This window comes from Acinetobacter sp. TR11 (genome assembly GCF_027105035.1).
Classification (GTDB): Bacteria; Pseudomonadota; Gammaproteobacteria; order Pseudomonadales; family Moraxellaceae; genus Acinetobacter.
Genome location: NZ_CP114256.1, coordinates 748,010 through 805,680 on the forward strand (window position 1 = coordinate 748,010; position 57,671 = coordinate 805,680).

At 39.2% G+C, this 57,671-nt stretch carries 59 protein-coding genes, 6 tRNA genes, 1 other RNA gene, 1 pseudogene and 1 riboswitch (2 of these 68 running past the window's edge); of the genes and pseudogenes, 35 read left to right on the forward strand and 32 right to left on the reverse strand.

All coding sequences use genetic code 11. From position 1 onward, the window contains the following. From O1450_RS03580 to O1450_RS03595, 4 genes are all read left to right on the forward strand, one after another. Positions 1–432: the 3' end of an 8-amino-7-oxononanoate synthase gene (locus tag O1450_RS03580; RefSeq protein ID WP_269229723.1), read on the forward strand. The gene continues 723 nt to the left of window position 1, outside the view; the window shows 432 of its 1,155 coding nt (coding positions 724–1,155); its start codon lies beyond the left edge, outside the window; its stop codon occupies positions 430–432. Next, positions 423–1,232, forward strand: a complete 810-nt coding sequence (bioC, locus tag O1450_RS03585; protein WP_269229724.1) for a malonyl-ACP O-methyltransferase BioC — start codon at positions 423–425, stop codon at positions 1,230–1,232. The genes O1450_RS03580 and bioC overlap by 10 nt, the downstream gene beginning before the upstream one ends. Continuing rightward, positions 1,229–1,873: a dethiobiotin synthase gene (gene bioD / locus O1450_RS03590; RefSeq protein ID WP_269229725.1), complete on the forward strand. Its 645-nt coding sequence runs from the start codon at positions 1,229–1,231 to the stop codon at positions 1,871–1,873. Before bioC ends, bioD begins: the two co-directional genes overlap by 4 nt. A gap of 290 nt (positions 1,874–2,163) precedes the next feature. After that, the gene (locus O1450_RS03595; RefSeq protein WP_269229726.1) at positions 2,164–2,835 is read left to right on the forward strand and encodes a hypothetical protein; all 672 of its coding nucleotides are present in this window, start codon (positions 2,164–2,166) and stop codon (positions 2,833–2,835) included. Between the two features lie 74 nt (positions 2,836–2,909). On the opposite strand, the gene O1450_RS03600 is transcribed toward O1450_RS03595, so the two are convergent. From O1450_RS03600 to O1450_RS03620, 5 genes are all read right to left on the reverse strand, one after another. Next, positions 2,910–3,329, reverse strand: a complete 420-nt coding sequence (locus O1450_RS03600) for an ExbD/TolR family protein (protein WP_269229727.1) — start codon at positions 3,327–3,329, stop codon at positions 2,910–2,912. Between the two features lie 14 nt (positions 3,330–3,343). Beyond that, the gene (locus tag O1450_RS03605; RefSeq protein ID WP_004804911.1) at positions 3,344–3,772 is read right to left on the reverse strand and encodes an ExbD/TolR family protein; all 429 of its coding nucleotides are present in this window, start codon (positions 3,770–3,772) and stop codon (positions 3,344–3,346) included. An 11-nt stretch (positions 3,773–3,783) separates the two neighbouring features. Continuing rightward, positions 3,784–4,659, reverse strand: a complete 876-nt coding sequence (locus tag O1450_RS03610; RefSeq protein WP_269229728.1) for a MotA/TolQ/ExbB proton channel family protein — start codon at positions 4,657–4,659, stop codon at positions 3,784–3,786. A 42-nt stretch (positions 4,660–4,701) separates the two neighbouring features. Further along, positions 4,702–5,412 (reverse strand): TonB family protein, encoded by a 711-nt coding sequence (locus O1450_RS03615; RefSeq protein WP_269229729.1) that lies wholly within the window; start codon positions 5,410–5,412, stop codon positions 4,702–4,704. Positions 5,413–5,565: 153 nt separating this feature from the next. Next, positions 5,566–8,265 (reverse strand): TonB-dependent receptor, encoded by a 2,700-nt coding sequence (locus tag O1450_RS03620; protein ID WP_269229730.1) that lies wholly within the window; start codon positions 8,263–8,265, stop codon positions 5,566–5,568. A gap of 659 nt (positions 8,266–8,924) precedes the next feature. On the opposite strand from O1450_RS03620, the gene O1450_RS03625 reads away from it, so the two are divergent. The 6 genes from O1450_RS03625 (at position 8,925) to O1450_RS03650 (ending at position 18,475) form a co-directional block, all read left to right on the forward strand. Further along, positions 8,925–10,709 (forward strand): ABC transporter substrate-binding protein, encoded by a 1,785-nt coding sequence (locus O1450_RS03625; protein ID WP_269229731.1) that lies wholly within the window; start codon positions 8,925–8,927, stop codon positions 10,707–10,709. Between the two features lie 11 nt (positions 10,710–10,720). Next, positions 10,721–12,538: an ABC transporter substrate-binding protein gene (locus O1450_RS03630; protein WP_442865391.1), complete on the forward strand. Its 1,818-nt coding sequence runs from the start codon at positions 10,721–10,723 to the stop codon at positions 12,536–12,538. Positions 12,539–12,605: 67 nt separating this feature from the next. Further along, positions 12,606–14,624 (forward strand): M3 family metallopeptidase, encoded by a 2,019-nt coding sequence (locus tag O1450_RS03635; RefSeq protein ID WP_269229732.1) that lies wholly within the window; start codon positions 12,606–12,608, stop codon positions 14,622–14,624. A 12-nt stretch (positions 14,625–14,636) separates the two neighbouring features. Further along, entirely contained in the window at positions 14,637–15,575 is a 939-nt protein-coding gene (locus O1450_RS03640; protein ID WP_269229733.1) for an ABC transporter permease, read from the forward strand. 10 nt (positions 15,576–15,585) lie between these two features. Beyond that, positions 15,586–16,728, forward strand: a complete 1,143-nt coding sequence (locus O1450_RS03645; RefSeq protein ID WP_269229734.1) for an ABC transporter permease — start codon at positions 15,586–15,588, stop codon at positions 16,726–16,728. A 13-nt stretch (positions 16,729–16,741) separates the two neighbouring features. After that, positions 16,742–18,475, forward strand: a complete 1,734-nt coding sequence (locus tag O1450_RS03650) for an ABC transporter ATP-binding protein (protein WP_269229735.1) — start codon at positions 16,742–16,744, stop codon at positions 18,473–18,475. Between the two features lie 57 nt (positions 18,476–18,532). Here O1450_RS03650 and rluB read toward each other — a convergent pair whose 3' ends face one another. The 3 genes from rluB to O1450_RS03665 are packed head-to-tail and all read right to left on the reverse strand — an operon-like array spanning position 18,533 to position 20,914. Continuing rightward, positions 18,533–19,483, reverse strand: a complete 951-nt coding sequence (gene rluB / locus O1450_RS03655; RefSeq protein WP_269229736.1) for a 23S rRNA pseudouridine(2605) synthase RluB — start codon at positions 19,481–19,483, stop codon at positions 18,533–18,535. A 40-nt stretch (positions 19,484–19,523) separates the two neighbouring features. Continuing rightward, complete coding sequence (scpB, locus tag O1450_RS03660) at positions 19,524–20,123, reverse strand: SMC-Scp complex subunit ScpB (protein ID WP_004663573.1); 600 nt, start codon at positions 20,121–20,123, stop codon at positions 19,524–19,526. Further along, on the reverse strand, positions 20,120–20,914 hold the full coding sequence (locus O1450_RS03665; RefSeq protein WP_269229737.1) for a segregation and condensation protein A: 795 nt from the start codon (positions 20,912–20,914) through the stop codon (positions 20,120–20,122). The genes scpB and O1450_RS03665 overlap by 4 nt, the downstream gene beginning before the upstream one ends. A gap of 245 nt (positions 20,915–21,159) precedes the next feature. Here O1450_RS03665 and O1450_RS03670 point away from each other — a divergent pair, with 245 nt between their 5' ends. After that, entirely contained in the window at positions 21,160–21,879 is a 720-nt protein-coding gene (locus tag O1450_RS03670; protein WP_269229738.1) for a GNAT family N-acetyltransferase, read from the forward strand. A 10-nt stretch (positions 21,880–21,889) separates the two neighbouring features. On the opposite strand, the gene O1450_RS03675 is transcribed toward O1450_RS03670, so the two are convergent. Further along, positions 21,890–22,507, reverse strand: coding sequence for an L-threonylcarbamoyladenylate synthase (locus tag O1450_RS03675; protein WP_269229739.1), 618 nt, complete (start codon positions 22,505–22,507; stop codon positions 21,890–21,892). A gap of 91 nt (positions 22,508–22,598) precedes the next feature. Continuing rightward, positions 22,599–23,261, reverse strand: coding sequence for an elongation factor P hydroxylase (locus tag O1450_RS03680; RefSeq protein ID WP_269229740.1), 663 nt, complete (start codon positions 23,259–23,261; stop codon positions 22,599–22,601). Between the two features lie 95 nt (positions 23,262–23,356). Here O1450_RS03680 and O1450_RS03685 point away from each other — a divergent pair, with 95 nt between their 5' ends. The 7 genes from O1450_RS03685 to O1450_RS03715 all read left to right on the forward strand — a co-directional run bounded on the left by O1450_RS03685 (position 23,357) and on the right by O1450_RS03715 (position 27,275). Then, positions 23,357–23,917, forward strand: coding sequence for a YceD family protein (locus O1450_RS03685; protein WP_004663562.1), 561 nt, complete (start codon positions 23,357–23,359; stop codon positions 23,915–23,917). Positions 23,918–23,995: 78 nt separating this feature from the next. After that, entirely contained in the window at positions 23,996–24,181 is a 186-nt protein-coding gene (gene rpmF / locus O1450_RS03690; protein ID WP_004638135.1) for a 50S ribosomal protein L32, read from the forward strand. A gap of 197 nt (positions 24,182–24,378) precedes the next feature. After that, positions 24,379–25,371 (forward strand): ACP S-malonyltransferase, encoded by a 993-nt coding sequence (fabD, locus tag O1450_RS03695; RefSeq protein WP_269229741.1) that lies wholly within the window; start codon positions 24,379–24,381, stop codon positions 25,369–25,371. Next, positions 25,368–26,102, forward strand: coding sequence for a 3-oxoacyl-ACP reductase FabG (fabG, locus tag O1450_RS03700; RefSeq protein WP_269229742.1), 735 nt, complete (start codon positions 25,368–25,370; stop codon positions 26,100–26,102). Before fabD ends, fabG begins: the two co-directional genes overlap by 4 nt. Before the next feature lie 86 nt (positions 26,103–26,188). Then, a complete protein-coding gene (gene acpP, locus O1450_RS03705) occupies positions 26,189–26,425 on the forward strand; it encodes an acyl carrier protein (RefSeq protein WP_004655272.1) in 237 nt (78 codons plus the stop codon). A 185-nt stretch (positions 26,426–26,610) separates the two neighbouring features. Continuing rightward, a complete protein-coding gene (gene acpP / locus O1450_RS03710; protein WP_269229743.1) occupies positions 26,611–26,859 on the forward strand; it encodes an acyl carrier protein in 249 nt (82 codons plus the stop codon). Positions 26,860–27,032: 173 nt separating this feature from the next. Next, positions 27,033–27,275, forward strand: coding sequence for an acyl carrier protein (locus tag O1450_RS03715; RefSeq protein WP_269229744.1), 243 nt, complete (start codon positions 27,033–27,035; stop codon positions 27,273–27,275). 188 nt (positions 27,276–27,463) lie between these two features. Here the strand turns inward: O1450_RS03715 and O1450_RS03720 are convergent, their stop codons facing one another. After that, positions 27,464–27,982, reverse strand: a complete 519-nt coding sequence (locus tag O1450_RS03720) for a TetR/AcrR family transcriptional regulator (RefSeq protein WP_269229745.1) — start codon at positions 27,980–27,982, stop codon at positions 27,464–27,466. A 75-nt stretch (positions 27,983–28,057) separates the two neighbouring features. Here O1450_RS03720 and O1450_RS03725 point away from each other — a divergent pair, with 75 nt between their 5' ends. Together O1450_RS03725 and O1450_RS03730 are read left to right on the forward strand one after the other, a co-directional pair. Then, positions 28,058–28,654, forward strand: coding sequence for a glutathione S-transferase family protein (locus tag O1450_RS03725; RefSeq protein ID WP_331276170.1), 597 nt, complete (start codon positions 28,058–28,060; stop codon positions 28,652–28,654). Between the two features lie 10 nt (positions 28,655–28,664). Further along, a pseudogene (locus O1450_RS03730) lies at positions 28,665–29,356 on the forward strand (SDR family NAD(P)-dependent oxidoreductase). Between the two features lie 57 nt (positions 29,357–29,413). On the opposite strand, the gene O1450_RS03735 reads toward O1450_RS03730, so the two are convergent. Next, complete coding sequence (locus O1450_RS03735) at positions 29,414–30,181, reverse strand: hydroxymethylpyrimidine/phosphomethylpyrimidine kinase (RefSeq protein ID WP_269230410.1); 768 nt, start codon at positions 30,179–30,181, stop codon at positions 29,414–29,416. Positions 30,182–30,274: 93 nt separating this feature from the next. On the opposite strand from O1450_RS03735, the gene O1450_RS03740 reads away from it, so the two are divergent. Next, positions 30,275–30,949 (forward strand): HAD-IA family hydrolase, encoded by a 675-nt coding sequence (locus O1450_RS03740; RefSeq protein ID WP_269229747.1) that lies wholly within the window; start codon positions 30,275–30,277, stop codon positions 30,947–30,949. Positions 30,950–30,999: 50 nt separating this feature from the next. On the opposite strand, the gene ribB is transcribed toward O1450_RS03740, so the two are convergent. The 12 genes from ribB to O1450_RS03800 all read right to left on the reverse strand — a co-directional run bounded on the left by ribB (position 31,000) and on the right by O1450_RS03800 (position 38,223). Further along, the gene (gene ribB, locus O1450_RS03745; RefSeq protein WP_269229748.1) at positions 31,000–31,659 is read right to left on the reverse strand and encodes a 3,4-dihydroxy-2-butanone-4-phosphate synthase; all 660 of its coding nucleotides are present in this window, start codon (positions 31,657–31,659) and stop codon (positions 31,000–31,002) included. Positions 31,660–31,753: 94 nt separating this feature from the next. Further along, positions 31,754–31,911, reverse strand: a riboswitch (FMN riboswitch). A gap of 218 nt (positions 31,912–32,129) precedes the next feature. Continuing rightward, entirely contained in the window at positions 32,130–32,510 is a 381-nt protein-coding gene (panD, locus tag O1450_RS03750) for an aspartate 1-decarboxylase (protein ID WP_269229749.1), read from the reverse strand. A gap of 146 nt (positions 32,511–32,656) precedes the next feature. After that, positions 32,657–33,238: an aminoacyl-tRNA hydrolase gene (gene pth, locus O1450_RS03755; RefSeq protein WP_005158359.1), complete on the reverse strand. Its 582-nt coding sequence runs from the start codon at positions 33,236–33,238 to the stop codon at positions 32,657–32,659. A 19-nt stretch (positions 33,239–33,257) separates the two neighbouring features. Beyond that, complete coding sequence (gene rplY / locus O1450_RS03760; RefSeq protein WP_004663523.1) at positions 33,258–33,554, reverse strand: 50S ribosomal protein L25; 297 nt, start codon at positions 33,552–33,554, stop codon at positions 33,258–33,260. Between the two features lie 97 nt (positions 33,555–33,651). Then, entirely contained in the window at positions 33,652–34,605 is a 954-nt protein-coding gene (locus O1450_RS03765; RefSeq protein ID WP_004663520.1) for a ribose-phosphate pyrophosphokinase, read from the reverse strand. Between the two features lie 37 nt (positions 34,606–34,642). After that, positions 34,643–34,717: transfer RNA gene (locus O1450_RS03770), tRNA-Gln, on the reverse strand. An 85-nt stretch (positions 34,718–34,802) separates the two neighbouring features. After that, positions 34,803–34,877: transfer RNA gene (locus tag O1450_RS03775), tRNA-Gln, on the reverse strand. Between the two features lie 17 nt (positions 34,878–34,894). Next, positions 34,895–34,969 (reverse strand) — tRNA-Gln (locus tag O1450_RS03780). A 29-nt stretch (positions 34,970–34,998) separates the two neighbouring features. Further along, positions 34,999–35,073: transfer RNA gene (locus O1450_RS03785), tRNA-Gln, on the reverse strand. Further along, positions 35,072–35,905: a 4-(cytidine 5'-diphospho)-2-C-methyl-D-erythritol kinase gene (ispE, locus tag O1450_RS03790; RefSeq protein ID WP_269229750.1), complete on the reverse strand. Its 834-nt coding sequence runs from the start codon at positions 35,903–35,905 to the stop codon at positions 35,072–35,074. The genes O1450_RS03785 and ispE overlap by 2 nt, the downstream gene beginning before the upstream one ends. Before the next feature lie 13 nt (positions 35,906–35,918). After that, entirely contained in the window at positions 35,919–36,500 is a 582-nt protein-coding gene (lolB, locus tag O1450_RS03795) for a lipoprotein insertase outer membrane protein LolB (RefSeq protein WP_269229751.1), read from the reverse strand. Positions 36,501–36,504: 4 nt separating this feature from the next. After that, complete coding sequence (locus O1450_RS03800) at positions 36,505–38,223, reverse strand: tetratricopeptide repeat protein (RefSeq protein WP_269229752.1); 1,719 nt, start codon at positions 38,221–38,223, stop codon at positions 36,505–36,507. Positions 38,224–38,302: 79 nt separating this feature from the next. Here O1450_RS03800 and hemA point away from each other — a divergent pair, with 79 nt between their 5' ends. Beyond that, positions 38,303–39,586: a glutamyl-tRNA reductase gene (hemA, locus tag O1450_RS03805; protein ID WP_269229753.1), complete on the forward strand. Its 1,284-nt coding sequence runs from the start codon at positions 38,303–38,305 to the stop codon at positions 39,584–39,586. A gap of 175 nt (positions 39,587–39,761) precedes the next feature. After that, positions 39,762–40,910, forward strand: coding sequence for a YadA C-terminal domain-containing protein (locus O1450_RS03810; protein ID WP_269229754.1), 1,149 nt, complete (start codon positions 39,762–39,764; stop codon positions 40,908–40,910). A gap of 47 nt (positions 40,911–40,957) precedes the next feature. On the opposite strand, the gene O1450_RS03815 is transcribed toward O1450_RS03810, so the two are convergent. Together O1450_RS03815 and O1450_RS03820 are read right to left on the reverse strand one after the other, a co-directional pair. Then, positions 40,958–42,844, reverse strand: coding sequence for a DNA primase (locus tag O1450_RS03815; RefSeq protein ID WP_269229755.1), 1,887 nt, complete (start codon positions 42,842–42,844; stop codon positions 40,958–40,960). A gap of 129 nt (positions 42,845–42,973) precedes the next feature. Next, positions 42,974–44,053 carry an outer membrane protein assembly factor BamD gene (locus O1450_RS03820; RefSeq protein WP_269229756.1) on the reverse strand — a complete coding sequence of 360 codons (1,080 nt, stop codon included), beginning with the start codon at positions 44,051–44,053 and terminating at the stop codon, positions 42,974–42,976. Positions 44,054–44,124: 71 nt separating this feature from the next. Between O1450_RS03820 and rluD the strand changes: the two genes are divergently transcribed. From rluD to O1450_RS03835, 3 genes are all read left to right on the forward strand, one after another. Then, the gene (gene rluD / locus O1450_RS03825) at positions 44,125–45,174 is read left to right on the forward strand and encodes a 23S rRNA pseudouridine(1911/1915/1917) synthase RluD (RefSeq protein ID WP_004663505.1); all 1,050 of its coding nucleotides are present in this window, start codon (positions 44,125–44,127) and stop codon (positions 45,172–45,174) included. A gap of 87 nt (positions 45,175–45,261) precedes the next feature. Continuing rightward, a complete protein-coding gene (gene pgeF / locus O1450_RS03830; RefSeq protein WP_269229757.1) occupies positions 45,262–46,002 on the forward strand; it encodes a peptidoglycan editing factor PgeF in 741 nt (246 codons plus the stop codon). 83 nt (positions 46,003–46,085) lie between these two features. Then, on the forward strand, positions 46,086–46,658 hold the full coding sequence (locus tag O1450_RS03835) for a flavodoxin family protein (RefSeq protein ID WP_269229758.1): 573 nt from the start codon (positions 46,086–46,088) through the stop codon (positions 46,656–46,658). A gap of 41 nt (positions 46,659–46,699) precedes the next feature. Here O1450_RS03835 and smpB read toward each other — a convergent pair whose 3' ends face one another. Then, positions 46,700–47,176 (reverse strand): SsrA-binding protein SmpB, encoded by a 477-nt coding sequence (gene smpB / locus O1450_RS03840; protein WP_269229759.1) that lies wholly within the window; start codon positions 47,174–47,176, stop codon positions 46,700–46,702. A gap of 128 nt (positions 47,177–47,304) precedes the next feature. Here smpB and coaD point away from each other — a divergent pair, with 128 nt between their 5' ends. The 5 genes from coaD to O1450_RS03865 all read left to right on the forward strand — a co-directional run bounded on the left by coaD (position 47,305) and on the right by O1450_RS03865 (position 48,887). Continuing rightward, a complete protein-coding gene (gene coaD / locus O1450_RS03845) occupies positions 47,305–47,796 on the forward strand; it encodes a pantetheine-phosphate adenylyltransferase (protein ID WP_004663488.1) in 492 nt (163 codons plus the stop codon). After that, a complete protein-coding gene (locus O1450_RS03850) occupies positions 47,797–48,060 on the forward strand; it encodes a YfhL family 4Fe-4S dicluster ferredoxin (protein WP_269229760.1) in 264 nt (87 codons plus the stop codon). Between the two features lie 26 nt (positions 48,061–48,086). Then, positions 48,087–48,478: RNase P RNA component class A (gene rnpB, locus O1450_RS03855), an RNA gene on the forward strand. A 61-nt stretch (positions 48,479–48,539) separates the two neighbouring features. Next, positions 48,540–48,616: transfer RNA gene (locus tag O1450_RS03860), tRNA-Met, on the forward strand. Positions 48,617–48,810: 194 nt separating this feature from the next. Continuing rightward, positions 48,811–48,887, forward strand: a tRNA-Met gene (locus O1450_RS03865). Positions 48,888–49,105: 218 nt separating this feature from the next. Here the strand turns inward: O1450_RS03865 and O1450_RS03870 are convergent. Together O1450_RS03870 and O1450_RS03875 are read right to left on the reverse strand one after the other, a co-directional pair. Continuing rightward, a complete protein-coding gene (locus O1450_RS03870) occupies positions 49,106–50,137 on the reverse strand; it encodes a hypothetical protein (protein ID WP_269229761.1) in 1,032 nt (343 codons plus the stop codon). Beyond that, positions 50,130–51,755 (reverse strand): NAD+ synthase, encoded by a 1,626-nt coding sequence (locus tag O1450_RS03875; protein ID WP_004663482.1) that lies wholly within the window; start codon positions 51,753–51,755, stop codon positions 50,130–50,132. Before O1450_RS03875 ends, O1450_RS03870 begins: the two co-directional genes overlap by 8 nt. Before the next feature lie 875 nt (positions 51,756–52,630). Between O1450_RS03875 and O1450_RS03880 the strand changes: the two genes are divergently transcribed. Beyond that, a complete protein-coding gene (locus O1450_RS03880; protein WP_269229762.1) occupies positions 52,631–52,801 on the forward strand; it encodes a hypothetical protein in 171 nt (56 codons plus the stop codon). 55 nt (positions 52,802–52,856) lie between these two features. On the opposite strand, the gene O1450_RS03885 is transcribed toward O1450_RS03880, so the two are convergent. The 3 genes from O1450_RS03885 to O1450_RS03895 all read right to left on the reverse strand — a co-directional run bounded on the left by O1450_RS03885 (position 52,857) and on the right by O1450_RS03895 (position 55,294). Then, positions 52,857–53,375 carry a hypothetical protein gene (locus O1450_RS03885; protein WP_269229763.1) on the reverse strand — a complete coding sequence of 173 codons (519 nt, stop codon included), beginning with the start codon at positions 53,373–53,375 and terminating at the stop codon, positions 52,857–52,859. A 218-nt stretch (positions 53,376–53,593) separates the two neighbouring features. Then, the gene (gene hemJ, locus O1450_RS03890) at positions 53,594–54,046 is read right to left on the reverse strand and encodes a protoporphyrinogen oxidase HemJ (protein WP_269229764.1); all 453 of its coding nucleotides are present in this window, start codon (positions 54,044–54,046) and stop codon (positions 53,594–53,596) included. Positions 54,047–54,064: 18 nt separating this feature from the next. Beyond that, positions 54,065–55,294, reverse strand: a complete 1,230-nt coding sequence (locus O1450_RS03895; RefSeq protein ID WP_269229765.1) for a beta-ketoacyl synthase N-terminal-like domain-containing protein — start codon at positions 55,292–55,294, stop codon at positions 54,065–54,067. A gap of 289 nt (positions 55,295–55,583) precedes the next feature. Here O1450_RS03895 and O1450_RS03900 point away from each other — a divergent pair, with 289 nt between their 5' ends. The 3 genes from O1450_RS03900 to rpsG all read left to right on the forward strand — a co-directional run. Then, a complete protein-coding gene (locus tag O1450_RS03900) occupies positions 55,584–56,933 on the forward strand; it encodes an EcsC family protein (RefSeq protein WP_269229766.1) in 1,350 nt (449 codons plus the stop codon). Between the two features lie 171 nt (positions 56,934–57,104). Then, entirely contained in the window at positions 57,105–57,479 is a 375-nt protein-coding gene (gene rpsL / locus O1450_RS03905; protein ID WP_004638184.1) for a 30S ribosomal protein S12, read from the forward strand. A 160-nt stretch (positions 57,480–57,639) separates the two neighbouring features. After that, positions 57,640–57,671, forward strand: the 5' portion of a protein-coding gene (gene rpsG / locus O1450_RS03910; RefSeq protein ID WP_005190966.1) for a 30S ribosomal protein S7. Its footprint extends 439 nt past the window's final position; the window shows 32 of its 471 coding nt (coding positions 1–32); its start codon is at positions 57,640–57,642; the stop codon falls past the right edge of the window.

The window sequence follows — 57,671 nt, forward strand, 5'->3', positions numbered from 1 at the left end:
GGCAAAGCGATTGCTTCTGTGGGCGGCTACGTCATTTGTGATTCAATCATCCGTGACTATCTGATCAATAAAATGCGTCCACTTATTTTTAGTACAGCTTTGCCTCCAATCTCGATGGCATGGTCAGATTTTATTTTTAATAAAGTATTGAGCATGCAGCAACAGCGTCAGCACTTAGCTGAGATCAGTCATTTTTTACAGCAAGCGGTAATTGCAAAAGGTTTTTCAAGCCCATCGAGCAGTCATATCATTCCAATTATCTTGGGTGAAAGCCAAGCGGCCATTGAAAAAGCACGCTATATACAACAACAAGGTTTTTATGCTATGCCAGTACGCCCACCAACAGTGCCACAAAATAGTTCACGCTTGCGTATTTCTTTAACTTCTTTGGTGCGAAAAAACGAATTGGAACAATTGGTGGAGTGTTTGTGAGCATCAATAAAGCACTGGTTGCCCAACGTTTTGCCAAAGCAGGGCAAAGCTATGTCGAGCATGCTGTGGTACAGAAACAGATTAGTGCACAGTTATTTGAATATCTTAAACAATATTGTCCACAGTCTTTGCCATCCGTACTTGAAATCGGTTGCGGTTCAGGCAATTTAACGCATTTATTTCATACTCATTTTCAGTTTGATCAATTATTTTTAAATGATCTTTATGAGGATGTAGATCAGCATTTTTCAAATTTTAAATCCCCTCACTTGCGAAGTGATACTTCTCACCCTTTTATTAAGGGGAGACCTAAGGTTGATTGGTTGATCGGTGATATTGAGCAGCTTAAATTACCATCTGGATTAGATGCGGTGATTTCGAGTTCCGCTTTGCAATGGATGACTGATCTACCTGCATTATTACAACGAATTTATGATGCTTTAAAACCGAAAGGCTATTTGGGTTTCTCTACATTTGGTGAAAACAATTTAATTGAAATCAAGCAACTGACAGGACAAGGTTTAAATTATTATTCCAGTGAAGTATTGAAACAGAAACTTGAAGAGAGTGGCTTTGAGATTGTGTTTATACAAGAAGAGCAAAAACATCTATATTTTGATGATCCTAAATTAGTTCTGCATCATCTAAAAGCGACAGGTGTAACAGCAACATCGAAATCGCATCGCTGGACGAAACAATCCTTGCAGCAATTTTATTCAGATTATCAACAGTTTTATGATGAGCAGGGTTTTCGCCTGACTTATCATCCGATTTATGTGATCGCGCGGAGAGCAGCATGAGTGCAGCAATTTATTTTGTCAGTGGTATTGATACTGAAATTGGTAAAACTTATGCCACAGGTTATCTCGCCAAACTTTGGACCGAACAGGGACAGCGTGTCATTACTCAGAAGTTGGTACAAACTGGCAATGTAGATATCTCGGAAGATATTGAAAAACACCGTGAAATTATGGGAATGGGTTGGTTTCAGGAAGATCATGAAAAGCTGACCATGCCTGAGATTTTTACTTATCCTGCCTCACCGCATTTAGCCACACGTTTGGATGGACGTGATCTGGATTTTGCCAAGATCGAAGCAGCGACCAAAGAATTGGCGCAGCGATTTGAGGTGGTGCTATTGGAGGGTGCTGGTGGATTGATGGTGCCTTTAACCACAGAATTGTTGACCATTGATTATATCGCTCAGCATCAATTTCCTGTGATTTTGGTGACTTCAGGACGTTTGGGCAGTATTAATCATACTTTATTGAGTTTAGAGGCATTAAAGCAGCGTGGTTTGAGTTTGCATGCTTTGGTATATAACTTAAAAGATGAATCGAAAGATCCACTTATTTCTAAAGATACAGCGGATTATTTAAAGGCTTATTTGGCAAAGCATTTTCCTGATGCTCAATGGATTGAATTGGAAAAGTTTAATTAACTTAAATTTTGCTTAGAATAAATACTAACTTATTGAAATAATTGTCTAGCTTCTTTAACGGAGTCATACTCCGTTAAAGCCAAATTTAGGTTAAACCTGCGGTTCGCCCTATTTTGGTTTCGCCCAAAGTAGGCAAAGGCATTGTCATCCACAAAACCTGTTCTCTTTTGGGTTTTGTTTTTATTATTTCGCAGAAACAATATATTGCAAAATTCACGCAGGTTGTGGATGACGTTTCCGAGTATCATATTTCATGTGAGAATTTCTGTTAAATAAAAGCAAGGTCAAGAATGAACAAGAATAAGAAATTAGTTTTATCCATTTTATGTGGGTTCTTCATAACAGTTTCAGTATCTCACGCTGCTGTACCTCCAGATAAAACTATTATCAGTTGGATCACTAATTTACAAGATTCAAATGCCAATCCTCCTCAAGCCATTCAGATTGCTTCGACCGAAGCAGTAAAACTGATCTCAGGAGAAGAAGCCTATTTATCGGGTGTGAGTTTTGAAAATGCAGGACGTAATTTTTGGGCTGGTTATGTATTAACTCGTCCAAAATTAAAACAATCTCGAATTTTAAAGGAGTTTGGTGGCCAATCGAATAGCTTTAAAGTGCATTCAACCGTTTATAAAGGCAAACCGATTCAACTGATCGAAATTGAAAGTGCAGGTTCAGGACAAGGGACAGTCGAGTCGAGTAAAAGCTTGGTTTATTTCAATCAATGGACGAGTAAACTGATTACAGAGGTCGAAGAATCTTCTTATGGTGGGCGCTATGATGAAAAGTTAGGAGAAGAAGATTGTCGCACAGGGCGGGAAAATTCAGGTTATTTAAATGTGATGCCTTATTCACCTTATGTGATTCGAACGACAGTAACCGGAGATGCATGTAATAACAAACCACAAGGCTATAAGGTGAGCAGTAAGCTTATTCCTGTTGTCATCAATGAAATAAAATAAAAAAAGCTAACAAGCGAACTTGTTAGCGCAGGAGTAAAATTGTAGTTATCTGATTAATTTTTTGTTTTTATTATTTAGTTATTACTGACGATACCGATTTTAGTTACATTGCTCTGTTGAGCGAGTGCCATCACCATCGCGATATTCTTATATTCAGCTTGAGCATCAGGTTTAAACTTGATCTGATCCTGATCAGCTTTTTGCGCAACAGATTCAAACAAAACCTTCAACGCTTGGCGATCAGCAACAGCTTGATCATTCCAAAAAATATGCCCTTGCGCATCAACCCGTAAATTGATGGTTTCAGGTGGCTTCTGATCTGTTGGCGGTGGTGGTGTGCCATTTGGCAAATTAATGTTAATGGCGTTGTTTGGAATTGGGATGGTGATAATGAACATAATCAGCAGCACCAACATGACATCAATCAGCGGTGTCATGTTGACGTCAAGCATCACATCTTCTTCTTCATTTTTCGAACCCACATTCATACCCATGTGTGATTCTCCTATTATGGTGTAGAAGCAGGGGGAGTCGTAACAAAAGCGATTTTGCCAATCCCTGCTTGCTGTGTTGTGCTGATCACCTGATCTATCGCTTCATAATGTGTCTGTTGATCGCCACGAATATGAACCTCAGGCTGCGGACGTTTTTGCGCTTCAGCTTGTAAACGAGCAAGTAACGTTTCTTTATTTGCAACGTGTTGTTCATTCCAGAAAATATCCCCCGTTTTATTGACGGAAAGCTGGATATTTTGTGGTGTGGTGGCATAAGGTGTATTTTTTTCTTCAGGTAGTTTTACCGGAACAGTGTGTGTGACCACTGGAACTGTGATTAAAAAGATAATCAGCAGTACCAGCATGATGTCGACTAACGGAGTCGTGTTAATCGTCCCGATGACATCATCGTCACTTTGATCTGAATTAATCATCATGCCCATAATGGTGTTCCTTATTTAGAATCACGGTTTGGGTGATTACTGTTTAAGTCACCGCTGAGTAATACGGCATGTAGGTCTGAACCAAATGAGCGAACATTGTCCATGACCGCTTTATTACGACGAGTTAACCAGTTATAACCAAGTACAGCAGGAACCGCGACTGCAAGACCAATTGCGGTCATAATCAGTGCTTCACCCACAGGTCCAGCAACTTTATCAATTGATGCTTGGCCTGAAATACCGATTGCAGTAAGCGCGTGATAAATCCCCCAAACTGTTCCAAATAAGCCGACAAATGGTGCGGTTGAACCCACAGTGGCAAGGAAGGCTAGACCATTGCTTAAGTGACTTTGCACTTTTTCGATTGCACGTTGGATTGAGATCGTCACCCATGTGTTGAAATCAATACGCTCTAATAATGTGCCATCATGATGTTTGGTTGAACGAATGCCTTTTTCAGCAATATAACGGTAGCTGCTATTGCTATTTAAACTTTCTGCAGCGCTATTTAAAGACTCCGCTTCCCAGAAATGGCGTTCAGCTTCTGTGCCATGGCGTTTAATTTTACTTTGTTGGAACACTTTCGACAGAATGATGTACCACGTTCCAATCGACATTAGTACCAAGATAAATAATGTTGATTTTGCGACCAAGTCACCTTCGCGCCAAAGGGCTTCTAAGCCATAAGGGTTATGTACTTTCTCAACAGTTGCAGGTAAGGGGGGCGGTGTTGGTGATGATTGTGTTGTTGAATCAGTTGCAACCGTAGTTACAGCTGTGGGTTGTGATGTTTCTTCAGCCCAAACAGAACTAATTGGAAACAGTGTGCTGGTTGAGATAAGACCAATCACAGCAAATCGAGAGATTTTTTTTACAGTTTTATTCATTTTAAATTCTCCAAAAAATTGTTTAATTCACTTCTATATGCATTAAGAAATCGTGAATGGATATTCGATCTCGTACCATTCTTGTTGTGGTACACCGTCTTTCATTGCTGCTTTAAAAGTACACAGGCTATACGCTTTAATAGCCGCCTTATCTAAGCTTTTACTGCCGCTTGATTTCTTGACTTTTGAGTCAATGACTTTGCCTGAACCATCAACCAGCACACGAATACGCACTGTACCTTCTTCTTCATTCATCAAGGCTTCACGAGGGTATTCTGGTTTCTGACATCCCGCTTCTCCTTCGGAAACCCCACGTGAAATACCAGCAGGTTTTGCAGGTGCTGGGGGAGCAGTATTTGCAACTGGTGCGGCAACAGGGCTAGGACTTGGAGAAGCTGCTGTGACAGGTGCGGGCGTTGTCACTGAAGTTTTAGTCGGTTGTGTAGGTGCTGGTTTTTGCACAGGTGTAACTTTCTCGACCTGTTTAGGTGGATCAGGCATCTTGGCCACTTTTTCGACCATTTTCGGTGGCTCGGGTGGCTTTTCTTTGGGTTTTGGTTCCTCTGGTTTTGGAGGTGGTTTGATGTCCTGAATAATCTGTAGTTCTACAGGTTTGTCGACGGGCTTGCTAAATTCTGTCGCTAAACTTGTCATCAGAATATAGGCGATAATGAGATGTAGAAATAACACCAGACCAATACCAACAAGGCGTTTGGCAGGTTGATTTTCATTCTCAGAAAAAGGGATGCCCATAAATACTCCTGAAATTGTAATCATGGATTCATCGTCGTTTGGAGGAAGGGATCAATTAAAAATTGATACTAACCGCTTTAATTTTTGATGAATCAGAGGATTACGGTGAACCACTACAACAGAAGGAAGATCATGTCGTAGTGGCGAAACACATTAAAATTTATAAGTACCGCGGGCGAAGTAAGTTCGACCTGTTACATCACCAAAACGTGGGTCATAGCCATACTGGAAATTCTCCAAGGTGTTGGATGCTGCTGGTTCTTCATCAAAGATATTTTTAATACCGAGTGTTAAATCCAGATTTTTGAAACCACGGTATGTGCCCGAAACGTTATAAAGGGTATAGTCACTGACACGATGATTCTTATAACCGTCATCAAGATTTTCTGAGTTTTGATCTTTATAGCCACGTGTAAATTGCTGTTGGAAGTTGAGTGACCAGTCTTCATAGCTCCAGTTAAGATTTGCGACATGCTTCCAACGAATGGTTGGTCCATCATCCTTGTAAACACCTAAACTGCTGATCCACTCACCATTTTTTTCATTTTGATATTCGTATTTGGTGACATAGGTTCCATCAATACCAAAGCCAAAGCGACCAGTTGATGTGACAGGAGTTAAATAGTTCAGGCTGACATCAAAACCTTGGGTTTTTAAATTGCCCATGTTCTGCATAGTTGTAATGATATAGTCGATTGAACCATCTGCTTTACGAATAAATTTGTCTTTATATTTATCTGGGTTTTCAAAAATGGTCGATGCTTCAAGTGCCGAGATTTGATTTTTAACTTCGACATTGTAGTAATCTAGAGAGAACACAAGGTTTTTGATTGGTTCAAGTACAAAACCTGCTGTGATCGACGTCGATTTTTCAGGCTCTAACTCTTTGTTACCACCTTGCATACGATCAAACTGCTGATCACAGTCACGAGCCTGACTACCATCAGGGGTAGCTTTGCCCCCTGGACATAAAATTGGGTCACTGTTACTTGGTGATAAAGTTCGACTATTGGTTTTATTGATTTCATATAAGGTTGGTGCGCGGAAGCCTGTACTATATGAAGTACGGAACATTAGTTGTTTAAGTGGTTCCCAACGTAAAGCAACTTTTGGATTAAAGGTATCACCGACATCACTATAGTTGTCGTAGCGGGCTGCAATTTGTGCTTCTAACGTTTTATGTAATGGGATTTGTAGTTCGGTAAATACCGATGAAATATCGCGCTTGCCTTCCTGATGTGGATTGTTTGGATCAGTCCCAACGCTTGGTAAACGAGCAGCGAGATCTGAATTTACAGTAGAATCCCACTTGTCATGGCGGAAACTGCCGCCAAATGCGAAACCTACATCACCAGCAGGTAAGGTATAAATTGGTCGGCTTGCAGTAAAATCGACTGTACTCGATTCTAATTTTGCTTTGTTATAATCTCCTGAAAGTGAGAGTTTGTTCCAAAGATTCGGATCATCTCCAGCTGCCTGTGGACCAAATGGATTAAGTTGGCCAGCATCTAAAGCGGATTGCACAGCAGCTTTATCTAAATATCCACTGCTTGCTGTCTCGGTGACGGCACTGCGTGCATAGCTGACACCTGTATTGATATCCCAACCATATGCTTCACCTTCAATACCTGCAAAAACTCGGTGAGATTCATTCTCGGTATCACTGATGCGATTGCCGGCTTGTGAGCGGAGTGAGAGTAGAAGTGGTTCACCACTGAGGCCCGCAACAGTGGGTACTAAACCATTCCCAGGATAATACTTACTATTCTTGCTAATTGAGACTTTATTATTGCCGTTATAGACATCAGGTGCGACTGAGGTTGAGACCTTGTTATTGGCATAAACATATTCACCAATAGCGTTGAAGCTATCATTTAGCTTCAGTGTTAAACGACCCATTGCCGAAATATCTTCTGTTTTCGGTACGATTCCAATCAGGTTTTGGGTGTTTAATAGGCAAATTTTATCAAGCGCTTCAGTACCTGCATAACCTCCACAGCCCGTTGCTGCATAAGGATTTCCACTGGCTCCATTTTTAGAATCAACGAAATTGGCAGGAAAAGAGGCTGAACTTCGTGCATCAAGACCAAGTTCGGGAATCAGGCTGCCTTTTGCACTAACCTTTCTATCTTTAGCCATGATGTCATTGCCATGGCGATAATCAACCACACCAAATACATTAAAACCATTATCTTCAAGGTCACCATAACCACCAAAAATACTGAAGTCTTGGGTATCACCACCTTTGTGTTCAGGTTGAGTAAGACCACCACTGATATTTAGTCCAGTGAATTGTTTTTTGGTGATGAAGTTAATAACCCCACCAATTGCATCCGTACCATAAATTGCAGAAGCACCATCACGAACGATTTCGATACGTTCTAGCATAGCGAGGGGAATGATATTTAAATTAGTCACACCACTATCAAATGCACTTGCAGCCAAACGGCGACCATTGAGTAAAATCAAAGTCTTATTTTCACCAACGCCTCGTAAATTGGCTGTTGCTCCTGCTGTGCCAGAACGCCCGACGTTTTGTGAAGTCACAAAACCAGCTTGGTTGGCAGTAATTTTGGTCAGTGCTTCTTCTGTCGTAGTCACCCCTTGTTTCAGAATCTCGTCTACTTTGACAATGGTAATGGGAGATGCGCTCTGGGCTGCAACGCCTTTGATGGATGAACCTGTAACAGCAACTTTTACGACTTTGGCTGCTTTTTCCTCGGAAGGCGATTCGGCCTCAGCAGCATGAGCTATGGTTAAACACAGCATACTTAAACTGAGCGTACTGAGTTTAAGTATGGTTTTGCTCGCTTTTGGCAGAGCAGTTGGTTGAGCGAAGTTGGCTTTTTTCATTGATTATTTAACCCCTAAATGGATTGCCACTCTAAAAATTCAATAAATCCGTTTTAGCAAGAGCTGTGCCAAACCCTATTTTTAGATTTCGCTTAATGTAGAATAAAATGTGTAAAAGTGTTTTAGTTTTTATATATAAGCTTTTCATATTTTTACTAAATATTAAAAATATTGAAGTAATTCTAAATGTGGATTGGTTAACATAAAGTTCCAAATGAAGTATGGTTTTATAATGCATTAAAATGAATCATAAAATTTTATTTTTGCTTTTTTGTGGTGCAAATCATATTTTATTGTTATAAAACAAATGTTTTATTATTTTTATTTCATTGAAATGGAAAATAATATATAAAAATATGATTTGGCATAAAGTTACTTTTATTTAAGATGCGTGAAAACTAGATCTGCTAATAATACGTTTTGATTAAAAATTAAACATAATTTTTTTATTTGAAAAGTGGCATGAAATTAGCAAGGTAATTTTCGATCTTTAAGGGGTTTTTCTTTTAACTTAATTTTTCCAACTGGTAAAACATCATTAAATAAATGATTTTTTAATAAAAAGTTGGAATGAGACACGCTGAAAGGGAAATGGTTGTAGTGTTGAATGCTATGCAAAAGTCTAGTATTTATTAAAAAACGATGATGTGAGCACTGATTTGAAGTCAACTTTTTTTACGGTCACTGTATTATCAACCGTTATTGCATTTATGCCGATGGGGTATGCAAAAACACCTGCTCAGGCAGATAAAGTACTCCGTGTTGCTTTTGAAGCCCCAGATGATGGTTTTGATATGGTTAAAACTTTTAATTTTTACAGCGGAAATGTCGCCGATGTAATTTTTGAAAGATTGCTTCAATACGATTATCTCGCTAACCCAGTAAAATTGGTTCCATCTACAGCAGAAAGCCTACCTATGATTGAAAAAAATGGTCAGGTTTATATATTTAAAATAAAGCCAGGGATTTATTTTACCGATGATGCTGCATTTAAAGGTAAACGCAGAGAGCTGGTTGCAGAGGATTATGTCTATTCCATTAAGCGGATATTAGATCCTAAAAATCATGCCTCAGCATTTTCTTTTATTGATAATAAAATTGTTGGTGCAAATGCACTGGTGGACCAAGCCAAAAAAACGGGCACATTTAACTATGATGCCAAGATTGAAGGTGTAAAAGCATTAGATAAATATACAATTCAATTTAAGCTGACCCAACCTGATTATAATTTTCCTTATATTCTGGCCTATAGCACATTTGGAGCGACGGCTAGAGAAGTGGTTGAATATTATAAAGATCAGTTAGGCATGCATCCTGTGGGAACAGGGCCTTATATGCTGAGCAAATATGTACCCCGCAGCAAGATCGAATTAGTTGCAAATCCTGATTATCGCGGTTTTGTCTGGAATTTTAAATCGACAGGCACGGCGTGGGATAACCTGCTAGTTAAAGAAATGAGTGGCAAGAAAATGCCGCAAATTGGCAAAGTCAATATCAGCATTATCGAAGAAGAACAATCACGTTGGCTCGCTTTTCAGTCCAAACAACTGGATTTTGATAAGGTCACTTCAAGCGCAATTCCTAAAGTGCTTGATCAAAATAATCAGTTAAAAGCAGAAATGCAAAAGCAGGGTATACGTTTGTATGCCAATAAAGAGGCAGAGATCACCTATTCAATGTTGAATATGCGTGATCCTGTTGTTGGTGGGAATAGCCTAGATAAAATTGCGTTAAGACGTGCCATCGCCATGTCTTTTAATGTCAATGAATATATTCGTATCTTAAGAAAAGGTCAGGCGGTTAAGGCTGAAATGCTGGTACCTGCAGGCATTAATGGTCATAACCCGAATTATCGCAGTAGCATTGGTTACAATCCTGTTTTAGCCAATAAATTACTGGATCATTTCGGCTATAAAAAAGGCCCAGATGGCTATCGTAATCTGCCCAATGGCAAGCCTTTAACCTTAAAAATAAATACCGAGAGTGGTACAGCTTCCGTGATGTATTCTGAATTGTGGAAGAAAAATCTAGATGCAATCGGGATTCGGGCAGACTTTAAAGTCAGTAATTTTGCCGATAACTTAAAAGCCGCAACCCAGTGTCAATACATGATGTGGAGTGGAGCATGGCATGCGGATTATCCAGAGGGTGAAAATTTCACGCAATTGCTTTATGGTCCGAATGTTGGTCGTGGTAATCAATCCTGTTATCAGTCAGCTGCTTATGACAATTTATATAAACAGGCGATGCAGCAAGCCCCTGAAAAACGTATGCCATTCTATGAAAAAATGAGTCGCCAAATTGAAGCAGATGGAACGTGGATTTTACAAGATACACGGATTCGGAACTGGTTGATTCAACCTGAGGTGCAGGGATTTAAAGCTCATCCAATTATGAATACCAACTGGCAATACTTAGATATTGTTTCACCAAATCAAAAATAAGTGATGTGTTTATGATGAAGCAAAAATTTAAACTTTCGATGCAACGGACTAGTCTGGCGCTGTTATTGGGGACAACATTAAGTCTAGGGGTAACGATTACAGAAGCGAAAAGCCCTGCCGATCCAAAAAAAGTGTTACGTTATGCTTTTCCCGTGGCGGAGACTGGATTTGATCCTGTCGCAGTACAAGATTTATATTCAGCACATATTTTGTATTCAGTGTTTGAAACGTTATATACCTATGACTATCTAGCTTCACCCGCAAAACTCGTTCCAAATACGGCGGTGGCTTTGCCAGAAGTAAGTGCCGATGGTTTGACCTATACCATTCGAATAAAAAAAGGGATTTATTTCAGCCCTGATCCTGTATTTAAAGGCAAAGCGAGAGAATTAATCGCAGCAGACTATGCCTATTCTTTTAAACGATTGCTCGATCCAAATCTACATTCACCCAACAGTTGGTTGTTTGAGGGACGTATCTCAGGAATAGATAGTGCTATCCAGCAAGCAACGAAAAATGGAAAATTTAATTACGATCAGCCGATTGCAGGGCTACAAACACCTGATCGTTATACCTTGGTGATTCGATTAAAAGAACCAAACTATAATTTCCCAATGTTGCTTGCACATCAGCCAACAGGTGCTGTCGCTCGCGAAGTGGTTGAACATTATCGTGATCAAGCAGGCTATGTGATGGGACATCCTGTGGGAACAGGGCCTTATGTTCTCGCACAATGGACACCAGGCTCGCGTATTATTTTGAAAGCTAATCCTGATTATCGCGGTTACACATGGAATTTTAAAGCGACCAATCCTGAAGATCAGAAAATAGTACAGCAAATGCAAGGCAAAAAAATGCCACAGATTGGTGTGGTCGATATTCAGGTGATTGAAGAATCACAGTCAGGATGGTTATCGTTCCAAAAAGATGGGCTAGATATATTTACTTTAGATGGTGAATTACCTGCACAAGCTTTAAAAGACGGTCAATTAAAGCCAGAGTTAGCAAAAAAAGGAATTCAACTTTCACGTATTGCTGACCCTTCAATTGATTACTTGTATTGGAATATACAAAACCCTGTGGTCGGTGGCGTGAGTAAAGAGAAAATTGCTTTGCGCCGTGCAATGGCGATGGCAATCTCTAAAGAGAAATTTATCAGCATTTTAGCGAAAGGGAACGCCAAAAAATTAGAATCGCCGATTCCTTATGGTGTCGCGGGGCATGATCCCAATTATAAAAGCAGCATTCCGTATTCCGTCAAAGCAGCAAATTTATTACTTGATCGTTATAACTACAAAGTGGGCAAAGATGGTTGGCGGATGTTGCCGAATGGCAAGCCACTGGTGATTGAATTTATGCCATCCAGTAGCAGTGCGCGAAGTATGCAGATGGCTGAACTTCTAAAGAAGGAATTAGCCAATATTAAAGTCAATATGGTTTCTAAACCTGTGCCTTTTGCAGAAGGTTTAAAGGCTGAAAAACAATGTAAAACCATGTTTAAAGCTTCTGCTTGGATTGCAGACTATCCTGATGCAGACAACTTTGTGCAGTTGTTTTATGGCAACAATATTCATGCCACCAACCATACTTGTTTTAAATTGCCAGAATATGATCGTTTATATGAACAGTCCTTGAAACTTGCTGATGGTTCTGAACGGAATTTGTTATATCGCAAAATGTCACGGTTGTTAGAGTTTTATGCGCCTGTACAATTCATGTCGACCCGTTACCGTACTGTCGTAGCCCAACCTCGAGTGATTGGTTATAAAAAACACCCAATTCTGCCCGCAGAGTGGATGTACATCGATATTCAACAAAACAAACCATAGTGTCGAAAGAAGGTTCGTGAGAAACCTAAACAATATATGAATGAAATTAAATTGGAGAGAAATAATAATGGCGAAGAACATGTTGAAACAATCGACGCTGGGTCTGTTATCGCTGATGATTACGGGATTAAGCCAAGGTGTATGGGCAGAGAATACAACTGCGACTTTACCTATTTTTAAATTGAATGACAGTGCAGAATGGTGTGATGCGAATTTACAAAAGTTACAACAGCGTATTTCTCAATTAGAAAGCCAATTCATTCAACCGCAATCGACAGCTGCACCCGTTCTAGCTGAATGGGATCAATTGATGGCAAGTTTTGAGGACTTTTCTGGACCAATTAGCTTATATAGCAACGTGGATCCCGATGCGAAATTTCGTAAGGCTGCTGATGATTGTGAAGTAAAAATCAATCAGTTGCAGACTGAAATTTATCAGAACCCAAAATTGTATCAACGGATTAAAAATACCCAAACGACAGATCCAATTGATCGTAAATATCGTCAAGATATTCTTGATCAATTTGAAGATACAGGCGTGCAGCTTGCACCTGAAAAAAGAACACGTTTAAAACATATATTGGATGAGCTCACCAAACTTTCGCAAGAGTTCTCTCGTAATGTCCGTGACAATCCTGAAAAATTAGAATTCACGCCAGCCGAATTAAAGGGACTACCTGAAAGTTATATTTCAGGCTTAAAGAAAAATGATAAAGGCAATTATTTATTGGGTTTTGAATATCCTGAATATCAACCTTTTATGGAACTTTCAGACAGTGATGATGCAAAAAAACGTTATCAAACGGCATTTACACGTCGTGGTACAGAAAAGAATTTAGTCCTCCTTAAACAGATTATCGACTTACGTTATGAATTGGCACAGCTATTTGGTCAGCCTAGCTATGCCGATTGGGCTTTAAAAAAACGCATGGCGAAAACACCAAAAACAGTGAATAACTTCTTAGCAGATGTTCATAAAGTCGTGGCACCTTTAGAGCAAAAAGAGGTACAGGAGTTACGTACGTTTAAAGCAAAAACCTTAAATATTTCTTTGGATAAAGCTGAAATTAACCGTTGGAATGTCGGGTATTGGAGCGAAAAACTCCGTAAAGATAAGTACCAAATTGACCAAGAAAAACTGCGTGATTATTTCCCAACACTCGCCGCACAGAAATGGTTATTTGCAATTTCTGAGAATTTGTATGGTATTCAGTTTAAAGCCGCTAAAGTGGATACATGGCAACAAGAAGTCGAATATTACGATGTTGTAGACCAAAAAACAGGTGAGATATTGGGTAGCTTATATATGGATAAGTTCCCACGTGAAGGTAAATATGGTCATGCAGCAGTATGGGGCGTATATGGGGGCAGTACGCTGAGTAAACGTAAACCAATCTCAGTATTAGTGACCAATTTTAATCGTAAAGGTTTAAACAGCAATGAGCTTGAAACTTTTGTGCATGAGTTTGGTCATGCTTTACATGGAATTTTGTCAAAAACCCGCTATTCAGGTCAGTCAGGAACATCAGTAGAGCATGATTTTGTTGAAGCGCCATCGCAAATGTATGAAGAATGGGCGCGCCGTAAAGAGACTTTATCGAAAGTGGCTGACTACTGTGATCCTGCTTGTCCGAGAGTGGATGATGCACTGATTGCACGATTAAAAGCTGTGCATAATTATGGACGTGGATTAGGGTATGCACGCCAAACGCTTTATGCACAATATGATATGGCATTGCATGGCGCTGATGCACTCAAAGTACAGCCGATGGATGTCTGGAAAAAAATGGAATCCGCAACCGCTCTAGGCTATGTGCCGAATACTGAATTTCCTGGGCAGTTTGGACATCTGATGGGCTATCAAGCGGGCTATTATGGTTATATGTGGTCTGAAGTATTGGCTCTGGATATGTTGTCTGCTTTCGGTGATAACTTGAATAATCCAGAAGTGGGTCAGCGTTACCGCCAAACGATTTTATCTCAAGGCAGCCAAAAAAATGCAGCGCAATTGGTCAAAGACTTCTTAGGTAGAGAACCAGATAACAAAGCTTTCTTTAGTGAAATTACAGGTCAACGGGTCAAATAAGGATTTACCATTATGCTTGCTTATGTCGTGCGTAGACTATGGCAAATGATCCCGACCATGTTGGGTGTCATTTTGCTGATTTTCTTCTTGTTTAACTGGGTGGGGGGCGATCCTGCATATATTTTGGCAGGAAAAATGTCCAACCCCGAGCAAATTGAAAACATCCGTAAACAATTGGGCGTTGATCAGCCCTATTATGTGCAATTATGGATTTTTATTGAACAGATTCTGACTTTCGATTATGGTGCGAGCTGGAGTACGGGAGAGCCTGTATCACAGATTATTCTGACCCGTTTAGGGCCTTCACTGACTTTATTGATTCCACTGACGATTTTACAAACAGTGATTTCAATTATCCTTGCTTTAGCGGTTGCTTCAGTTCGTGGATCACTGACAGATCGCATGGTGATGATGTTATGTACCATCGGCATGTCGATCAGTATTTTGGTGTATATCATCGTGTTCCAGTATGTGTTGGCATACCAACTCAGTTGGTTCCCCGTACAGGGCTGGAGTGATCAGTTTAGTCAAAACTTATTCCAATATTCTTTGCTACCTATCTTAATCATGTTGGTGGTGAGCATTGCCCCAACACTACGTTTATATCGAAGCTTCGTCCTAGATGAAATTAACCAAGATTATGTGCGGACTGCGCGTGCCAAAGGTGTGGGGGAGTCTCGGGTACTGGGTGTGCATGTTTTGCGTAATGCATCGATTCCAATTGTCACTGAAGTAATGGCTAGTCTGCCTGCCTTATTGATTGGTGCTTTCTTGATTGAACGTTTCTTTGGTATTCCGGGCATTGGACGTGAAATTATTATTGCGGTTGAACGCAGTGATTTTCCTGTGATTAAAGCCATCACCGTATATATCGCTGCGGTCACCATGATTTTTAACTTGATCGCCGATCTGATTTATAAGCTCCTCGATCCTCGCGTACAGTTGAAATAGGAGGATGACAATGCTCAGTACAATTTTTAAAGGCAAATCCTCATCAAGTGAATCTCCTGCATCAGAAGGACTCTGGCATTTGGCCTTGAATCGATTGAAATCAGATCGAATCGCCGTGGTTTCTTTCTTGGTGGTGTTGTTTTATTTCATCTTGCTCACGTTATCAATGACAGGCGTAATTGCCTCAAATTGGAATAAAGAAGTGGCTGTCAGTTATGCGCCACCGACATTTTTAGGAGTGGATGCCGAGTCTGATCAAATTAAGGTAAATACTGAAAGCGCAGCAACTTTACCCGAAAATCCAGTCGATCCATTGAAAGATGTAATCCAACAGCTCAATGCTGAAATTCAGGCTGAGCAACAAAGCAGTTCTGCGATTGATCGCTATGGCATGATTGATCCTTTGGCTGAAGATATGCGACAGATTGATCAGCAGCTTGGAGGACACTTACTCGATCAAAAACAAGAGTTAAAAACCACGTTGCCTTTTGGTGCAGATAAGTGGGGGCAAGATGTGCTGCTCAAAACTATTAAAGGTGCTGAAACCTCAATTCTGGTCGGTTTGTTATCCGCTTTATTGGCGGTGGTGATTGGTACTTTTCTTGGTGCGATTGCAGGTTATTTTGGCGGTTGGATTGATGATGTACTGAACTGGTTCTATAACATCTTCACTTCGATTCCTTATCTGCTATTAGTGCTCGCGATCGCTGCGGTACTCCAACAAAAAGGAATTTTGTCAATTGTTTTGATTTTAGGTCTAACGGGTTGGACTGGGGTATTTCGTTTGGTTCGTGCTGAATATATGAAGCACAAATCGCGTGAATATGTGCTTGCCGCAAAAGCCATTGGTGTTAGCCATTTACGCCGTATGTTTGTGCATATTTTTCCGAATGTCAGTCATATCGCGTTGGTTCAAATTTCGATTCTGGTGGTGTCATTCATTAAGTCTGAAGTGATTCTGAGCTTCCTTGGTTTTGGTGTTCCTGTTGGTGTGGTGTCATGGGGCAGTATGTTGAATGAAGCACAAAGTGAATTGATTTTGGGCAAATGGTGGCAACTGGCTGCGGCATCGATTGCAATGGCTATTCTGGTCACAGCATTCTCCATGTTTACTGATGCATTGCGTGATGCTTTAGATCCTAAGTTGAAATAGCGGAGAGAAAAATATGCAACATCAAAATGAAACACTGCTATTACAAGTAGACGATCTTCAGATCAGCTTTAAAGGCGAAAATAAACAATGGATCGAAACTGTTAAAGGCATTTCATTTTCAATTCCAAAAAATAAAACTGTGGCACTGGTTGGTGAGTCGGGCAGTGGTAAGTCTGTGACTTCATTGGCGGTGATGGGTTTATTACCGAAAGGACAAAGTCAAATTGCAGCGCAAAGTCGTATTACTTTTGAGGGTAAGGATTTACTGAATTTATCTGCAAAAGAAATTCGGAAAATCTGTGGTAAGGAAATTGCCATGATTTTCCAAGAGCCGATGTCCTCGTTGAATCCTGTCTTTACAGTGGGAGATCAAATTGCCGAAGTGCTGTGCATTCATTTGGGCATGGGACGCAAGCAAGCCAGAATACGAGTGCTTGAGTTACTTCGAGAAGTCGGTATCCCTGCACCTGAAACAAAAATAGATGCTTATCCAAGCCAGCTTTCTGGTGGTCAGCAGCAACGGGTTATGATTGCGATGGCAATCGCCTGTGAACCAAAATTATTGATTGCGGATGAACCGACCACGGCATTAGATGTCACCATTCAAAAGCAGATCATTGATTTATTAGAATCCTTACGTCAACGTCATCAAATGTCGATGCTGTTTATTACCCATGATCTAGCACTGGTTGGCGAAATTGCTGATGAAGTGATCGTGATGCGTCATGGTGAAATCCGTGAATGTGGCGCTGTTGAACAAGTGCTGGAACAGCCGAAAGATGTGTATACCCGTGCTTTGTTGCACTGCCGACCACAACTTTCAACACGTCCATACCGTTTACCTGTGACCAGTGATTTTATGAAGCAGGACGAAAATGGACAACTGATTGAAGCAACCCATTTGTCCGAATTAAATCTGAAACAGCGTGTCCGTGGTTTGTCTGGTGATGAGCCGATTGTGCTTGATGTTAAAGATCTGAAAAAGTCGTTTTATAGCCGTAAAGGTTTATGGGGGCGAGAGGAATTTCAGGCCGTAAAAGGCGTGTCCTTCCAACTGGCTAAAGGCAAAACCCTTGGTCTCGTTGGCGAGTCAGGTTCAGGTAAAACCACGATTGGTTTATTGCTGATGCGTTTACATGAGGCGACGGGCGGGCAAGCCTTGATTGGTGGAAAAGATATTCTTGCCATGACTGAGAAAGAATTTTCACGGTATCAGCGTAAGATTCAAATTATTTTCCAGAACCCTTATGCTTCACTCAATCCACGCTTTACCATCGGGCAGATTTTATTGGAGCCAATGCGAATTCATGGTATTGGTCAAAATGATGTCGAGCGTAAAAAGATGGCATTGGAACTGTTAGAACGAGTCAGTTTGCCTGCGCAAGCCTATGATCGTTATCCACATGAATTTTCAGGTGGTCAGCGACAACGGATTGCCATCGCACGCTGTCTGACTTTAAAACCTGAGATTTTGATCTGTGATGAATCCGTTTCTGCTTTGGATGTTTCGGTGCAGGCGCAAGTTTTGAATTTATTGCAGGACCTACAGGATGAATTTGGTTTGAGTTATATCTTTATTTCGCATGATTTATCTGTAGTGAAATATATTTCTGATCAGGTGATGGTGATGAATCATGGGGAATTGGTTGAAATTGCCAATTCAGATGAGTTGTATTTACATCCACAACATGAATATACCAAGAAACTGCTGAATGCCATTCCGCAGGGAGTAAGCCATCATCATTAAAATTCAAGCATAAAAAAACGCTCTAATCAGAGCGTTTTTTCATTTTAAAGCCAAGAATTAGAACTTCTTAAAGCCTTTATTAAAACCAATGGTTTTACGACCATTGTTATTGTTGCCATTACCGCTTGGACGTTGCTGTTGCTGTGATTGATTTTGCTCATCGTCACGGCGTTGTTGACGTAAATAACCACCACGACGTGCAGTCAATGGTTTTTCTGCCATTTTTTCAGTACGACGTTTTGCCATACCAAATAAGCCAGTACCTTGACGTGGTTTTAATTCCACTGATTTCGCTAAGTTGTCGATATCAGTTTTATCTAATTCCATCCAACGACCTGTACGTAATTCACGTGGCAAAATGACAGTGCCATAACGGGTACGTAACAAGCGACTTACTTTTAAGCTTTGTGATTCAAAGATACGACGTACTTCGCGATTACGACCTTCTTTAACCACAACTTGATACCAACGGTTGATACCTTCACCGCCAATTTCAGAGAATGATTCAAATTTCGCTGGACCATCTTCAAGCTCAACACCTTTCAGCATGTTATTGCGAATTTGTGGCGTGACTTCACCCATTACACGAACCGCATATTCACGCTCAACTTCGTTTGAAGGGTGCATTAAACGATTCGCAAGTTCACCATCATTCGTGAATAACAATAAACCAGTACTGTTAATATCCAGACGCCCTACCATCACCCAACGATCATTGGCGATTTGTGGTAAATGATCAAATACAGTTGGACGTTTCTCAGGATCATTGCGTGAGCAAATTTCACCCTCTGGTTTATAGTAAATGAGAACACGGCGGCGAATTTCATCTTCAATCTGAAACTGAACTTTACGACCATCGATACGGAGTTCATCTGTAGGTTCAATACGTTCACCCACTTGAGCAATTTTCCCATTGATACTGACGCGACCAGCAGCAATGACTTCCTCCATATAGCGACGTGAGCCTAACCCGACTCTCGCTAAAACCTTTTGTAATTTTTCACTCATGACAGCACAACCTTAGACATAATGATCAACAGTTCACCTCTCAAGACTTCGGTGCATGTGCATCGAGTGTCATGAATGCTTCCTTGGCGTTCTGCAGGGGAGGCAATTGACCTAGCGAAGCTAAACCAAATGCATTTAAAAATTGGGGCGTTGTGACTAACAACGCAGGTCTTCCAGGTAGATCTCTAAAACCAGATTCTTTGATCCAGTTCCAGTCAAATAAGTTTCTCAAGATCTGACTATTATTCGATACACCACGAATCTGTTCAATATCAGCACGTGTAACAGGCTGATGGTATGCAATCACTGCGACTGTTTCGAGTAGCGAGGGCGATAATTTAGTTGGGCGTTCTGGCCAAACCTGCGCAATAATATTGCGATACTTTGCTCGCACCTGAAAACGGAACCCTTGAGCCGTCTCAATTAACTCAATTGAACGGCCATGTTGCAACATCGCAAGTTGCTGCAAAAAATGACGTAATTGTTGTTTATTATATTGGTTTTGAAATGCTTCTTTTAGTCGTGCAAGTGAAACTGGTGAGTCACTAGCGAACAAAATTGCTTCAATCTGTAATAAGACATCGTGATGAATATCTTCAAGTGACATTCCTTCATTGGTGTCAAATGGATCTAAACTCATGCTGCAATGCCTTGAACTGTTAAAGGAGCTTCGACACCTGTATGGATGATTTGAATTTTTTGCTGGCGCGTGAGTTCAAGCACTGCCATAAAAGTCACCACCATGCCCATACGACCTTGCATAGGATTTAATAATTCTATAAAACTTAATGCTTGACCTGATGCAAGTTGGCTTTCAATAAATGCTATGCGTTCTTCGAGCAGTACTGGTTCCTGGGCAACAATATGTGTGATCGGTTCTGGACGATTAAACACACAAAATAGTGCATCACGTAAGGCATCAACATCATAACCTTCGTAAATTGGAGCAATATGTCCAATACTTACATTGGCACTAAAAGTATCTCTTTCAAAGATTGGCATTTGCCCCAATCGTTCAGCTGCTTGCTTAATACGGAGGTATGTTTCTAAACGATCAATCAATTCTTGTTTAGGATCTTTTTCAAATTGATCCAAAACTTTTGGCTTGGGTAGAAGTAAGCGTGATTTTAAGTCAGCAAGTAATGCAGCCATCACCATATAATCCGCTGTTAATTCAATATTGAGTGATTTCATACTATCCATATAGGATAAATACTGGGTTGCAATTGGTGAAATATCTAACTGTAAAAGATCAAAGCCATTTTTCTGAATCAAATAAATCAGAAAGTCTAATGGTCCTTCAAATTGCTCCAGTAAAATTTCAAATGCGGCAGGTGGAATGTACAAATCTTCAGGTATGACTTCTTGCCACTCGTCAAGCACACGAATGGAAGGAATTAATTCCAAGGTCGAAGGAAGAATTTGATTCATTACCGTTTATAAGCCACGCGAATTTTCAAAAGCATGAAAGGATGATTTTTTTGTGTTCAAGAAAGTGACACATGCTACAAGCAAGCCTATTCTAATCGAAATCCTTCATTTAATAAATTACTCACTTACAAAAACCTTAAAGTTCTCAGGGTATTTTCTATACTTATGCAAGCGAATATGGATGATATAAAAATCTTATGCTTAAATCTGCCATTAAACATCATATTTCTAAACTATAAGTCACCATGAAAAATTATTTAAAAACACAACAGAATCAGTTCGGACAAACGATAGGCTTTTCGCTTGAAGAAAATGTGACAGATTCACCCGTGCAGGGAAAATTATTTGGGCAATACGTTCAGTTGATTGATGTAGCAGATGGAATTACGAATCAGGTCGCAGAACAGTTATGGGAAGTTGTATCCACAGAACCCGATGAGCAATGCTGGACTTATCTGCCATATTCTGCCCCACATAGCCAACATAGTTTAAAAGATTCATTAGACAACTTATTCGGCTTTAAAGATTCCACTCACTTTCTAATTCAAGTTGCTGAAGAGATACAAGGTTGGGTTGCTTTGTTAAATCCGAGGCTTGGGCATGGCGTGATTGAGATTGGTAATGTTTATTTTTCACATAAAATGAAAAAATCAAAGGCATCAACTGAAACAATTTTTTTACTGCTAGAACAATGTTTTGCACAAGGTTTTAGACGTATTGAATGGAAATGTGATGATTGTAATGCGCCTTCTAAAGCTGCAGCATTACGCTTTGGTTTTCAATATGAAGGTTTATTCCGCCAAGACAGAATTGTGAAAAACCGAAACCGAAATACCGTATGGTTTTCAATCATTGATGAGGAATGGTCAGACTTGGAGAAAACCTATCAGCAATGGCTGAGTCCTGATAATTTTGATGCGCAGGGTTTTCAGAAACAACGTCTTTCAGAATTTTTTATCGACTAAAGATCAGTGCTTACTCAAAAGCACTGACATCACCCACACCACGACGGACAACTACAGGATTTTCTCCTGATAAATCTACAATACTCGTAGTCGATAAAGTGCCAAAACCACTATCAATAAACACGTCAATTCGTTTGGCCAGTTGATTTTCAATATCATAAGGATCATCAAGCGGATCTTTTTGATCAGGCAAGATCAATGTACTGGTTAATAACGGTTCACCAAGTTCTTGTAATAAAGCTTGTGCAACAGGATTACTTGGAATGCGCAGACCAATTGTTTTTTTCTTTGGGTGCATTAAGCGCTTTGGCACTTCACTGGTGGCAGGTAAAATAAATGTAGTAATAGCAGGGGTATTGGCTTTTAACAGTCTGTACATCGCATTATCGACTTTTGCATAAGTTGCAATATCCGATAAATCACAACACATAATTGCATATTGATGTTTAGGACCTAAGCCACGAATTTGAGCTATTCGCTCCATCGCACTTTTATTCCCAATCTGACAACCAATCGCATAGGCTGCATCTGTTGGATAAACCACAACATCACCCGCACGAATACGCTCAACGGCTTGTGTGATTAAGCGAGCCTGTGGATTTTCAGGATGAATATGTAAATGTAACATTATTATTGTAACTCCCTGATCTTTATGGCTGAATTAAGTATGAAACTTGTTCTAGTAAAGATGCAAGTCTTAGATGTGTTAATTTTGTCATTCAATCAAGTAATTCACGTTTAAATTCATTTAGTTGTAATGGTAAGCCATTACGGGTACAAACACAGATATAGTGAATAAAAAGTGCAGCATCTCGTGGTAAAGTGGCTTCACCTGAAAAATAACGTTGTACTTGAGCAAAAACATTATCTTTAAATTGTGTCCCATTGCCGCTATCACCCGTTAGGTTATCTAAAGAGACACGAAACTTTCGACCAAAGGCTGTTGCAAATAACCATTCAATGGCTTGAGGCTTAATTTCAACTTGTTCAAATAAAGCTTGCTGTTCTGCAGTACGACCATCGGGTGCATACCAATAACCTAAATCAGGTAAAAGGCGACGTTTTTCACCTGAAATACTCCAATGACTAATTTCATGTAAGGCACTGTTAAAGAAACCATGTGCAAATTGGATTTTTGCAGGTTGTTGATTTATCGCTGGGAAATATTCTGGTTCAAAATCACCTTTAACAAGCGTGACATTATGGTGGGAAAACCAATCATTAAAGTGTAAAATAAGCCAATCAACCTGTTCTGGTTCTGTTGTTAACTCTTGCCAAGATGAGCGTTGCACTTGATCTGGTGTTAACATAGGAGCATTGATTGAATGGGGGCTAACAAGTGATGAAGTTGTTACTTCAAGTTGCGGCTGCAACAGATGCATTGCTGTGTTACCACGAGTTCTGTCTAAAGAAGTGCAAAATTGTATCTTAATCTTTGACAGAGTACCGATGAATTTGTAGAATTGCCGCCTTAATTATGTCAGCAAATACTTTTCCAAGCCAAATCGAGCCATTTAAATGGGCTGAACAGGGCTATACATGGTCAGGAACACTGCCATTGTCTCGCTTTGCTCGTATTGCTCGAGAAGCTGTTGGTTCAATTGATGATCAATTGATCAACATAGACTGTAAGCTATCAATGGATGCCTATCATCGCATTGTATGGTTAGATGGACATATTGATACTAAAGTTCCAATGGAATGCCAACGTTGTTTGGGGTCTGTTGAAATTGAATTAGTCTCAGAATTTCATTTAGCTTTAATTGATGATGAGTCACTGATAGAGCGATTGGATGAGGATGCTGATTTCATCGTTTTAGGTGAAAGTGAATCGTCGAAAAAAGGGAGTATTGATACACCTGCTTCGATTGATTTACTCGCATTACTAGAAGATGAATTGTTATTGTTGATGCCTTTGTCTCCCAAACATGATGTTTGTGAGCATAAACATCAACCTGTCGTTCAGGACGTTGTCGAAGAAAAGCGGGATAATCCGTTTGATGTTTTGGCAAGTTTGAAAGGCAAACTTAACTCATAACACAATTTGTGTTATCATGTTGAGTTAAGACAACTGAATTTGTTCTGATCCATTTTTCGATCTTTGTAAGGAGCCATCATGGCCGTTCAGCAAAACCGTAAAAGTCGCTCTCGCCGTGACATGCGCCGTTCACATGACGCTTTAACCGAGAATGCATTATCTGTAGACCAAACTACTGGTGAAACTCATCGTCGTCACCACGTGACTAAAGACGGTATTTACCGTGGTCGTCAATTATTCGCTAAAGCAGCTGATGCTGAATAATTGAGTTATATGCATTAAGCGTTAGCTTAAAGTATAAAAAAAATGGGAGCGAAAGCTCCCTTTTTTGTTGTTTTTCGCAATTAAAAAACGATTTAATCAATGGTAAATTGCCGCATCGGAAAAGAGTCTGTTGTCATTCTCATGTAGAATCATGAGTGTTGATAAAACTGGCGATAGACCATTTTAAGGATTTTTATATGTCGACTAAGCGACTTGAGCAGGCTGCTCAAGCAACAAAAACAGCATTTGTTTTTCCTGGTCAGGGTTCACAAAAAGTAGGAATGCTGGCTGAGCTTGCAGAGCAGTTTAGTGTCGTTCGAGATACCTTTGCAGAAGCATCAGCAGCACTTGGTTTTGATCTTTGGCAGATTTCCCAAAGTGGTGAGGGTTTAGACCAAACTGAAAATACTCAACCAGTTTTGCTAACAGCAAGTATTGCCTTATGGCGTGTATGGTTAGAGTTAGGTGGTATAGCACCGAAATACTTGGCTGGACATTCTTTGGGAGAATATAGTGCGCTTGTTGCAGCAGAGGCAATGACTCTAGCTGACGCGGTTAAATTAGTCCATTTACGCGGAAAATTGATGCAGAGTGCTGTTCCTCAAGGTACAGGCGCAATGGCTGCAATTCTTGGTTTAGCCGATGAGAAAGTGATCGAGCTTTGCCAAAAAGTGAATGTAACTGCGGCTGGTCAAGGTTCGGTTGAAGCGGCGAATTATAATGCGCAAGGTCAGGTGGTGATTGCAGGCAGTACAGCTTTGGTTCAGCAAGTCATGGCTGAAGCAAAAGAGCAATCAGGTAAAGCGATTGCATTGCCTGTTTCTGTTCCGTCACATTGTACCTTGATGAAACCAGCAGCAGAAAAGTTTGCTGAAGCTTTGGAACAAACTGCCATTGAGCTACCCCACCTTCCTGTAATACAAAATGTCAACGCGGAAATCGCGACAGATGTTGCTCAATTACGTCAGGTATTAACGGCTCAGTTATATCAGTCAGTTCAATGGACACGTACCATGCAATATCTTCAAGATGAAGGCGTGCAGTATGTGGTTGAATGTGGACCAGGTACAGTACTCAGCAATCTTGCCAAGCGATTACCCAACATAGAAAAAGCATTTGCGATTGATAGCAAAGCACGTATGGAAGATGCCCTAAACGCAGTGTTAGTGGCAGAAGGAAAAATTGCATGACACAACAACGAAAAGTTGCGTTAGTGACAGGAGCAAGCCGAGGTATTGGCGCAGCAATTGCACAGCAACTCATTCAAGACGGTTTTTTTGTAGTTGGTACCGCGACTTCTGAATCAGGCGCGCAAAAACTCACAGAAAGTTTTGCTGAACATGGAGCAGGTGCTGTACTCGATGTTCGTGATGGCACAGCGATTGATGCACTTGTCTCAGACATTGAGCAAAAATATGGTTCAGTGTTGGTATTGGTCAACAACGCAGGCATTACCAAAGATAATTTGCTACTTCGTATGTCTGAAGATGATTGGGATGATATTCTCAACATTCACCTCAAAGCCGTTTACCGCTTATCTAAGCGTGTATTGAAGGGCATGACCAAAGCACGTTTTGGCCGCATTATTAACATTAGTTCAGTGGTTGCACATTTTGCCAACCCTGGACAGGCGAACTACTCAGCAGCAAAAGCAGGGATTGAAGCATTCAGTCGTAGCTTAGCCAAAGAGATGGGGAGTCGTCAGATTACAGTGAACAGTGTTGCACCTGGTTTCATTGCCACTGAAATGACTGATCAGTTAAGCGAAGATATTCGTAAAAAAATGACTGATCAAGTAGCTTTAAGTCGTCTAGGTGAACCTCAAGATATTGCTGATGCAGTGAGTTTCTTGGCTAGTGATAAGGCTAGTTACATTACTGGTACAGTTTTACACGTAAATGGTGGGCTATACATGGCCTAACTGGCGATGTATAAACTTTTAAAAGTTTTTATATTCAATTAAACTAGTGGCAAATTAAAACGCCACAAGCAATGAGGAGAATTCCTGTGAGCGATATCGAACAACGCATCAAACAAGCTGTAGCTGAACAATTAGGTATGCGTGCCGAAGAGATTAAAAACGAAGCATCTTTTATGGATGACTTAGGTGCTGACTCTTTAGATTTGGTTGAACTTGTAATGTCTTTCGAAAATGATTTTGACATCACGATTCCAGACGAAGATTCTAATGAAATCACGACTGTTCAATCTGCAATTGATTATGTAACCAAAAAACTTGGTTAATCATATCGCATGATTAAAAGCCACCTTTTCGGTGGCTTTTTTATATGTTCAACTTTTCATATGAATAGATGTAAAAATATCTTACAAGAAAAATAAACGATAAATATGAGAATAATTTATTTAGATGTATAAAATTTACTCTATTTAAAATAACTTACTAAATCATAAAAACAAAAGGAAACTTTATGAATATAGACAACCGTATTAAACAAATCATCATTGAGCAGCTTGGTGAAGATGAAGATGAAGATGAAGTTGTACCAAATGCAACTTTTATAGATGATTTAGGCGCTGACTCTTTGGATGTTGTTGAGCTGATTATGGCTTTTGAAGAAGAGTTTGGTATTGAGATTCCAGATGAAGAGGCAGAAAAAATTCTCTCAGTCCGTAATGCTATTGATTATGTGGCAGCTCATGTAGGAGAAGATAGTTAGATTTAAGCTAAGAAAAAGCTGATTTTTTAGATATTTAATTTTATGCTTGAAAGAATAAATACATATTTTTACAAGAAAAAACAAACTATTAATATGCAAATAATTTATTTGAGTGTATAAAGTTTATGCTATTAAAAATAATTTATTAGATCATAACAACAAAAGGGAATTTTATGGATATCGCAAAACGTATTAAAGAAATCATCATTGAAGAATTGCGTGTGGATGAAGATGAGGTTTTGCCTAACGCATCTTTTACAGAGGATTTAGGTGCTGATTCATTGGCTGTAGTTGAACTCATTATGGCTTTGGAAGGAGAGTTTGGTATTCAAATTCCATATGAAGAGGCAGAGAAAATTATCACAGTTCGATCTGCAATTGATTATATGGCGAATATTGTGGGAGAAGATGCGTAAATTGCATGATGCTTTGAGCTGATCGAAAGCAGCATGGAGTCATTTTTGTGGTTCTCTATGAAGAATTAACTTAAAAATATACATAGATTTACAAGACGTACTTATGATGATCATTGCGTCAAGTCAAGAAGGCGCACTATGCGCCTTTTTATAGAATTCAAATATGATTTAATAATTGTTTAGGAAGTTTATCCATTAATTGTAAAAAAAGGTGTTGGGCTTTGTAATGCTCTAGATAAGATTAAAGCCCCTTGAATGCATATCACGGTATCTTGTGCCCGTTCTAAAGCTTGATCCTCTGTCATTCCTGCATCTTGTAAAACGAGTGCAATGTTTTCAATCAATCTTAAAAAGACAGGTTGGATTTGAGGTAAGAAGATTTGGTGAGCTTCACTCAAGGTCAAAACTGCCAAAATGCATGCCACATGACCATTTTCGTACACCTGCTTCAATGAATTTGTTAAAGCTTCTAAGCGTTCAATGGGTGGGGTACTGCTTTGTAGATGAGTAAAAATATTGTCTTCGCGCCATTGTTCTAAATAGCTCAAAACCTCTTGTGCCATTTGTTGTTTTCCATTTGGAAAATGATGGTACAAACTGGCTTTACCTAAACCTGTACGATCTGAGATTTTAGATAAAGATGCACCTTCATAGCCGTATTCTCTAAAAATACTTAACAAAGATCGAATCAATGTTGGTTTATCCATAAAAATTACTCAGATCACTTGTTCTTGCACCGATCGTTCGGTACAGTAAAACTATAACCACAAAAGAAGATGACAATCAAACTTTATAATACTGTAATCTCAGGAAATTGTTACAAAATCAGATTGTTACTTTCATTTCTGAATTTAGACTACGAAAAAGTCTCTATAAATTTAGCTGACCAAGAGCAAAAGACAGAGCATTTTTTAAAACTGAATCCTTTAGGGCAGATTCCTGTGCTAGAAGATCAGGGGAGGCATATCCATGATTCTCAAGCAATCTTGTGCTATCTCGCTAGAACATATGATGCTCATCAGCTTTGGTTTCCTCAAGAAACAATTGCAATGACGCATGTTTTAGAGTGGTTGTTTTTTGCCAATCAAAGAATTGCTTCTACTTTATCGGCAGCACGAGCATTTTATCTGATTAAAAAACCAAATATTGATATCGAAAATGCGACTGCAATGTCACATGCATCATTAGCAGTTGTAAATCAACATTTAAAAACAAGACATTGGTTGGTTGGTGAATCAGCTACGATTGCAGACATTGCCTGTTACCCCTACATCGCTTTAGCGCATCAAGGAAACATTGAATTAGATCAATATCCAGATGTTCAAGCTTGGCTAGCATGTTTCCAACAATTACCGCATTTTATTGAATTAGATGAATAATAGGTTGATGATGAAAAAAGTGGTTATCACTGGAGCAAGTCAAGGGATTGGGCAAGCAATTGCCCAGAAACTCTTAGATCAGCATTATGAAGTGCATAATATTTCTCGCCATGTACCACAATATTCACATCCTAATTTACATCATTGGCAAGCAGATATGCTGCATTATGATCAGCTTGAGAACGCAATTCAGCAGATTGGGCAGTTTGATATTCTGATTAATAATGCTGGTTATATGAATACACTTACAGCAAGTTCATATACATGGGAAGAAATGCAAAAATTATGAATGTAAATCTGATTCATACCATGCAGTTGAGTATTGATGTTGCTGAAAAGATATTTAAAACGCAGCAAGCTGGACGAATTATCAGTCTTGCTTCTATTGCAGGGCAAATGGGACATCCTGATATTTGGTATGGAATTTCAAAAGCAGGGTTGATAAATGGGATGCGTAGTTTAGCTTGAAGTCATGCCCAGTATCATATTCAAACCTTTAGCCTCGCACCTGGTCCTGTTGAAACTCAGATGATGCAAAAGATTCCGATTGAGAGACAGAAACGTTTAAAAGAAGCCACTTTGAATCAGCAGTTTTGCCAAGCACAAGAAATTGCAGATATGGCATTTTGGTTAGCGGATGCAGCACCCAATTGTTTAAGTGGTGAAGTTTTTGATTTGAATAATGGTGTGAACTATCGTTAGTGTATCTTGAGCAAATGAATAGAAACCTGCATATTTCTATTCATTGCCACTAAAGTATTAAAAGCGTTTTGGAACCTTTTGCCCATTGGGTACAGGTGTCTCAGCCTGTTTTAATACGCCAAACAACCATGTTTCGGCATGTTGAACGGCGATTTTTAAAGAATCGCCTAAAGCCAAACGCCCTGCAATGAAGCTTGCCAAAGAACAGCCTGAACCATGATATTGACCTTCTAAACGAGGGCAATGGCTTTCAGCAATCATTTTGCCGTCAGTATAAAGTACATTGCGAATATGATCAGGTGTATCTTCATGTCCACCTTTCACCAATACCGCTTTTGCGCCCATTTCAAATAATTTTTGAGTGGCTTGCTCAATATCATCAATACCTGTTAAGGCTCTTAATTCAACGGTATTGGGGGTGATCACGGTTGCCAATGGAATTAATTCAACAAATGCTTTAACTAATGTTGCTTGATCACCGAGTGAACCTCCGCTATTTGCCACTAAAACTGGATCGAGTACATATAGATAATCTGGATGTTGACCTAAAAACTCAGCTAAGGCTGCGATATTATCGGTTGTACCCAGCATGCCTGATTTTACACATTTAATGGGTAAATCACCCACTACCGCATTTGCTTGAGCAAGTAGTAACTCTTTTGAAGTGGCTTCAAAACCAAACACTTGTTGCGAATTTTGAATGGTTAAAGCAGTACAAGCAATTGCTGCATGTGCACCACTTTGCCCAATTGCTTCAATATCTGCTTGTAAGCCAGCACCACCCGATGGATCTAAACCTGAAAAACATAGTACGGTAGGACGCACAGCCATTTCCTTTTATTCTCTCATTTAGGCTAGTATATGGGAGTTTCGAGAAACTCTCGACTATGTTATGTAAGGCTTTAAGAGATTGAACGAATGACGATCAAAAATATTCTGATTGATTTAGATGGGACTTTAACTGACCCTAAAGCGGGTATTCATCGCTCAATTCGTTATGCTTTAGAAAAATTGGGTCATCCTTTAGCCGATGAGGTTGATTTGGATTGGACGATTGGACCTCCGTTGAAAGCTTCTTTGGCAAAGTTATTAAATACTCAGGATGATGATTTTGCTGAACAAGCGTTACTTGCTTATCGCGAGCGTTTTTCAGTGACTGGCTTATTTGAAAATGAAGTCTATGCAACAGTCGTAGAAACGTTGCAACAGTTACAAGTACAAGGTTATCAATTATTTTTAGCGACAGCAAAACCGACTGTTTATGCGAAACGCATTTTGGCTCATTTTGAATTAGATCAATATTTTACTGAAATGTATGGTAGTGAATTAACCGGTGAGCGTACCAATAAAGCTGATTTGATTGCTTATATTCTGGAAAAAGAGCAGTTGGATGCACGGCAATGTATCATGGTGGGCGATCGCCAATATGATGTGATTGGTGCGCGTGCCAATGGTATTGAAACCATTGCTGTAAATTATGGTTATGGAACAGCAGAAGAACTCGTTCAGGCACAACCGATTGCCCAAATCTCACAATTCAGCCAATTGATCAGCAAAGTTGATGAACTTAATGTGGAACGAAAAGTTTCATAACCATTGAAGTAATGGAAAGCCTCGATGATTCGAGGCTTTTTATTCTTTGATTAGAGATTATGCTTCAAGCGATATTGAACTAATTCTTCAATACTAATGAGTGTTAAACCATGTGTTTGAGCATAAGCCAAAACTTGAATACCTGATGCCATAGAACCATCTGGATTAGTCAATTCACATAATACACCTGATGGTTTTAAGCCAGCCAAGCGAGCTAAATCAATGGTTCCTTCGGTATGTCCACGGCGAGTTAATACACCGCCATCACGTGCGCGTAATGGAAATACATGACCTGGGCGACTGAGGTCACTTGCAATAGCACCATCTTTAGTGGCAGCTAAAACTGTTGTTACGCGATCTTTAGCAGAAACACCTGTCGTAACGCCTTGAGCTGCTTCGATCGTTACCGTGAATGCTGTTTTAAATTGGCTAGAATTGTCGACCACCATTGGTGGGAGTTCTAAATGATCGGCTAGCTCTTCGGTTAAGCATAAACATACAATACCAGAACCATCACGAATCATTTGTGCCATGGTTTCGACAGTGAGTGTTTCAGCAGCAATAATTAAGTCGGCTTCATTTTCGCGGTCAAAATCATCCATAACCAAGACGGGTTTGCCTTGGCGGATGTCTTCTAAAGCTTGTTGAATACGTTGTTCAGCAGGAGAAAGGGCTGAAAAGAAAAGTTCGGGTTGAATTAAACTCGACATAATGAAACGCTCTCGTAAATAGGATACGGTTGAACATTTCAGGACTGATGTAAAAATAAGCGCGCACCAAAACGAACCAAAGTTGTTCTGGTAATTTCGTCTTCTTTCATCCGGACTATACCGTCGGCTTTGGCATCTCACCAAATCTGCGAGTATATAAATATATATACAGGCTCGTGGGCTGATTAGGTCGGTGATGATCAAAGCCTAACTTACCACCGGTGGGGAATTTCACCCCGCCCTGAAGCGATGTGCTTTGATTATAGCTAGTTTTTTGAGAGGAAAGGGAACTATTTATGAAATGGATCGTTCTATTGAAATATGAATTTAAGCAAATGAAGTTTCGGTTTTGTCGTGGAGAAATCATTGTTTTTGAATTGTTTTGATGAGTTCCATTTAGCATTTGGTATTGACCCAGCCATAAAAAAAGCCAGTTCATATTGACTGGCTTTTTAGGAATTTTTTACTGCTTATGCGATTTGCACAGGAATACAGTTTGCTGTGTGATTGACTGTATTGTCTGGATTTGCATAAACCAAACGTGGTTTGTGGAGGTTTGCTTCTACTTCAGTGAAATCACCAAAAGTTGCAATAATGACTAAATCACCCACATCAGCTTGGTGCGCTGCGCCACCATTGACTGAAATGATACCAGAATCTTCTTCACCACGAATTGCATAAGTTGTGAAGCGTTTGCCGTTCGTTACGTTCCATACGTGGATTTCTTCGTATTCACGAATCCCTGCTAAGTCCATTAATACACCATCAATTGCACAAGAACCTTCGTAATGAAGTTCTGCATGAGTGACAACTGCACGGTGAATTTTACATTTTAATAAACGAGATAGCATGGCTAGCGTCTCCTGAGTAAGACCTAAGATGAATATCTTATTGGTTGACTTGTCACGTTTCCCGCTGGCGATAGGCGGTTTGATGCGCATTTTGCGCTTAAAAATGCAATATGGCAAGCGTGATTGATCAACAATTCAGTTTAAATTTAAGCGGGTTTGTATGCATTAATTTGATTCATGGCCTGTGAAACTTGTCCATCGACAAGCATTTTCACTTTTGATAAGGCATGATCAATCGCTGCATCCATTAAAGCTTGTTCACTGCTAGGAGCTTTGCCAAGCACATGACCAGAAACACGTTCTTTAGAACCAGGATGTCCAATTCCTATGCGTAAGCGATGGAAATTAGCACCAATATGTGGAACGATGTCGCGAAGACCATTATGTCCGCCATGTCCACCACCTGATTTTAAACGAATAATGCCAGGATCCATATCGAGTTCATCATGAGCAACAAGAATTGCTTCAGGTGCAACTTGATAAAATTTGGCAAATGGTACGACACTTTGACCAGAACGGTTCATGAAAGTGGTAGGTAAGAGTAAACGTACGTCATGACCATCAATTTGACCACGACCGCTGTATCCATGAAATTTTGGATCAGCCTTTAAAGAAATACCATAACGATCTGCAAGCTGTTCTACGAACCAGAAACCTGCATTATGGCGGGTTTGGGCATATTCCTTACCAGGATTACCCAAACCAACAATTAGCGAAATATTTGACACTAATTTACGCCTTTAACACTTATGCGCGTTTGAAGTCAGCGTGCATAGGTGTGTTTTTAGCTGGGTGACGTTGTAACGCTTGGATTTTAACGTTTTCAACTTTATCACCGATTTTGATCTCGATAACTTCTTCGAAGAAAGCATTGTTTTCTAAAGCTTTAACGATTTCACGAAGCTCTAAAGTAACAGCTACAGGCTCAGCGCTACCACCATAGATGATTGCTGGGATTTGAGCAGCGTGGCGAAGGCGGCGGCTCGAACCTTTCCCTTGTTGTGCTACTTCACGTGCTTGAGCGTTTAATACGAAGTTTGCCATGGGCATATCCTCATTGAGTTTGAGTAACTAAACTTGCGACCAGTTTAGTGATAGAAAAACCCTAGCGAGCTAGGGTTTAAGAAAAAAAGCTGGGCTATTATAGATAACTATCGAACATAGCGCTAATAGATTCTTCGTTATTGATACGACGAATTGTTTCAGCAACCATGCTTGCAACAGAAACTTGGCGAATTTTACCTAAGTTTGCTGCTTCATCTGAAAGAGGAATCGTGTCAGTAACAACGAGTTCATCAATAACAGAGTTACGAAGGTTATCAATCGCTTTGCCTGATAAAACAGGGTGAGTCGCATAAGCAATCACTCGACGAGCACCAAATTGTTTCAGTGCATCTGCAGCTTTGCAAAGCGTACCTGCTGTATCTACCATGTCATCAACAATGACACAGTCACGATCTTTTACATCACCAATCAAATGCATCACTTGTGACTCATTTGCTTTTTGGCGACGTTTATCAATAATCGCTAAATCGATATCACCTAACTGTTTTGCAACAGCACGTGCACGAACAACACCACCTACGTCAGGAGATACAACCATTAAGTTGTCATGTTGTTGTTGACGTAAATCAGCTAACAACGCTGGCGTACCATAGATGTTATCAACTGGGATATCGAAGAAACCTTGAATTTGGTCTGCGTGTAAGTCGATCATTACCACACGGTCAATACCTACAGTTGTCAGCATGTCTGCAACAACTTTTGCAGTAATTGGAACACGAGCAGAACGTGGACGACGATCTTGACGTGCATAACCGAAATACGGAATGACTGCAGTGATACGACCAGCACTTGCACGACGCAAAGCATCAGCCATGACCAAGATTTCCATCAGGTTATCGTTGGTAGGCGCACAAGTAGATTGAACGATAAAAACGTCTTTACCACGAACATTTTCAGTAATTTCAACTGAAATTTCACCATCAGAAAACTTGCTTACAGAAGCAGCACCGAGAGGGATATGTAAATGGCTTACGACTTTTTGGGCGAAATGTGGATGAGCACTTCCACTAAAAACGACAAGATTGGGCATGAAGCACCCTTGGCGGTTGGCTTATAATGAATTTGGATGGCAGGGGCGGCTGGATTCGAACCAACGGATGCCGAGATCAAAACCCGGTGCCTTACCACTTGGCGACGCCCCTAATGCGGCAGAACTTTAATCGTTTTGTATGATAATGTCAATATAATTGAGCAAGTATCGATATAAAACAAGTCTGTCTAAAGATATGGCAGGGGCGGCTGGATTCGAACCAACGGATGCCGAGATCAAAACCCGGTGCCTTACCACTTGGCGACGCCCCTAATTTGATAATATGTAATGGCAGGGGCGGCTGGATTCGAACCAACGGATGCCGAGATCAAAACCCGGTGCCTTACCACTTGGCGACGCCCCTATATATTACATATATCTACAGATGAAAATTGGCAGGGGCGGCTGGATTCGAACCAACGGATGCCGAGATCAAAACCCGGTGCCTTACCACTTGGCGACGCCCCTAACATGTAACTGAAAAATTTCTTAAAGGAGATTCTGCCAAACTATTGACCAAGTAAGCTTTACAAGGCGCATTTTGCAAAATTTTCTTTATATCCATTTCACTTGTTACTTCAATAAAAACACAAGCACCTGTACCTGTAAGCTTTGCTAGACCAAATTGATCTAAATATTGCATTGCTTCTTCTACTTCAGGATATAACTGTCGAGCCAAAGGTTCAAAGTTATTTCTAAAATTAAAAGGTTCTAACTGATAGGCGCAAAATGTAGTGATCTTAGAATCTCTTGTCAATGTTTTTTGTGAAAAAAGTGCTTGAGTGCTGATAAAACAGTCAGGTTTTAAAATTATGAATTGTTTTTGAGCTAAGTCTATGAATGATAAATGTTCACCTATGCCTTCTGCCCATGCATTTAGACCAAAAATAAAGATAGGCACATCTGCACCCAATTGCACACCATAATCAGCGAGTTGCTGTTCATTTAAACTGCATTGCCACAGTTGATTCAGTACAATGAGTGTGGTCGCAGCATTAGATGAACCGCCGCCAAGACCAGCACCCATAGGAATATTTTTCTCTATTTGAATATTTAATCCACATGGTTCTTTTGCATGGGGTTTGAGTAATTGGGCTGCACGATAGATTAAGTTTTGTTCAAGAGCAACCTCGTTTAAGCCTTCAATATGAATCATTCCATCCGCAATTGGCTCAAAAGTCATCCAATCATATAAATCAATCAGTTGAAAAATAGTTTGTAATTCATGATAACCATTGTCTCTACGACCAGTGATATGCAGAAATAAATTCAATTTAGCAGGGGAAGGTACTCTAATCATAAAAGAATCTAATCTATCGGTTTTGAATCACCATTGTAATACGGTTTTCTTTATCGTCAGCAAGTGCTTGCTTCAACAAAAGTTTATTTGGAAGGATTTGCTTATCGTTATAGCTAAAATCAACAGTCCAGCCATCTTCAATGAGCTGTTTCAAGCGATTTTGTTCGTCTTTGCTCGCTTGAGCATTTTGCGTCGCAGGCTTCGCTTGTACCCAGTAGGCAAGGTGCATAATCGGTGCCTGCCAACCTGTCGCTTTTTCCAGTAATTCTTCAGGTGTAGCTGCCGTAATTAGACCTGTTTTGGCACTATTTAAGGTGACTTGACCTGGTTTTCCTTCAATTTGGGTTTTCCCAACACCTAAAATTCCAGTCAGTTCAATATCAAATTGATCTTGTTGTTGAACCCATGTAAAAAAAGCACTGCCAGACTGTTGTGGTGTACGTACACCTATTTTACCTTGTAAGCTAAAGTTATTTTCATCTTGCACTTGTGGTGAAGCAATTATCTTATTTGGTTGGCTTAGATGTTGGCAGCCTGTTAATACTAGAATACTACTGCTACATATCGCGACACATAATTTTGAAAACAAGTGCATGTATTTAACTCTTTTTTACAGTGATAGGTAAGATTAAGCTATCAAGTTGTTGTAATTGTGGGGTATTTGCATGTTTTTGTTTCAATTGCTGTAACACCTCACTAAATTGTGTGAGTGCGCCTTGCATATACAGCGCTTTAGCATAGCGAACGCCAATATTGATATTTTGGCTAATTGAATAGGCTTGTCCCAAGACTTTGGCTGCGGTATCAAAATCATTTTGTAGAAAAGCGATATAGCCTAATGTATCAAGAATAGAGGCTTGTTCAGGTGCAAAGTTGAGCGCTAGTTCTGCATATTTTCGTGCTTCTTTTAGACGACGATTTTGCAATGCTAAGGTATACGCATAAGCGTTTAAATAGGTCGGGCTATTGGGTTCAATAATTAAAAGTTGCTTTAGGGTTTTATCTAATTTATCCCGATCGGTATAAGGATCCAGCAATAATACTTCTGCATAAATCAGTTCAGGATCATCGGGTAAGCTCTTAATCGCTTCATCTAGCAATACCAAAGCTGCTTTTTTATTATCCGTTTTCTTTAAAATATCTGCTTGTGCTTGATATAAGAAACTTGCATGTTGTGGATAATTCACCCGTTCTTGTGTAAGAAAGCGTAAAGCATCATTTAATTGCCCTTGCTTTTCGAAAATAGTGACCATATTGCGTCGAGATACAATATATAAGCTGCCATCCACGAGTCGATAGTATGCTTTGGCAGTTTCATAATGTTGTTTGCGTTGCGCATTGATTGCAAGATAGTAATAAGCTTCATTCTGATATTTTGCTGAAGAACGCAATTCAACTAAATATTGTTCAGCTTTTTCGTATTGTTTTAAATCAATACTGGTTAAGCCAGCAATAAATAAAGCTTCTTCAGTTTTTGGATAATCTTTGATAATACTTTCAAGCTTATCTAATGCTTGCTGTTGTTGATTGATTTGAATGTAATAGCGAGCTTCAGCTAATCGTATATCAATATTGGTTTTATTTTTTCGACTGGCTTGTGCAAACCACTTTTGTGTTTCAGTATCGTCGCGTAACGCCATTAATAGATTGGCTTTCATCAAAATGAAACTGGTCGATTTTGAACGTTTACGTAAGGCTTTATTGATATTATTTAATGCTTGCTCATATAAGCCATCTTGCGCTTCTAATCCAGCGATTAAAGCTAAGATAGATGGGTTTTCACGTTCTTTACTGGTACGTAAGGCATTTAATAAAATTTCACGATCTTGTGCTTGTTCGGGTGCAATCCCTGCCAAAATTTGTTCGAGATCAGCAGTTGGGTCAATATTTAAGATTTTGTCTAATGTTTTTGCTGCCAATTCATATTCATGGGTTTTTAGGGCAATATGTGATAAGTAAAATAAAGCAGGAACATCTTTGGGTTCTTGTTCTACCCAATGTGTTGCAATATCTAACGCAGATTGAAAATCGTTATATTCTAAGGCGACATCTAAAGCACGCTGTTTGATGGTGGTTGAATTACTTTGAATAGCAAGCACAGTATAATTATGTAGAGCAGTTGCAATATCATCATAAGCAAGAGAAAATTCAGCCACCATACTTTGTTGTAATGCGCTGTCAAAACTTTTATCTGCATACATGTCGTGTATTGCTTGTGCAGAGACATACGAGCTCATGCTACCTAACAACAAGATTGTGGTAGAATACCGTCGAATCGTCTTGCCGCTAAAAAGGGTACGGCGATATAGCTGACGCAATTTTTATTGATCCAAAGTAATGCTTTTTATGACACCGATGTTGCACAATAACATAAATTTAGCGAAATGATGATCTGATATGTCTTTCTTTGCATTGGGTGTCAACCATCAAACAGCTTCTGTTGAACTTCGTGAACAAATCGCTTTCAATGCAGAGCGATTAGCTGCGCTATTACTTGAACAAAATAAACATTCACCTTTGAATGATTTAGTTGTTGTATCAACTTGTAATCGCACTGAAGTTTATGCCATGACAGAAGATGCTGATAGTGTTCTGACTTGGTTAGCCCAAGTGAATAATATTGATGTAAAACAGTTAATTCATCATGTTTATCGTTACGAAAATGCTCAAGCTGTTACACATTTGATGCGTGTTGCAAGTGGTTTAGACTCTTTGATGTTGGGTGAGCCGCAAATTTTAGGGCAAGTTAAAAGTGCTTTGGCTTTATCTAAAGACGCACAAACTGTGTCGCCTGAACTAAATAGTGTTTTTGAATATGCTTTTTATGCAGCGAAACGTGTTCGTTCAGAAACCTCTGTAGGTAGCCATGCTGTTTCAATGGGTTATGCAGTTGCTCAGTTAGCATTGCAAGTTTTTAGCCGCCCTGAAAAGTTAACGGTTATGGTGGTTGCCGCAGGTGAAATGAATAGTTTGGTTGCTAAGCATTTAGCGGAAATGGGGGTGGCAAAAATTTTAATTTGTAACCGTAGCCGCGAACGTGCGAATCTTTTGGCACAAGAAATTGCCCATCAAGTTGAGGTTGAAATTATTCCCTTTGCTGAGCTTGCACAAAACTTGCATAGAGCGGATGTGGTCTCTAGTTGTACAGGTAGTTTGTATCAAGTGATTGAATATTCAGACGTTAAAGCTGCATTGAAAAAGCGTCGCTATCAACAAATGTTGATGGTCGATTTAGCTGTTCCGCGTGACATTGATCCCAAAGTGGAATCATTGGATAACGTGTATTTATATGGCGTAGATGATTTACAAAGTGTGATTGATGAAAATTTAGCGCAACGTCGTCAGGCGGCTGTTGAAGCTGAAATTATGGTGAATCAATTGGCTACTCAATTGATGACCCAACAAAAAGTGAAAGAGGCGAGTAGCACCATTCAAGCTTATCGTCAGCACAGTGAAGAAGTCAGCCAAAAAGAATTGGCACATGCACTAGAGTTACTGCAACATGGTCATGCAGCAGAACAGGTCATGCAGGAGTTTGCTCATCGCCTATCACAGAAACTTATGCACCCAACTTCTATTTTATTAAGAGAAGCTGCTAAAGCTGAAAATCCAGATTATTTTGAATGGTTACAGCAACATCTACAGGATGTCTTTGAGCATGAGCGTAAACCGAGACAGTAAATTTAGATTATTTGTAATCTTCTTAAAATAACTATATTTTTAAGATTTTATTTAATATCTTATTAAATATTTAAGCTGTACTGTAAGCTATTATTATATTTTAATAAATTTTAATTGCATCGTAAAAAATCAAAAGTATAGTATCTTTTTTTTAAATATACTTTGGTGGTTTGCAATGAAATTAAAGCAAAAAATATTAAAAACGTTAGTAATTTATATTATTACTATTAATGCTCAGGCTGGGGATATTGTGACTGAAAGCATTCGTGTTACTAGTCCATCAGGTGCGGTAGTTTCTTCAATTTCAGGGGATATCACAGAGTCAGCTTATTTCTATCTTCGGGGGGAAAGTTATCTTTATGGTAAGTCTACAATAATAGGGGAGCTAAATGCTCAGGAAGTAAAAGCTGATAATATAGGTATTACAGATAAAAATAATAATAAAGTTGTAGAAATTTCAGCTACAGGAAGCGGTAAAGGTAATTTATATATAAATGGTTATAGCCATATAAGTGATAATTTAGTAGTTGGTGAAAAAATTATCGCAAAGGATTTAGAAGTTAATGGCACTATTAGTGGTAATTTTTCTGGAAATGTCTCAGCTAGTAATGTGTATGTAAATTCCTTATATAGTGAAAACCAGCTAGCGAATGTTCTACAGGTTAGTGGGCATCTAAATGCAAAAAATATAGATTTGCAAGGCACAAATATTTCTTCTTTGGCAGATGCTAAACAAGATGATCATGCTGTTAATTTAAAACAATTAAATTTAGCTTCTACAAAGAATCTAATTGATTCTAAAAATTATACAAATAACATTGTACAAAATCTACGAGATGAGACTACAGCTGAGATAATTCACACAAATAAATCTATAGTAGAAGGTGATAAACTAACATTAAGTTTAGCTAATAAAACTACTGCTGAGACTGCTAAAACTATTCGTTCTGAAATTAAAGAGTCTAATGAGAAAATTATAACGGATTCTAGGATATATACTGATCAGGTTGGTATTAATATGTTAAATAATTCCAAGGTTTATATAGATAATCGTGTGGATCAATTAAATCAAGATTTCCAATCTTTTAAAAAGGACTCTTATGCAGCTACTGCAGCAAGTCTTGCAACAGCATCTTTACCACAGCCTAGTAATGCTGGCTATAGTATGGTAAGTGCAGGTACTGGGACTTGGAAAGGTCAACAAGGATTTGCAATTGGAATGAGTGGAATTTCAGAAGATAATAAAGTTATTTATAAGTTGGCAGGTACTGGTAATACTCAGGGTGATTTTGGTGGTTCTGCTGCTATTGGATATCAATGGTAATTCAATCAGTTGTGATATAAAAAATCTCTCGTTAAACGAGAGATTTTTTAAGACAATAACTTCAAGCTAATCTGTTTTGTTAACTCATTTAATTGTTGACGTAAATTGCGTGATTCGATGAGTGAGATAGGTGATCTCAGTTTTAATTTTAAATATTTTTCTTGTAGATTTAATGAAAAGTCCTTAGCCAATTTATCAGCAATCTCAGGTGCTTGAGTTAATGACTCAATATTGGTTCTCTGCATAACATCGGCAATCTCATGACTATAACGACTACATGCACCAAGTACGTAATAGGTTGCTAATTCCTGATCATCCGGTAAATCATCAAATACAATATTGAGCACAGCTAAAACTTTAGCCAGCAGCTCAGTTTGGTCAATCACTGCAAGTAATTCTTCAAAATGAATATAGAGAAATGGGTGATGCATTAAAATTGCGATTGCAAAATCTTCATCTTTGGTTTGAATATTAAAAGATAAAGAGGCATCGTGGCTGATTTGAGGGGTAAAGCGTTTGCCTAGACCGAGTTTCTCACGGAAAGACTGACTCAGCAGATAACGGAATGAGCCATGTTTAGGTAATAACTCTGTTAATTCACGTAGTTCTCCCATGACTAAACTTTTACCTTCTGGCGTGCTAACGTCATGCTGTCCAGTTAAATGGGCAAACACAAAGTCAGATAAAAGCGGTGCCTGTTGTAATAATTTTTGGAAGTTTTCTAAGCCTTCACGACGAATTAATGAGTCTGGATCATGTTCATTCGGAAGCACAAAGAATTTTAATTCACGACCATCATTGAGTAAGGGTAGCGCAATTTCTAAGGTGCGTCGTGCTGCTTTTTGTCCAGCAGCATCCCCGTCAAAGGCAATGGTAATACGAGAATTTTGTTTAAATAGGGTAGTTAAATGATCCGCATTACTGGCTGTTCCCAGTGTTGCGACAGCACCATTGATACCATATTGCTGCAATGCAATCACGTCCATATAGCCTTCGACCATTAACCAATCGTTGGCTTTGAGTTTACGACCCTCATACAAACCATAAAGCAATTGATTCTTGTGGAATACCTCTGAATCTGGTGAGTTAATATATTTAGGTTTAATTTCATCATTGAGCGCACGACCACCGAAACCAACCACGCGTCCTTTATGATCACGGATCGGAAAAATTACCCGCTCACGTAATAAATCAAAATCTCGACCACTATCACTAGAGCGAATCAGACCCAGCTGTTTCAAACCTTCAATATCTTGTGGAAAGGCTTTTTCTAAATGCTGCCAATCCTCTGGTGCATAACCTAAACGCCAAAATTGAATCGTTTGTGCCGATAAGCCACGCTGTTTGAAATAATTTTGTGCTTTTTGACTGATTGGGAGTTGGCGTTCATAAAACTGAGCAACATTTTCCAATAAGTCATAGAGATTACCTTCTTGAACTTGTTCATCCATATAAAAGGATGGATCAAATTGAGCAAAAGGATCATCCATAACACGATCTATATCGACAAAATGCCCATCTATAAATTCGTCTGCTACAGAAATAGGTGCTGGATTTTCAGCGACTGACGTGTTTGTTGGTTGAGCCGCTGCAATTTGTTGAGGACTGCGTTTATAAGAAAGTTTTTTATTGTCGTGATTATCTTTCGGTAATTCGATGCCTGTCTGATTAGACAAATCTTTCATCACATCGACAAAGTTACGACTATCAATGTCCATGAGGAAGCGAATCGCATTACCATTGGCTTGACACCCAAAGCAGTGGTAATACTGCTTATCTCTATATACATGGAATGATGGAGATTTTTCCTGATGGAATGGACAACAGCCCGAGTAAGTACGCCCAGTCTTTTTTAACTTCACACGTTGACCGATTAAATCGACGATATCAGTTCGATCTAAGATTTGATCAATCGTATGTTGTGGAATTGCCATGTACATTTAACCATTTTGGACTGAGAGATAACATCTTCGTTGAAGTCAGTGTGTCAGAATTCATTGTTGCATAAAATGAAAAACAGGCAAGGGTAGACTTGCCTGTTTTGTGGTTTTGATGAGTGCAAATTAATTTGCAGCATCAGCCCCCCACGTTTCTTTGGTCTCAGGCTTATCTAATAGCCCGAAGCTTAAACGGTTCATCCAACTTGGTTTATCGGTTGGTTCGTCAATAGGAGCAGAATCGCTTTCTTCAGTTGTCGGTTTATCTAATAAACCAAGGCTCAAACGATTTGTTAAGCTGCGTTGCTCAGTTTCACCATTGCTTTGTTCTTTTACTTGTACCGTTTTAGATTCGCGGCCAAGCAAGCCTAAAGTGGCACGATTGACCCAACTACCTTCTTTACGAGCAGCACGAAGATTTACTTCACCATTTGCCTTAACTAAATTTGGATAGTTTAGTTTTAAGAGATCAATATATTGCTGAGACGTGGCTTGATCGCCTAATTTTTGGTAGCTATAAGCTAATGTTGCAAGTGCTTCTGGTGTTTGTGGTGTTTGAGGGTAGCGTTCAATGACCCATTGTGCGCGTTCAGCAGCAGCCAACCATGCTTTACGTTGAATATTGAAACGCGCCGCATTCATTTCACTTTCGGCCAATTCTTGACCGATAAATTTCATACGTTGTGCAGCATCTACTGAATATTGGCTACTTGGGAAACGACGAATCAAGTCTACAAAGTTTTGATAAGCGACTTTAACGTAGCTCACATCACGATGTGATTGTTGTAATGACGTATAACGAATCAAACTGTCGTAATTCATTTCCATATTGGCTACACCCCGAACATAGTAGGCGTAATCAACATTTGGATGCTGTGGATTTAAACGAATGAAACGATCTGCCAGTGCAATCGTACCTTCATAATCTCTTTGTTTAAATTTGGCGTAGAGGAGTTCAAGTTGTGCTTGTTGCGTGTATTGTCCAGTTGGATAATACGTATCTATTGCTTCAAGTGATTTAACAGCATCAGTATATTGATTACGTTCAAGTGATTTTTGTGCTTTTTCAAAATAGACTTGTTCACTTGACTGTGGGCCTTTATCAACCACTTCTTTTTTGCTTGGATTACTGCTACAACCGACAAATACAGACGCTACGCCTAAAGATAAAGCCAATATGGTAATTTTATAATGGGGTAGCGACATAAAAATTCCTCTGTTTTTGGGACAATAAGCTACAATGGTGTTATTAAACCATTTTTGTATCGATCATCAAAATGACTTCAACACAATCTTCCAATTCAAACCTTTCCGAGACAGATTTCTTACTTGAAGATTCTGTCGATGCAGATAATCATAATTCTGATGCAACTGCAACACGTTTATCGTTGCAAATTCAACTCGATGAAGAGTATCTAGGTCAGCGTATTGATCAGGTTGCTGCATTGGTTTGGAGCGAGTTCTCTCGTGAAAAGCTTAAACAGTGGATGAAAGACGGGCATCTGTTGGTAAATGGTAACATTGTAAAACCTAAATATCGTTGCGAAGGCAATGAATTGCTTACGCTGAATGTTGAATTAGAAGCCCAAACATCGAGTCAACCTGAAAATATTCCTCTCAATATTGTCTATGAAGATGATGATATTATTGTGATTAATAAAGAAGTTGGCATGGTGGTTCATCCAGGTGCTGGTAATCCCACAGGTACTTTGGTCAATGCCTTGCTTTATCATGCACCGAAACTAGCTGAGCTTTCACGTGCAGGTTTGGTACATCGTATTGACAAAGACACCAGCGGTTTATTGGTTGTTGCAAAAACATTGGAAGCTCAATTTTCTCTCAGTAAACAACTTGCGAAAAAAACCGTTTATCGTGTTTATGATTTAGTTGCGTATGGCAATATCATTGCAGGTGGCACAATTGATGAACCGATTAAACGTCATCCTGTTGACCGTGTCAAAATGGCGATCTTACCTGGTGGGCGTGATGCAGTAACACATTACAATGTGAAAGAGCGTTTCCGTGACTTTACTCGTATTCAGGCTCAACTTGAAACAGGACGTACCCATCAAATTCGTGTGCATTTTAGTTATCTTGGACATGGTTTGGTAGGTGATCCTGTTTATGTTAATCGTGTTCGTTTTCCTGCTGGTGCATCAGAAGTCTTAATTGACATGTTACGCAGTTTTAAACGTCAAGCCTTACATGCAGCAAAATTAGGTTTAGTGCATCCGCGTACTGGTGAAGAAATGATGTTTGAAGCGCCATGGCCAGAGGATTTCACTCAATTGGTTGAAGTACTTCGCCAAGAGAATGAAGCTTATTAAAAAAAGTTCTCTTTAAATAAAGGGGGATGTGTTTAGCTTCTCCCGTTCAAAAGCTAAGGGATATATTCTGGTAAGAGGACAGATTTTATGGAATTTGTACAAGGGTTGCCCAAAGGAATATATGTTGGGCAAACAGGTATTCAGCATCCTCAAACGATTGCAACTCAAAATAAAAATCTATCAGGATTTAATCTGGCTTTGCACGTGAATGATGATGCGCAACGTGTTCAGCAACATCGAATGCTATTGTTGAATGAGTTGTCTGCATTTGGTGTAGATAAAATCACGTGGATGACACAAACGCATAGCAGCATTTGTCATACGATTAACGAGCAAATTCCATTTATTGCACTTGAAGGTGATGGCTTAGTTACGCAAAAAGCAGGTCATGCTTTAATGATGATGACAGCTGATTGTTTGCCTATTGTTTTGGGTAATGCCGAAGGTACAGAAGTCGCTAATTTGCACGCAGGTTGGCGTGGTTTGGCTAATGGAATTATCGAAAATACCGTGACTGAAATGAAATCTCAGCCAACTTGGGCGTGGTTAGGCGCTGCGATCAGCCAACCTTGCTTTGAAGTCGGGGCTGAAGTAAAAGCCATTTTCTGTGAGAAATATCCTGAATTAGCTGTTGCTTTTATTTCAGGTCAAATTGAAGGTAAATATCAGGCTGATTTGTATGCAATTGCCCGATTTATTTTAAACAGTTTAGGTGTGGAAACAGTATTGGGTGGTGATCAGTGTTCGTATCAACAAGACCAAGATTACTTTTCTTATCGACGTGATGCAAAAACGGGGCGGATGGCGACCTTTGTATTTATGCAATAAATCATATTTGGAGTATTGTTGATTCACCTTGTGACATTCAAAAATGTTAAACTTGATTTAATTCATTGGTTTTTAAATTATCCATGTCTGTTATTGAGCAAATTACTCCCCAAATCAAAGTTTGTGTGATTTACCATAGTCCTTATGGGCACACAGCTAAGGTTGCACAATATATCGCACAAGGCGCTGAACAAGCGGGAGCCGAAGTGCATCTACTTTCTGTGGCTGCACCGCAATGGGATTTATTAGATCAAGCAGATGTAATCGTGATGGGTTGCCCAACGTATATGGGGAGCTTAACCTCTGCTTTAAAACAGTTTATGGAAGATTCTTCTAAACGTTGGTTGGCGCGTACATGGCAGGGGAAATTGGCTGCGGGTTTTACTAACGGTGGTGGTCTCAGCGGAGACAAATTGGCGGTATTACAGCAAATTAATTTATTTGCGATGCAACATGGTATGTTATGGGCTGGTTTGCCATTTATGCCAACAGGAAGAAGCCCTTCGGATATTAATCGGATGTCGAGCTTTCTGGGTTTAATGACGCAGTCCGATAACGCTAGCGTTGAAATTACACCGCCCGAAGGGGATTTAGAAACCGCACGCAAGTTTGGGAAATACTTGGCTGAACTGCGATTAAAGCATGTAGTGATTTAATACTTCATAATAAAAAAACCTCCAATTCGGAGGTTTTTTTATTATTTATGTAACATTCGTGCTTTATCACGTTGCCAATCACGGTCTTTTTCAGTTGCACGTTTGTCGTGTAATTGCTTACCTTTAACAAGTGCGATTTCTAGCTTCACCAAATGACCTTTCCAATAACATGCTAAAGGTACACATGAATAGCCTTTTTGATTAACGGCACCTAAAAGTTTTTCTAGTTCGCGACGAGAAAGTAATAACTTACGTGTTCGTGTAGATTCAGGAACCACATGCGTTGATGCCGATAATAACGGCTGAATTTGCGAACCGAATAAGAAGGCTTCACCATTTTTAAAAATGACATAACTTTCGGACAGAGTCATACGACCTGCACGTAAAGACTTAACCTCCCAACCTAGGAGGGACATGCCTGCTTCAAATTTTTCTTCGATAAAGTAATCGTGACGCGCTCTTTTATTCTGAGCAATCGTGCCACCATTATGTTTTTTAACTACTGTTGCTTGCGCCATAATTCAAACTTCCACAATTACATCTATTGTGCCGTAAAATGCAATCTTTTTCCATCGTTTAGCAATTTCGCGTTTAGAGCTAAATTTGTTAAAATATGTACCTTATCTCATTAACTAGAGTACAACGCATGTCTAAAACACGTGTGATTTATCCGGGGACTTTCGATCCAATTACCAACGGGCACGTTGATTTGGTTGCAAGAGCATCAAAAATGTTTGACGAAGTGGTTGTTGCGATTGCAATTGGTCATCATAAAAATCCAGTGTTTAGTTTAGAAGAGCGTGTAGAATTAGCGAAAGCTTCATTAAGCCATTTGTCTAATGTAGAGTTTGTTGGTTTTGATGGTTTATTGGTCAATTTCTTTCGTGAACAACGTGCAACAGCAGTACTGCGTGGTTTAAGAGCAATTTCAGATTTTGAATATGAATTCCAGTTGGCAAATATGAACCGCCAACTTGATCCTCATTTCGAATCAGTATTTTTAACCCCATCAGAGCAATATTCATTTATTTCATCAACATTGGTAAGAGAAATTGCTCGATTGAAAGGTGATGTGAATAAGTTTGTGCCCGCTGTTGTTGTTGAGGCATTTGAACGCAAACATCAGCAAGGTTGGTAGATGTCTCTTTATATTACTGATGAATGCATTAACTGTGATGTTTGTGAGCCAGTGTGCCCCAATGAAGCCATTTATATGGGGGAATTGATTTATGAAATTAACCCTGCACTTTGTACAGAGTGCGTGGGGCATCATGATCAGCCACAGTGTCAGTTATTTTGTCCAGTTGATTGTATTCCGCTTGATCCTCAGTATGTCGAGTCACAAGATGAGTTGATGGCAAAATATAAAAAATTAACTGCACAAAAAAATGCGAGCAATTAATTTCTAACTTTGATAATATGCGCCACGAAGTGGGCTGGACGGTCGCTGCTGTGGAGGTCTCCGTGACTGAAACAGGGGAGGAAAGTCCGGGCTTCATAGGGCAAGGTGCCAGGTAACGCCTGGGCGGTGTAAACCGACGGCAAGTGCAGCAGAGAGTAGACCGCCAATCCCTCCGTTCCTCCCTTTAATAAAGGGAGGCTAGGTAGGATTAGGTAAGGGTGAAAGGGTGCGGTAAGAGCGCACCGCGTGTCTGGTAACAGTTCACGGCAAGGTAAACCCCACCAGAAGCAAGACCAAATAGGAATCCTGAGGCACGGCCCGTGCTGGATTCGGGTAGGTCGCTTGAGCGTATGAGTGATTGTACGCCTAGAGGAATGATCGTCCTCGACAGAACCCGGCTTACAGGCCCACTTCTCAAATTTTTTAAAATTGTGCTTGACGTGTGTAGTGAAAGTTAAGATAATGCGCCCACAGTTTTCGGCTATGTAGCTCAGTTGGTTAGAGCACCGCACTCATAATGCGGGGGTCACAAGTTCAAGTCTCGTCATAGCCACCATTTTATAGACCACGCTCCTGCGTGGTCTTTTTTTATTTGAACTTTTTTAATTAATTTTTCTGTTTGAGAGAAGATTTGTTGAAAAGTAATCAAATAAAAATTAAAAGCACAAAAACTGTTCATATGTTTTATGTTTTCAATGTCATACACTTGACCTGTTGTATAGAACACTAGATAATGCGCACACAGTTTACGGCTATGTAGCTCAGTTGGTTAGAGCACCGCACTCATAATGCGGGGGTCACAAGTTCAAGTCTCGTCATAGCCACCATTTTATAGACCACGCTCCTGCGTGGTTTTTTTTATGTGCTTTTATTGGCTACTCGACCTGCTAAGCATCAACTGAATATTATTTATAGATTCAAGATAAAAAAGTATAGCCATCAGGTTTTCTGATGGCTTCAGTTGATTAGCTTTAATGTGATTGAATTAGAAAATTAAAGAGATATATTGATTTAATCTCAATATATCTCAGCAGAAAAATAATAATTATAAATGCTTTTCAATTGTCGCTAGAGTTTGATGACTTTCATAAAAAGGTTTTACGATCATGGTGATAATAGGTTCTAATACGCCATGTTCATCTAAGGCTACAACGACTTTAGGATAAAAACGTACAGCTTCATTTTGAAGATCTGACTCTTCAATCCCAATCGCAGCAAATACATCCTCTAAACTTTCGTCTTCATAAAAATCATAAAAGACTTTTACGCCGTATAGAATAAGATCTTGAATATAGGAAGACTGGCGTAGCTCTTTCCAGTATTCATAAATCATTACAAAGAATTCTTCAACATCCAAAGGTGTGACTTGTTTGGTGTATTCAGATAAAGGTTTAGCTTTGTTATCTTCCCAAATATTACGCGCCAGACTTTCTAAGTCATCATTTGAAAGTAAGCTTAGATCGGCAAGTTGTTCTTGGATAAAGCGAGCAATACTTTCTTCGATTTTCTGTTCAATGCGTTGCTGTTGACGATGTGAAAAAGTCTTTAGTTTCTGCTGCCACTGATATTTGCTTTCAGAAATTTGTTCTTCATCAGATTGTGAAAAGACTTTTGGTAATTTATTTTGTAAAGTTGTGGTTGCAATATATTGGCATAATTGCTGAATTGAAGGACTTTCTTTCAAAAAGTGGTTTAAATAATGTCGAATATTTTCTAATTCGAGAAATTTAGATAACCACATTTCAAATTGGTGATCTGAAAAAACATCTTCTAAATGTGCTGAAGACTGTAAAGAAAAAACATGCAAGCGTTGAGCAATTTCACCAATAAACTCTAATAGCCCAGCACCAAGCTGCATTTCAAAGGCATAACGCTTAACAACGGCTTGGATTTGTTCAAGCTCTATCACTTCTTTCAGTTTGATATTTGGTGCATGTTGTAGAAACAACTGAATAAACTGCTGAAAGAACTCAGGAGAAAGCTGTGTAGTAAGCTGATTTTTATAAAATGCCACTTGCTCAAGCATAAGTGCTTGAGCAAGTAATTGTGACTTTTCAGAAACAATTTTTTCAGTCATTCGCGGTCCATCCATTGACGATAGGGTAGCGTCGTTCGCGACTGAAAGCACGTGAACTAATACGTGGGCCAATTGCACCCTGACGACGCTTGTATTCATTACGATCAACTAAGCGTATTACTTTTTCAACCACTTCAGCTTCGTAGCCTTTGGCAATAATGTCTGCTTGGCTAAGATCTTCTTCGATATAAGCGTACAGAATTGCATCAAGTACATCATAAGCAGGTAAAGAGTCTTGGTCTGTTTGATCAGGACGCAGCTCCGCTGAAGGTGGGCGAGTAATGACACGCTCAGGGATCACAGGTGTTTCACTTAATGTATTACGGTATTTTGCTAATTCGAAGACGATGGTTTTATAGACATCTTTTAATACAGAGAAGCCACCAACCATATCACCATAGAGTGTGCAATAACCGACTGAAATTTCAGACTTGTTACCTGTTGAAAGTACAAGATTTCCAAATTTATTAGACAAGCCCATGAGTAAAGTACCACGGGTACGTGCCTGTAAATTTTCTTCAGTTGCGTCAGCAGGCGTATTTCCAAAGAATGGGAATAGGGTCTGCATGAAGCTATTTACGATTGGATGAATCTCTGCAATACCGAAAGTTACGCCCATGCGACGTGCTTGTTCTGTTGCATCTTCTACACTCATTTGAGAGGTGTAAGTATAAGGCATCATCACGGCTTGTACTTTATCAGCACCAATCGCATCAACAGCAATAGCAAGTGTCAAGGCTGAATCGATTCCACCCGATAAGCCCAAGATCACACCTGGGAATCCTGAGCGTTGTACGTAGTCACGTGTTGCCATGACCAATGCTTGATAGATTTCAGCAAAAGTATCTAAAGTTGGAATTGCATTAGCAGTTTTAAACTGTTTTTGCTCTGCATCATATTCAGTCACATAAACAGATTCTTGAAAACTAGGTGCTTGTAATGCAAGTTCGCCATTTTTGTTACTGACAAAACTTGAACCATCAAAAATAAGATCGTCCTGTCCACCCACTTGATTGACATAAACAATATTTAGATTCAGTTGTTTTGCGAGTTCATTTAATGTTTGGATGCGATGCTGTGGTTTGCCGACTTCATACGGAGAAGCATTTAAGACAAGCACAGTTTCAACATTCAGTTGGCTAAGTTGTTTGACGGTATTCAGTGACCAAACATCTTCACAAATCAGTACACCAAACTTATGACCTAAATACTCAAAAACGAGATGTTGATGACCATCTTGGAAATAACGTTTTTCATCAAAGACGCCATAATTTGGTAAGTTCTGTTTGTTGTATATTCCTAAAACTTGCCCATCTTTAATCACTGCGGCTGAGTTGTAACGGTGACCATCTTCAGTTTGATGTACGAAACCGAATACCATGACGATATCTTTTACTTCGCTTAATTGAGCGAACGCTTTTTGAGTGCGTTTTTGTAAATTTGGGCGAAGTAATAAGTCTTCAGCTGGATAACCTAGCGTAGAAAGTTCAGGGAAGATGATTAGATCAGCCTGTTGTTGTTTCGCTAAATTTGCTTGCTCAACCATCTTTTGAGTATTTGCGTCAATATTGCCAATATGCGGAGAAAATTGAGCAAGGGCAATTTTAAAATTTTTCATTCAAACCTAATCCTAAGTCTTAACAAGTGCTGATATACAAGATTTTGATTTATATAAGTATAGTTTTAAAAACGTTTGTATATCATGGTGCTAAACATTCTGCATCTTAAAGAAAAATGACAAGTTTACTAATATATACTAAATGCACATTTTTCTGCGTAAAAATAACAAGTTTTTCTGTATAAAATACGAAGATCTATGGATCAATCTGTGTATTTGAAGTTATTCGGATCAATCTATTGGGCAAAAATTTCAAAATTTAGTGCTTTTGTATAATTTTTCATTTCATCATTTCATACTCTGGTGACAGATTAATTACAGCAAATACAGATTTTTTTATACGTTAGACCTATTCAATCACCGATAAAATTTGCAAAAAAAGATTAATTTGTTGAGTATTTTTATTTTTAAAATTAATAAATTCAATTTCTTATGTTTTTTGATTATTTTTTTATACCATTTATCGGGAAAGTTTTCCTGCTACTTGAGTGTACGTGTGTACACTGCTATTATCCTAATCAATGTGAACATGTGTACACTGTAATTTAAATCAAGTATGTGAGTAACATACAAAAAGAGGTAACGAATATGTCAGTTTTATTATTTCCTGTGGTTGCATTTGGCTTGGCAGTTGTTGTTGGTCGTATTGGTACAGTGATGTTTCAAGAGCAAGACAAACAAGCTTAATTACAAGCAAACATTTATTGATAATTGAAGAGGTAACGAATATGTCAGTTTTATTATTTCCTGTAGTTGCATTTGGTTTAGCTGTCGTTGTGGGTCGCATTGGTACTGTGATGTTTCAAGAGCAAGACAAATAAACTTTAGATTTAATCAGTCAGTTAAGAATTTCTTATATTCAAGAGGTTAGAGTGATGATGATTTCAACCATTTTATTTCCAGTAATTGCCTTTGGATTGGCAATTGGTGTGGGGCGTATTGGTACAATTATCATGGATGATATACGCAAAGATACGGATTTTACGACGAATATGGACAGCCGCCATGAACTTAAATCTAAAATGCGCAAAGGTTCTGTTGCATAAAGCAGATTGCGAATTTCTAACTTAAAAGCCCTGTCATTTATTTCACAGGGCTTTTTTATTGGTTCAAAATAATATTTGGAATCTTCTTTAAAAAAATATCTCGTGCAATATCACCTTGTTGTTCAATGTTGTAACTGGTGAAAGCCTTGGTTTGAATAAAGTGATAATGATAGGGATTATACTTTTTAAAACTAAGATAGTAGCCTGTCTGTAACAACATTCCTTTTAAGATGACATTGGTTTTTTGCTGAAATTGCAAGATGTGGGCGAGTTCATGAATAAAAATAGCCTGAAGATCTAATGAACATTTTGAGTAATCTTGGTAAAAATGTTGTTTATGTACAAATAGATTGCCGTTTGGCGCCATAAAAATATTCAATGGCTGCCATGGTAAATAAGGAATATTAAAGATTTTTACTGCATGATAATCAATCAGATCACCGAATACAGATTGAGCGAGTGCAACTTCGCCATCAGTTAAGCCACGCCATTTAAATTCATTCATGTTAAGAAAAACAATCAGAAATGATATGAGCAGAGAGGGAATAGCGTGCAATGATTCGAATAATTTCATCTGATTCAAATTCAATTCATAATTTGTTTAATACCATAGCAAATAGTTTAATTAGAAACCCAATTTTTGATTGCGCTTAGTTTTGTAATTGTTGCGATGCGATTCAATTTTTTGATTTTAGTTCATTAAAAGTTAAATAGTTTTAAATCTCATACATAATCTTAATTTGATTCTAATTTTATAAAATTTGATGACCCATTAAAAAGCAAAAACCCCAATTAGAACTGGGGTTTTACAACAACAAGGATGACGACTGTAAATAGGATGAGAGTCGGCATTTCATTAAAAAAACGCCAAAACTTGTGTGACTTATAATGAGCATTACCAATCAATTTCTTGCGATAATAACCGCAAATAAAGTGGTATATGACCAATAAACCCACCAGACCGACTTTAAGATAGAACCATAAAGCTTCATGGTAGTGTCGGGTTGCATCACCCCAATCGACAAGGAAGTGGGCAGTAATGAGTGTGGCAATCATAGATGGCCACATAATACCGCGATACAACTTGCGTTCCATCACCTCAAAGCGTTGATGACTAACGGCATCTTCACTCATAGCATGGTAGACATAAAGCCGAGGTAAGTAGAATAATGCAGCGAACCAGCAAACCACAGCAATAATATGTAATGCTTTTACCCACAAGAAAGCATCAGAAGGTGCATCCATCGATAATCCTAGGTGGGATTATGCATCCCACTTCTTGAAAATAAGGCAGGCGTTTACGCCGCCAAAGCCAAAACTGTTACTCATCACAGTATTCAGTTTTGCATCACGTTTTTCAAGTACAATATCGAAACCTTGTGCACCTTCATCAAGCTCAGTCACGTTGATGTTTGGAGCAATAAAGTCATTTTGCATCATCAATACAGAATAAATCGCTTCTTGAACACCTGCAGCACCTAAGCTGTGACCCGTCATTGATTTAGTTGAACTAAGTGGTGGAACTTGTCCTTCACCAAATGCACGCTCCATTGCTTTAAGTTCAGTGATATCGCCTGCTGGTGTAGATGTACCATGAGTGTTGACATAATCGATTTGTTCTACACCATGTTGTTTTGCTTCATCTAATGCCATGATGATACAACGTGTCGCACCTTCACCACTCGGTGCAACCATATCTGCACCGTCGCTGTTCGCTGCATAAGCAACAACTTCAGCTAAGATGTTCGCACCACGTGCTTGAGCGTGTTCAAGTGACTCAAGTACAACGAAGCCACCACCGCCAGCAATCACAAATCCATCACGATCCGCTGAGTAAGGACGAGATGCAGCTTCAGGAGAGTCATTGTATTTTGAACATAACGCGCCCATTGCATCAAACAATAAGCTTTGAGACCAGTGATCTTCTTCACCACCACCCGCAAGCATTAGGTCTTGTTTACCCAATTGAATCAGGTTGTAGGCATAACCAATTGCATCAGCAGAAGTTGCACATGCACTGGTAATTGAATGCGCAACGCCTTGTAGTTTCAATGCTACACCGACATTGGCAGTAATTGTGTTACTCATATTACGGGGAACAAAGAAAGGACCAATTTTACGTGCGCCTTTTTCTTCTAATAGCTTAACCATCTCTGCAACTGATGCAGTTGAGTTACCGCCGCTACCACCTGCAATACCATAACGAGGGTTATTTGCTAGATCCTCTTGTTTTAGACCCGCATGTTCTACTGCTGCAATCGCTGCGTTATAAGCATACATCGCACATACACCCATAAAACGCTTGATTTTACGGTCAATACCATCAAAATCTTGTTCAGCAGCAGCGCTGACATGACTTTTAAAATTTAATTCGGCATAAGTTGGATTAAAACGTGTTCCTGAGATTCCATTTTTTAAAGAATGAGTGACATCTTCTAAAGAGTTACCGATACATGAGTTAATGCCCATACCAGTGATTACAACACGTTTCATTTACAGATCCCTTTTATGGTAATACGAAGCCTTATGCATATCGCTATAAGTACAAATCAGGAGAAAATAACGATTTAAATGGCTTATGAGTGAATGACACCATCATAGCAGAAAGGTTTTTTATTTCTTATGGCAAATTTTATGCCTATTTCTAGTTGTGTAAATATTCGTAAATATAAATGCAGTTGAGACAAAAGGTAATGAAAGAACACAGATAAAAGTTGAGATAAATTTGCATTCAACCTAGTATTTACCTAGAGATGCACAAATTATAGAACAGAGGTACTTGATGACAAAATCTAAAAACAAGCAATCTTCAGGTTTATTTACCCAAGCCTTTGGAGTGGCTAAAAAGCTCAGTTCAGAAATACAAAAACTTCAAACTGCCCCTAAAACATTAGCAGATGGATCTACAGATTCATCTAATGTGATCGAAGGGAAGGCGCGTTTTAAAAGCCCATTTGAGATTGAGCAATACGAAAGCCCACAACATATGTTACGTCAACAGTTACCTAAATTGTCACATCAACTTTTAGGTCGCCATTACACAAAAGTAAATAATGTTGCATCTTTTATTTCACCTGACATGGGCGAAAAAGTTTCTGATTATTTATTTCAGTGGTTGAATGAATTTAGTTCTAATACTTCACTTACAGAAAAGATTCTGGAAGAGGCAGGTGTAAAAGATATTACCGAACTCACTCAAGATACTGGGCGTTCTCAACGTTTAAGTCAGGCATTAATCGAACAAAATAAATTATTAGCCGCTGCGCAAGGCGTTATCACGGGAGCAACAGGAGTTTGGGGTGCAGCCGTTGATATTCCTGCCTCGATTGTTCTAGCACTAAGAACAATTTATCAAACGGGTCGCTCTCATGGGTTTGATTTGGCTGATGAGACAGATCAAGAAGTGGTTGCCTTTATTTTTAAAGAAATTGATTTGGGTATTATTGCTGAAAAACAAACATTATTGATTGCATTAAAAGCTTTGAAGTCGATGTTAGAAACCCATGACTTACAACAGTTTCAGCAGTTGCTTGGATCGAGCAACGATATTGAGCTTGTAAAGAAATGGTTAGTTGATCAGGAAGGACAGTTTAAATGGGGGTGGTTGAATCATATCCCTCAAGCATCTGTGATTGGTAAATTAACACCAGTTGCTGGTGCTGCTTTAGGTGGCTTTTATAGTTGGCGTTTACTCGAAGATGTAGGACACAAGGCACAATCTGTTTTCGGGGCAGCTCGTTTTTATTTGAATGAATATCCGAATGAAGATATTTCACCCTTAGAAGCCTATTACAAAGCGGAAGCATTATTAAGAAAGCCAAATTCACAATTTTTAAATGCAACAGAGACTACGACAAATGCATTAAGTAGTGTTGATGAAAGCAAAAATGATGTGATTACCAATGTTTCAGTGCAATCTAAAGATCATGCTGCTAAAGAAATTCAGACGAATGAAAACGTTGAGCAGAGTATTCAACAGCTTGCATCAGAGCATGTGGTCAAGCACGAACATACTGAACAGCAATCTGCTTTGAAAGAGCAATCAAATGAATTACTCACTTCTGATGAATCGGAACTATCTACAGAACCAAAAACAATCGATATAGAGCCTGCATCAACAAAACACAGTTAATTATTTTGTTGGTGTGATTTAGACATCAATAAAACAACAAAATTATAGAAATGGTCAGCACTTGCTTTATCTTGCAATGTTGACCATTTTTACTTCTTGGCTTACAATTATGTGCCCTTAAAAAGAGGTGTTTTTCTTTTTAAGGTTGTTTAATAACGGGAGAATTGCCAAATGGCAACAACAAATCAGTTGATCCGTAAGGGTCGTACAACTTTGATTGAAAAATCAAAAGTTCCTGCGTTGAAGGCTTGTCCACAACGTCGTGGTGTATGTACACGTGTATATACGACTACTCCTAAAAAACCTAACTCAGCAATGCGTAAGGTTTGCCGTGTTCGCTTAACTTCTGGTTTTGAAGTATCAAGCTATATCGGTGGTGAAGGTCATAACTTACAAGAGCACAGTGTTGTGCTTATCCGTGGTGGTCGTGTTAAAGACTTACCAGGTGTACGTTACCATACCGTTCGTGGTTCTTTAGACTGTGCTGGCGTTAAAGATCGTAACCAGTCACGTTCTAAATACGGTGCTAAGCGTCCTAAGAAGTAATTCTAGGAAACTAGCCCAAACAACCCTTTAGCGTTTCGCTTGTTTGAATTCTTCATAGATTTGTAATTCAAGCGACGTATAGTAAGGCCAGCGTAGCGTACATGACACTTGTACAAACTGCTGGATTATCCTGAAGTGTCATATTATTAGGTGTATTAAAATGCCAAGACGTCGCGTAGTCGCTGCTCGTGA

Bases quoted from the DNA above. Each gene is read 5' to 3' on its own strand.
- O1450_RS03610 (WP_269229728.1), bottom strand. From the start codon at position 4,659: ATGAATAAAACTGTAAAAAAAATCTCTCGATTTGCTGTGATTGGTCTT.
- fabD (WP_269229741.1), top strand. From the start codon at position 24,379: ATGTCGACTAAGCGACTTGAGCAGGCTGCTCAAGCAACAAAAACAGCA.
- O1450_RS03820 (WP_269229756.1), bottom strand. From the start codon at position 44,053: ATGTCGCTACCCCATTATAAAATTACCATATTGGCTTTATCTTTAGGC.
- O1450_RS03620 (WP_269229730.1), bottom strand. From the start codon at position 8,265: ATGAAAAAAGCCAACTTCGCTCAACCAACTGCTCTGCCAAAAGCGAGC.
- O1450_RS03870 (WP_269229761.1), bottom strand. From the start codon at position 50,137: ATGACTGAAAAAATTGTTTCTGAAAAGTCACAATTACTTGCTCAAGCA.
- O1450_RS03875 (WP_004663482.1), bottom strand. From the start codon at position 51,755: ATGAAAAATTTTAAAATTGCCCTTGCTCAATTTTCTCCGCATATTGGC.
- O1450_RS03815 (WP_269229755.1), bottom strand. From the start codon at position 42,844: ATGGCAATTCCACAACATACGATTGATCAAATCTTAGATCGAACTGAT.
- O1450_RS03635 (WP_269229732.1), top strand. From the start codon at position 12,606: ATGGCGAAGAACATGTTGAAACAATCGACGCTGGGTCTGTTATCGCTG.
- O1450_RS03605 (WP_004804911.1), bottom strand. From the start codon at position 3,772: ATGGGCATGATGATTAATTCAGATCAAAGTGACGATGATGTCATCGGG.
- lolB (WP_269229751.1), bottom strand. From the start codon at position 36,500: ATGCACTTGTTTTCAAAATTATGTGTCGCGATATGTAGCAGTAGTATT.
- O1450_RS03720 (WP_269229745.1), bottom strand. From the start codon at position 27,982: ATGGATAAACCAACATTGATTCGATCTTTGTTAAGTATTTTTAGAGAA.
- O1450_RS03895 (WP_269229765.1), bottom strand. From the start codon at position 55,294: ATGAAACGTGTTGTAATCACTGGTATGGGCATTAACTCATGTATCGGT.
- O1450_RS03810 (WP_269229754.1), top strand. From the start codon at position 39,762: ATGAAATTAAAGCAAAAAATATTAAAAACGTTAGTAATTTATATTATT.
- fabG (WP_269229742.1), top strand. From the start codon at position 25,368: ATGACACAACAACGAAAAGTTGCGTTAGTGACAGGAGCAAGCCGAGGT.
- O1450_RS03665 (WP_269229737.1), bottom strand. From the start codon at position 20,914: ATGAATCAAATTCTTCCTTCGACCTTGGAATTAATTCCTTCCATTCGT.
- O1450_RS03645 (WP_269229734.1), top strand. From the start codon at position 15,586: ATGCTCAGTACAATTTTTAAAGGCAAATCCTCATCAAGTGAATCTCCT.
- O1450_RS03680 (WP_269229740.1), bottom strand. From the start codon at position 23,261: ATGCATCTGTTGCAGCCGCAACTTGAAGTAACAACTTCATCACTTGTT.
- O1450_RS03650 (WP_269229735.1), top strand. From the start codon at position 16,742: ATGCAACATCAAAATGAAACACTGCTATTACAAGTAGACGATCTTCAG.
- acpP (WP_269229743.1), top strand. From the start codon at position 26,611: ATGAATATAGACAACCGTATTAAACAAATCATCATTGAGCAGCTTGGT.
- ispE (WP_269229750.1), bottom strand. From the start codon at position 35,905: ATGATTAGAGTACCTTCCCCTGCTAAATTGAATTTATTTCTGCATATC.
- smpB (WP_269229759.1), bottom strand. From the start codon at position 47,176: ATGGCGCAAGCAACAGTAGTTAAAAAACATAATGGTGGCACGATTGCT.
- scpB (WP_004663573.1), bottom strand. From the start codon at position 20,123: ATGAGTTTAGATCCATTTGACACCAATGAAGGAATGTCACTTGAAGAT.
- O1450_RS03880 (WP_269229762.1), top strand. From the start codon at position 52,631: ATGATGATTTCAACCATTTTATTTCCAGTAATTGCCTTTGGATTGGCA.
- O1450_RS03885 (WP_269229763.1), bottom strand. From the start codon at position 53,375: ATGAAATTATTCGAATCATTGCACGCTATTCCCTCTCTGCTCATATCA.
- O1450_RS03670 (WP_269229738.1), top strand. From the start codon at position 21,160: ATGAAAAATTATTTAAAAACACAACAGAATCAGTTCGGACAAACGATA.
- O1450_RS03615 (WP_269229729.1), bottom strand. From the start codon at position 5,412: ATGGGCATCCCTTTTTCTGAGAATGAAAATCAACCTGCCAAACGCCTT.
- rpmF (WP_004638135.1), top strand. From the start codon at position 23,996: ATGGCCGTTCAGCAAAACCGTAAAAGTCGCTCTCGCCGTGACATGCGC.
- O1450_RS03595 (WP_269229726.1), top strand. From the start codon at position 2,164: ATGAACAAGAATAAGAAATTAGTTTTATCCATTTTATGTGGGTTCTTC.
- O1450_RS03640 (WP_269229733.1), top strand. From the start codon at position 14,637: ATGCTTGCTTATGTCGTGCGTAGACTATGGCAAATGATCCCGACCATG.
- O1450_RS03600 (WP_269229727.1), bottom strand. From the start codon at position 3,329: ATGGGTATGAATGTGGGTTCGAAAAATGAAGAAGAAGATGTGATGCTT.
- O1450_RS03900 (WP_269229766.1), top strand. From the start codon at position 55,584: ATGACAAAATCTAAAAACAAGCAATCTTCAGGTTTATTTACCCAAGCC.
- hemJ (WP_269229764.1), bottom strand. From the start codon at position 54,046: ATGGATGCACCTTCTGATGCTTTCTTGTGGGTAAAAGCATTACATATT.
- hemA (WP_269229753.1), top strand. From the start codon at position 38,303: ATGTCTTTCTTTGCATTGGGTGTCAACCATCAAACAGCTTCTGTTGAA.
- bioD (WP_269229725.1), top strand. From the start codon at position 1,229: ATGAGTGCAGCAATTTATTTTGTCAGTGGTATTGATACTGAAATTGGT.
- O1450_RS03740 (WP_269229747.1), top strand. From the start codon at position 30,275: ATGACGATCAAAAATATTCTGATTGATTTAGATGGGACTTTAACTGAC.
- ribB (WP_269229748.1), bottom strand. From the start codon at position 31,659: ATGTCGAGTTTAATTCAACCCGAACTTTTCTTTTCAGCCCTTTCTCCT.
- rpsL (WP_004638184.1), top strand. From the start codon at position 57,105: ATGGCAACAACAAATCAGTTGATCCGTAAGGGTCGTACAACTTTGATT.
- O1450_RS03835 (WP_269229758.1), top strand. From the start codon at position 46,086: ATGTCTGTTATTGAGCAAATTACTCCCCAAATCAAAGTTTGTGTGATT.
- rluB (WP_269229736.1), bottom strand. From the start codon at position 19,483: ATGAGTGAAAAATTACAAAAGGTTTTAGCGAGAGTCGGGTTAGGCTCA.
- panD (WP_269229749.1), bottom strand. From the start codon at position 32,510: ATGCTATCTCGTTTATTAAAATGTAAAATTCACCGTGCAGTTGTCACT.
- O1450_RS03850 (WP_269229760.1), top strand. From the start codon at position 47,797: ATGTCTCTTTATATTACTGATGAATGCATTAACTGTGATGTTTGTGAG.
- rluD (WP_004663505.1), top strand. From the start codon at position 44,125: ATGACTTCAACACAATCTTCCAATTCAAACCTTTCCGAGACAGATTTC.
- rplY (WP_004663523.1), bottom strand. From the start codon at position 33,554: ATGGCAAACTTCGTATTAAACGCTCAAGCACGTGAAGTAGCACAACAA.
- O1450_RS03685 (WP_004663562.1), top strand. From the start codon at position 23,357: ATGTCAGCAAATACTTTTCCAAGCCAAATCGAGCCATTTAAATGGGCT.
- O1450_RS03765 (WP_004663520.1), bottom strand. From the start codon at position 34,605: ATGCCCAATCTTGTCGTTTTTAGTGGAAGTGCTCATCCACATTTCGCC.
- O1450_RS03715 (WP_269229744.1), top strand. From the start codon at position 27,033: ATGGATATCGCAAAACGTATTAAAGAAATCATCATTGAAGAATTGCGT.
- O1450_RS03630 (WP_442865391.1), top strand. From the start codon at position 10,721: ATGATGAAGCAAAAATTTAAACTTTCGATGCAACGGACTAGTCTGGCG.
- coaD (WP_004663488.1), top strand. From the start codon at position 47,305: ATGTCTAAAACACGTGTGATTTATCCGGGGACTTTCGATCCAATTACC.
- O1450_RS03675 (WP_269229739.1), bottom strand. From the start codon at position 22,507: ATGTTACATTTACATATTCATCCTGAAAATCCACAGGCTCGCTTAATC.
- pgeF (WP_269229757.1), top strand. From the start codon at position 45,262: ATGGAATTTGTACAAGGGTTGCCCAAAGGAATATATGTTGGGCAAACA.